This is a genomic window from Capnocytophaga periodontitidis (assembly GCF_016126015.1).
Classification (GTDB): domain Bacteria; phylum Bacteroidota; class Bacteroidia; order Flavobacteriales; family Flavobacteriaceae; genus Capnocytophaga; species Capnocytophaga periodontitidis.
Genome location: NZ_JAEFDB010000015.1, coordinates 1 through 54,151, shown reverse-complemented (window position 1 = coordinate 54,151; position 54,151 = coordinate 1). Strand labels below are relative to the sequence as shown.

Sequence of the window (54,151 nt, the reverse complement as noted above, 5' to 3'; positions counted from 1 at the left end):
GTACACTACACAATTACCACCTCCATTGCTATAAGTTACTACCAACCGATAGTCACCTTCTTGATTAAATGTATATTGGGTGGTAGTGCCGTTATTAGTATGCACATTTGCCCAAGTACAATTATAGGATTCAAGGCTTGGAGGGCATTCTTTAAAGCGCTGCGCTTCTTTAGCATTACAGTTGCCTTTTTTCTGCCATACAAAGTTTATAGCATTAGAAATGCTCACTTTAAAATTTACAGAAGCATTAGCACCACACAAATACACCTGAGGATAATACTGACCATTATCTGGACAGATGTATAGTTCTCCATTGACTTGTTTGTTTTGAATCATTTTATGGATAGGGTGATCAGCTTCGGCAGGATTGGGTTTTACCTCGTAGATTTCGTACATAGTAGCACAACCAGCTTTGGTTTTTGTTACTTTATAAGTACCAGCTTCGGAAACGGTAAGGACGCGATTAGTACCTTTTTGACCTATATTACCTCCTGCTGTTTTTTCCCACTTATAGCTATCAAAGCCATCGGCAGCTGTAAGTACAGCATTGGCTTGACAGAGGGTAATGGTTTCTTTATAAGCACAATTGGTAAAATCGGTATTTACAGTGAAGAGAGTTGGAGCTGCTGTTCCTGAGTCGCAAGAACCCGCTTGAGGGAAACTTTTAGTTGTAAAACCATCGGAAGTAGGATTTTCTACTCCATTATAAGTAGCCGAAACACTATTTGCTATTTGATTGGCACAAGGGTCGCGCCAATCGTTACAGTTATTAGCTACTTGTACGCCAAAGGATATTTCTTGCCAAGCGCTAAATTTTTTGACTAAATTATTAGGTACTGTGAATTTTATTTCACGGGTGTTAGTATTGTATGATGTAAATGTAACTCCTGAAGGTACATTGATACTGGTTACTTTGTTTTGTAAACTATTAGGGAGCACCTCTGTAATTACTAAATTTTTAGCATCGTCATTTCCAGTATTTCTGAAGCGGATTTTATAGCGAAGAGAAGCGCCAAAGGCTATATTGGTAGCATTGGTAACATCATTATTAGCTACATCGTACACGCGTTTTTCCATCACAATATGAGGAGCGATTACCTCCACATTGAAAGCGAAGAAGAATGGATAGTATGAATCTTGTACTGTATAAGGGCTGATTGTAGCTGTAGTAGCGTTGTTATGCAGAAGATTATTGCCATTATTAGGCAAATTGAAGATACCTGCATCGAAACCAAGCAGGTTAGTAGATTTAGGATTTCTATCGAGATTGACTCCTGTTTCATTGGTGATACTACTATTGAAGAAGTTATTTTGATTACGACCAGGAGCTGATATTTCAGTTCCATTGATGCGAAGTTTATCACCATAAATTCCTATTTCTCCTTCTAAAGCTGCAAAACCAATTCTAGCTTTTACTGGACCTGAAGGTACGGTTTTAAATCCAGAAATACTGATGTTAGGAAAACGACCAGTTCTGACTACTGAAAAACCGTCAAACAAGGTAATATTACGGCTCTCACGAGCTAAATCTTCATATACTATTACTAAATTCCAACCTGCGGCATACCCTGCACCAGAGTCTTCAGTACCGAAAGGAGCTTGCATATCGGCAACAGTGTAAGTAGCTCCTATATTTGTAAGTAAATTAGTGACATCGGCACGATATATATATGCTCTTTGCCCTTTGGCTGGATTACCCCAGCCTGTAGAGCTCACAATATCATTACCATCATATACTTTATGACCTACAAGATTGTGATAAGCTCCATTACCTATTTTAAATTTTACCTGACCAAATTTTGATCTTTCCAAACGAGGATTACGCTGGTTGTCTACCCTTTCTTGTGTATAGGCGGCTGCCCAATACAAATAAGCTTTTATTACTCGCTTGTTACAAGTAGACACAGGCTCTTTTACATCAGCTGAACTGGAGTTAAAAGTACTTGGATCATTATCAACATCGGTATATTCCATATTGATACGAGAGTTGTCGTGATCTCCATTATATGGGGCATTGGCAGGGCGCGAATCTCCTTTATTGAGTATAGCATTACCCACTATAATCATATCCCCTTTCACCGTTTGTTGAAAAAAAGGTGTAAATGGTATATCTTGAGCAACCGTTGTAACAATTGTTGCTAAAAAGAAACATTGTAATAGTATAAACTTTTTCATATTGATATGAATGTATTTCTTAAAAATGCTAATTACTGAGAATAAAAATATGTGTAGAAATTGATACACTTAGGGTTTCACGCGCAAAAATACAGTATTATTTTTACATTCCAATACTTTATTACGACTTTAACATCATTTTAACACTTATGTAACGAATATTTTTTACCTAACTTACACATATATTGTATAAAAATAAAAATTAGAAAAGTTGTTTTTTTTATGTTATATTAACAGTGTGAGGTACGATAGCCTCTGATCTCCCGAAGGGTAGAAGCCTATGTTGGGCGTGAAGTGCAAGATTATAATAAGGCTGTAGGGAATGATGATATTTACAAAAAAAGGTAGTTTGTTGTTTCTCAATGGTATGAATTTTGTACTTTTGCCTCATCAAAAAAAATATTGCTTTATGAAGAAAATTATTTTTATAGCATTACTATGCTGGGCTGGGACTACTTTAAGTGCACAAAGTAGTGAAGAAATACAAAAAGAACGCACGGGCTATGAGCAGCCTTATCATCCTGAAGAAGATGGGTATATGCGTATCAACCAGCTATTGCAGCAGGCTAAAAAAGAAAACAAGAAAGTACTCGTACAAATTGGTGGTAATTGGTGTGTGTGGTGCTTGCGATTCAATCACTTAGTAACTACCAATCCTGAATTGAAGAAAATTCTCAACAAGAAATATATCTATTACCACTTAAATTTTTCACCTGAAAACGAGAATGAAAAGGCTTTTAAAAAGTATGGTAATCCTGGAGTACAATACGGTTATCCTGCATTCCTTATCCTGAGTTCTAAAGGCGAAGTGCTCTTCACTCAAAAAAGTGAAGATTTAGAAGATGGTAAAGGATACGATCCTAAAAAGGTTAAGAAATTTCTACAAGGAAGGTTATAAATTAGCTAATTTGGCGATTTGCTAATTCATCAATGATATTAATTACTTCTAAAGCCTCACTTGCAGGTACGGGGTTTTCTTTTTTTCCTATGAGGGCTTGATAGAAATCTTCGTAAAACTGTCCATAATTGCCGTGTTGGGCTGTTGTGAGCGTACGACTTTCAAGCGTATGCAGGATACCATTAGGTTCGTAAACTTTTGGCATCCAATGAATTGTAGTAGGAATCACACCCACAACTAAAGCATTTTCTTGTCCGTCGAAACGCTGTTGCAAAAAACTGCCTTTAGTACCGTGTAACACGTATTCCCATTGTCGTTCTAAGGCAAAAGTAGAAGATTTGAGTCGTACGCGCAACTGATTGTCATAGAAGCATATCACTTCAAAATAATCGTCGGTTTGAGTACCTTTGCGGAGGTAACCCAAATCGGCGTATGTTTTTATAGGTTTCCCAAATAATTGCAAGGCTTGGTCTATAAGGTGTGCCCCCAAATCATAAAGTGCTCCTCCCCCACTTTTAGCAGTTTCTTTATGGGCTTTGGCACTGATACTATCACGGAAACGATCAAAACGTATTTCTACTTCTTTAAGTTCGCCCAATACACCACTTTTTACTATTTCCTTTACTTTCAGATAATCACCATCATAACGACGATTTTGATAAACGGTGAGTAGCTTCCCTTTTTCTTTGGCTAAAGTATTGAGAGCACGAGCTTCTTCAGCAGTTACCGTAAAAGGTTTTTCAACTAATACGTGTTTTCCTGCTAAAAGAGCTTCTTTGGCGTACTCATAATGAGTTTGCACGGGAGTATTGACCACTACTACTTCTATGGCTGGGTCTTGTAGCACTTCAGCTACTGAACGATACAATTTGCTTTTGGGATATAATTCACGAGATTCCGAGCGATGGCGTTCTACCACCGCATAGAGGTTAAGATGAGGATGTTGAGCGATAAAAGGGGCGTGGAATACACGTCCGCTCATTCCAAAACTACAAAGTGCTATATTCATTTTTCAGGTAATAGATAATAAGTAACAGGTTATGGGGTAACAAAAACGTTAATCTTTAACTATTAATACTCCATAGATATTCTCAAAAAGCTCTTGCATTCTTTGATAATCACTTTGCCGAATAGCAAGCTGTAACTCACAATTCTCAGTGAGGTTTTGTTGGGTGATGGTGAGGTTTTGCTCCTTCACTACCCTCATTACTTTGTTCATCAATGGATAATCAAAACGGATACGCAACTCTTCAGTGATGAGTTTTTCTTCAATTTCAGCCACTTGCAGGGTAAGTTGGGCGGTAGTTTTATAGGCTTGTACTAATCCGCCTACACCTAACTTGATTCCTCCAAAATAGCGCACGACAATTACCAATATATTGGTAAGTTCAAAGGACTGGATTTGTCCGTAAATAGGAATACCTGCCGTATTATTAGGCTCACCGTCGTCGTTGGCGCGATAACGTTGGGTAGATCCATAACCTAATTGCCACGCATAACACCAATGTCGTGCCGAAAAATGAGCTTTTTTCACTTCTTCAAGATGTACCTTTATCTCTTCTTCGGAAGTAACAGGAAAAGCATAGCCGAGAAACTTGCTACTCTTTTCCTTAAAGATTACTTCTTCTATAGAGATTGCTATAGTTTTGTAAGTATCCATTATTCAGGGGTCAGGTTTCAGGGGTTATTGAAAGGTGTATTTCACTGAGAGTCCTGTACGGATTGTGGTCATTGGAAAGGCTGTAGAAATAGCCGATTTAGAGAAATTGTATTGGAAATAGTACGATGCTAAGAGGTTACGACTGAGGGCATACTCGGCGGTAAGATTACCTAACCAAGAGGTTTGTCCTGCAGTTACTTGGTTGTTAAATATTTCCATATTGCGTATTACGGTGAACTCATTGAGGTAAGAAAGCGTACCTTTGAGTACCAAATCACTCTTCAGCGTAGTGAGATTACCATTCACACGGGTTACAAAGCTCAAGTTTTTAAAGCGATAACCTAAGCCAAATTTATATTCACGCTTGAGGATTTCAGTGAGATAATCATTATCTAAACTGATAGAAATGGTGCGATCACGGTTGAACTCTGCCAAGAGACTCATAGAATTTTTAAGTTCCATATCGGCGCGAATAAGCGGATTGAACTGCTCGGCAAGGGTAACCGTAGAATACAATTTTTCATTGAGGAAGTCGCCTGCTACATTCGTTTTATTAGGATTAGCAGGTTCATACTCCAAGTTGGTACGGAACTCACTAAGTGAATAGCTCGCGCGATAGCCGTGGGCTAATGAGAAACGGCGAAAAGTATTCTTGATAAAATCGATGCGCATCAAGCCTGTATAACGTATATTCCACTCAGGGATAGGAATATTTTTGAACGCATCAAGTGATACACCACTGGCACTACCGCCAGAATACGCTGCAAAGAACGCCGGTATCATTACCGCCTGACTTTTTTTGCTATATCCTATAGGATACCCCTCAGCATCTACTGATGAAGGGTTCAACCCGCGAGCATCGGCTAAGCGGCGTGCGACGGTGAGCCGGTTATCTTTAAAGCGTTCAAAGGCAGCCGAGTTGTACTCGTCTATTTTGTTGAAAGCAGTTGCGATGAGGTTGGTAGAAATATTAAAGCTACCTACCTGATTGCCTACTAATTTGTTGTATACAAAATTGCGCACTTCAAAGGTTTCGGTATAATTTTCAGTATATTGTCTATTCCCTTTTAAATTGATTTGTAAATCAGGTATTGGTTGCAAATTAGCGGTGAGCAAGAGTTGTTTTTCTTGTGATTTGATATATTGGTCGTTGAAATCGGCAAATTCGGTAAGCTGGCCGCGCTTAGCCATTTCGTAGCGCAAATCGGTTTGGTCACCAAACATAAAGCCTACCGAAGGTTTGAACGTACCCAAGAATCCTACTTGCTGGGTGTAGCCAGGGATGGTACGAGCATTAGTAACTGAATAGTTCACACCAGCGGTTTTAATCATCGTTAAAAGCGTTTTTCCAACACTTGCTTTCTCACCTCTTGGGGTAGCTCTCACGCCTAAGTAACGATAAAGCTGATCGAAAGTAAGGTTTGCGGTAAAGTTATGAGTGTTACCATTTTGCAAGGTATTCACGTCTTGGCGTGCCAATTGCAAGAGGGTTTGAGACCCACGTTGGTAATCAAAATCACCTGAATATGTATAGTTGGCACGTAAGAACTCAAAGTAAGGGAACTTTGCAAATGGCAATTCGTAATTCACTTGGAATTTAGAGAAAAAGTGATCAGGAGTTCCTAAATCCCAGAAATTATTCCACAACGATACCTCTCTATCTACTCCTGATATATCACCATTGGCATCATATCTATAGTAATTGCGAATGATACTATTGTTAGTTGCACTGAAATTGAGTCGCAATGATTTGGTGAGATTATAGTTGATAGCATATTGGTGATTCATCAAGTAATTGCGTTGTTGCAATTCTGGCAAAGCGCGTTGCTGACTTGCATTTACACCATCGAAATGCACATCGCGGAACAACTGTTTAGTAAACGAACGATTAACATCTGCAGTGAACATAATGCTTGTAGGCAAAATATTCAGATTCATATCAGCTAACCACTGCCAATAACGTTTGCCTGCAAACTTGCTACTCTTTTTGAAAGGCTCTACCGTTGTAGGTTTAAACGTATAGTTGTACATAAAGCCTGCCCGTACTTGTTGCTCATCTTCATAACTAAGCTCGTAATCGCGGTGGTTTTTCTCATTATAAGCGTAGTTGAAAGTAAAGTTTTCGATGTTGTAGATATGGTTCTTTTGCCCTTCAGCTAAGTTTTTCTTCACCCCAATAAGGTTGATACCGCGTCGCAAGGTATAATCTTCGGCTTGCCGCTTGATAATTTCACGTTCATTTTCATTTTGAGCAACATCCAAGCGGTCTTGCAATCTGATATCTTGATATACAGGATCATACTCTGGTGTTGAGAGCTTTTGAGAGTGATTCAAACCTACGGGTATTTGCATATTCCACTTAGGAGGCAAGAGTTTCCCTGCATTGATGTTCATCATCACGTCGTACTCACGGGTACTTTCGAGCGCACGTTGGTTAGGCGCTTGATCTACAGCCCCAAAGCCTACAGTGTGCATACGTCCTGTAGCCGAAATATTCAGTAATTCAGAAGCATTAGCATCCAATGAACCAACGGCAGCCCAGCCACCGCGATTTTCTAATTCGGCAACACGGAGTTCGTTGAACCAAAACTCACCACTGAGGTCGTGCCCCGATGCATTTTTAATTCCCAACATTACCGCACGCACGCTACCTAAGGATGGATTTCCTTTGATGACATAGCGGTTTTGCCCCGCGATATGAGGAGTAGTGTAAGGAGTAGTAATTACATTAAAATTGTGATCGTAATACGTTTCATCACTCAGTCCTCCTACACTTCTCAGTTTAATAGCTTTGAGCTTGGTGAGTATTTCCATTGGGATATTCAGTTCGTTTTCTTTAGGCCATATTAGGTAATCGGCACTTGCTCCTGCAGGAGTTACCTGCAAGGGGACTTCTATTTGATAGTAGTTATTGTTGAAATCGGTACCTATTCGTATAAAAGCTACTGCCTGATTATCGGTTAAAGCATTGTTCTTATAGGCTTCGGCGTGTACAAACATCTTGATATATTTGTATTGTCGCAAGTCAAAACGCAAGGCTTTATACACAGCACGGCTATCCTGATCTCTAAGATCGCGCACTATGTACGACAAGGCTTGTTCATTCTGTTCCACCAAAGTATTATTGGTATTGATACGTTCGCGGTGTACCCCTGGTGGCATACGATAAGGAATAGGATGGCGATTTTCGTTCTCGATGAGGTTAACGGAGTTGATTTCGACGGTAGTAGCTGAAGTAACCCCCAAACTTTCATTGAGTGGATAATTGTAGTAGCGCCAATCACCACGAATAAGGTCGAGTGTACCGAAGCGTAAGAGCATCTCGTTTTGGAAACCAGTGAGATACATACGCATGTGTGTCATCGAATTGATGATATTAATTTGTTCAGTTTTAGAAACCGTTCCTACAGGGAAGCTATAGCCTTCACGCCATAATGCACCACTGGCAATTGGTATTTTGTACTGTATCCATCGGGCAGACACCTGTTGCCCATTGGGGGCTTCTATTGAAACTGTACGAATATCGTTCACATAAGGGTCGGAAGTAGTGATATTAGGGTGCATACGTACGCGATATTCAAGGTAGTTATTGGCGGTATTCATCGTATAATCACCATTGATATCCTCGTGATCGGGTATGGTTGTAGAACCTCTATTGCTATCGGTATTATTTACGGGTGAGTTGCCTTGAGTACCATTGTAGTTGTAGTAACGATTAAGGATACCCCCACTACGTGCCAAAAAATACTCATAGTTATCCATTGCAGGGTCGTTAGGCGAGGTAGCGAGGTTGTTCGTATAGATATTTCTTTCATCGGTATCGGTAAGTCCGTCGAGCCCTATATCTTGCAAAGCACGGTTAGAAGGATTCTCATCGAAAGCATAAACTAAGGATTGAGCGGCAGGCACTTTCCCCCAAGAAGTTTGGTTAGTGCTAGCGGTAGACGAAAGTCCTGGCAAGCCATTTTCATATTGCTTACGACCATCTTTGAGTACATCTTCAGAGATATTTCCTAAGTTGAACACCAACTCCCCATTACCACTGTATTCACCTGAATAGTAAGGATCCATTACCCAGAATTGTAGGAACTCTATATTGCTTTCTTGGAAATCAGAATAGCTCATACCACGCATAATCCCCCCCCATTTATTTTCGGTATTGAAAGAAGGGCTGTTGTTATAAGGGCCTTTTACATTAGGATAGTATGCCAAATCCAAAGTAGTTTGTACAAGTGATTGCCCTTGCGCTAATTGCTGTTGTGGGAAGATTTCTTCTATAAAAATACGGCGAGTACTATTTTTAGAAATTTCATTACTGTTTATATCCGAAGGTTTTTGAGCTGAATAGAACACAGGATCAATAGTATACCACGCCAATTTAGCACGCCCAAAACCATTGCGCAAGTTATTAGCATCGGTAGGGTTGCTACCGTAAAGCGTACGTGAAGCTGTGCCACTACCTTGTCCAAACTCTAAAGGTGGACTCGCTAATTTCCAAGCCAGAGGTGAACGTATATCAATAGTAGCTTGAGCTGACTCAAAATCATCTAAATATACAGTAGTTTCACCGTTGAAATCATCGGCTTTCGGGGTGCCTGCTCTCAAATAAGCAAACTCACCACGCAGCGAGAGGTTAGAAGGAGCATCGCTTTTAATCGTAGGAATACGATTCACCCAACGAGTAAGGAAGGGCAACTCAGTAGAATAGGTAGCTCCTACCCCAAAGATAGTATTGTTCACACTCTCTTGTCCGTAGCTAGTTTTCTGAGTATAAGGACGTTCACGTAAATTTACAATAGCTCCATTTACGATGAACTTATCGCTGAACTTATGTTCCACATTCACACCCATATAGCGCGTGGTCTGTCCGCCAAAAATCAAGTTGTTCTCTACGGATACTTGTATAGGTAAATTAGAAGCTTCTAAACTTGCGTTGATAATTTCCACCGTACCCGATTGGTAATCCACCAAATAGTCGATGCCTTCCACGAGTATACGTCCACCTGCCGTTACGGTTACCGAACCCCGCGGTACGTTGAAAGCCCCTAAGGATATGCCCCGACGTGAGGAAGCTTTGTAGCGACCTTTCATTACGAACTTGTTCTTATCGCCATCCATTTGGGCTTGTGACTTAGTGTTTTTATACAGTGAAGTATATACGTACTTTTTCTGATTGTTGTTATAAGAAAGAGGGTTGCCGTAATCTGTTCCTCCTCCTAAAGTGTTGTAGAGAAAACTACCAAAAGGTTCTACTTTAGTAAAGAAGATTTTGCCGTACTGTTCATCGATAGTAATGCCAGGTAGGTAGTCAAAGAAACCATCACCCCCTGGTTGTGGGTCGTTGTATTTGTTGAGGCGGTCGAAATTAAAAAGGTTGAGCAAAATACGATCGTCTAAACTCGCAGGCCAACCTACATTATCCACCTTTTCTATATAGTTGATAGGCGACGGATTAGAATAGAAGATATTCATACGAAAATCTTCAGCTGAAAGTCGCGCTGTACCTACCGAATAAACGTTTTTCATCATCAAATCCCAAATAGGGTCATTCACGTTCAAACGGTTGCTTTTGAGCATTTTCAGTACTAAAAGGTTATTGGTAATAGCATTGTTACCCCCACCATAAATTTGGTTAGTAGTTGCCGAAATACCATCATTAGCAAATTCACCTACTTGGTACACTTGGCTACCATAGGTATATTGGTAGGCTACTGCCAGCACTTCATCACTGCTCAAAGCTGTAACAAGTGAAATATAACCAAGTTTATTATCTACTTTATAATCAACTCCTTCTTCGAGTTTTCGCGCATTTTCAATGATAGCATAGTCATACCCCTGACTTACATACGAAGCATTTGTACCAAAACCTTGTTGTACTGTTGCCACATCGCGAATTGCCTCAGTAAGCACCGAATTAGGTGTACCTAACTTTGTAGGGTCGTATTTATTAGCACCATTGGCAGGCATATTGTTAGTAGTGGCATTGAAGAAAGCTGCACCTGCTTTATCTCCCAAACGGGTATTCACTTGTTTAGGTTCTCCTAAGTCCTGCAATGCCAAAATATTGCGAATATTACCCATACGGCTATTGCGGTTGGTAACCCATACTTCCAATCGAGTGATTTGTACTTTACTATTGATAAAAGGATAGTTCTCTAAAGCGCGGTCATAATTATCGCGAAAGAATTGTGCTAGGAAGAAGTTGCGATTTTCGTCGTAGTCTAAAGCTGAAAATTCAAATTCGGTAATCGTGCCACCTCCTTGTGCGCTAACCGTTTTGCGTTCAGACCTCTGTTCAGAAAATACTCCTGTGATAGTGGTACGCCCAAACTTTAGTTCAGTTTTCACCCCAAACAGACTTTGAGAGCCCGTAATCAGTGAGTTAGACATTGGCATTGAGATATTTCCTAACTCTACTTTCTGTACGATATCATCTTCATCGGGAGCGTACTCTAATTTGAAGACATTTTGAAAATCAAAAGAAGCTTGAGTGTCGTACTGAGCATTGAGTTTCAACCTTGTTCCTATTTTACCAGTAAGTCCTAAACTGATGCGTTGTTCAAAATCTAATCCCCACGAGCTTCGGTAACGCGGACTCACTATAGGGTTATCATTACGTGTATAACGAACTCCTAAGTCTACCCCTACACTCCCTTGCGGTGTGAGCTCTATATTGCGCCCCCCAAAGATACTCTCAAAAAAATCAGAATTTATGTACAACTCAGGCAATAAGTTGCGTTGTGCCTTTTTTTTATCAATTGTACTTGTGCTTGTATCACCCAAAGTTGCGAGTTTTTCATCGTAATACGCTTTCATACGCTCACGCAGTACCAAGTTCTCGTATTCCTTTACAGTAAGAAACATAGGTGTTCTAAGGTCATACTTACCGATTTTTTCGGTATATACATAACGATCAAGTGTAGGATTATATGTATACTGTTGCACAATACTTTTAGGCTGCTCTAACCCCACACGTCCAATGCCATTGCGCACGGTCGTCTCGGTTTGAGTACCTTCGGTAGTAGTGGGAGTTACTTGAGCTTGAGTTGTTAAAACACTGAAAAAGAGTAGTATGAATAGTGTATAAGTATATTTCATAATGGGAGATACATTATAGTAGAATATAAATCGGGGCAAAGATAAAAAACTATTGACAATTTCCAATTAATAATTAACATTTTTAACAATCGTTAATTATAGTGCAGAGTATTAGAGTTTTGACTCAAAGGCTAAGTTTTTGGAAAATGTTTAGTGATGAATAAGTAATTTTGGCAATAGTTTTTAACTCTACTTTTCTATATCAAATAATATAGTAATCCAATTTATTTATTGTATCTTTGCCAAAAAAAAGTTTCTGAATTTTAGTTTTTTCAAACACAAAATCATTTTTTTGAGGCTTCTTTTATAGAAAAAAAAATAACAAGCTCAATAACTTTTTTTAAACACAAATTTACTAAATGAAAGAAAATAACATTGAATTAGAAAAGATCGAGAAGTAATGAAAGTCCTTTTTGTATAGATTTGTCATCCCTTAAAAAAAGAATTTATTAGTTGTTAATTGCTAATTGTTATTTTTGTTGTACTTTTGTGCCTTTGATTGCTAACCACTGTTTACTGATGAAAAAGCAAATTACCAATACTGTGTTAATGGTACGCCCTGTGCGCTTCCGTATGAATGAACAAACCGTTGTAAACAACTATTTCCAAGAGGAAATGGATTTGAAGAACGACGAAATAAACCTCAAAGCTCAGCAAGAGTTCGACGCTCTTGTGGATAAACTACGTGCTGTTGGAGTAAAAGTGATTGTTGTAAACGATGTTTATGAACAAAACACTCCAGATTCAGTATTCCCAAACAATTGGATTACCTTCCACCAGAACGGCGATGTGGCTATCTACCCTATGTTTGCCGAAAACCGCCGACGTGAACGACGTGAGGATATTTTAGACAAAGTAGAAGCTGAAGGTTTTGATATTGAAAACGTATACGACTATACCGATGCCGAAAAAGAAAATATCTTCTTGGAAGGTACGGGCGCTATGGTACTTGATAGGGTAAACCGCAAAGCCTATTGCGCGCTCTCTCCTCGTGCCGATGAAGAGCTTTTTATTGAGTTCTGCGAAGATTTTGAATATACTCCAGTGATTTTCAAAGCCTATCAGCAGGTAGGTAATGAACAATTACCTATTTATCACACTAATGTAATGATGGCATTAGGTGTAGATTTCGCAGTAGTGTGCTTAGACACCATCACCGATAAAAGCGAGCGCAAAAATCTCTTGCATCATCTCAAAAAAGACAAAAAAGAAGTAATTAACATTACCCCTAAACAAATGGAACAATACGCTGGCAATATGCTACAAGTACAAGGAAAAGAAAGCACTTACTTAGTAATGAGTGATGCTGCCTATAACAGTCTAACTTCCGAACAACGAAAAACTATAGAAAAGCATACCGCTATTATTCACAGCAATTTAGAAACCATTGAAACTTGTGGGGGTGGTAGTGCTCGTTGTATGCTTGCAGAAGTCTTTAACCCTCTAACATCTAAACACTAATAACTAAAATGGACAAAAAAGAATACATTCAAAGTAAAATACGCGACATTAAAGACTTCCCTAAGGAAGGTATTATATTTAAAGACATTACCCCTCTACTAATGGACGTAAAAGGGGTAGAATACGTAATAGACCTATTGGTAGAAAACCTACACGGTCAGAAAATCGACAAAGTGGTCGGAATGGAAAGCCGTGGATTTTTCTTTGGTATGCTCCTTGCTCAACGCTTAGGAGCGGGTTTTGTACCCGTACGCAAAAAAGGAAAATTACCCTATAAAACTCTTTCACAGACTTACAATTTGGAATACGGGCAAGATGTGCTCGAAATCCACGAAGATGCCATTGCAAAAGATGAAAAAGTACTAATTCACGACGATATCCTCGCTACAGGAGGTACTGCCGAAGCTGTAGTAAAACTTATAGAACGTCTCGGAGGGGATATCGTGCAGCTTGATTTCCTAATGGAACTACATTTTCTCAAGGGACGCGATAAACTAAAAAATTACAAAGTGTATAGCATTCTGTAAAAATCAGAGAATTGAAAATTACTTATTAGAAATGTTAAGACTTAAATATCAATTATTTAAACATTTCTAATTAAAAAAATATACCAAAAAATTTCGCTACTTAAATAAAAAATCCTACATTTGCGCGAATAAAAACAAACAAGTAATGAAAATAAAGAATTGCATTCTATATATCACTTTATTTGTAATCTCACTGTTACCTCTAAAAGGTTTTGCTACCGAAAATGAAGGAAGTGAGGAGTTTAATATCAATGAGTTAATCGATGAACACATCGGGGATTCTCACGATTTCCACTTATTTGATTACAATGGGCACGCTTATTCATTGCCCTTACCTATAATCCTATGGACTGATAACGGATTGGTAACTTTTTTGTCAAGCGCTTTTCATCACGACAACAAAGGAACTGTTGTAGTTGAGAAAAATGGACAGCGGTTTGTTCGCTATAAAGAGGATATCTACTACGCCAATGCCGATACGCCCCTTACGTTTAACGCTCAAGGTGATGTAACCAATGCACGCCCTCTGAACTTTTCTATTACTAAGAATGTCGTTTCATTGATGTTAATATCAATACTATTATTGCTCACTTTCATTGCGGTAGCGCGTTCATATAAAAAGAATCCTAAAGCTCCAAAAGGATTGGCAGGTCTATTGGAACCTATCATAATCTTTGTGCGCGATGAAATAGCTATTCCTAATATAGGAGAAAAGTATTACAATAGATATATGCCCTATTTGCTTACAGTCTTTTTCCTCATTTGGGTAGGAAACCTCTTCGGACTTATACCTTTCTTCCCTTTTGCAGGTACTGTAACCAACAACATTCTCTTTACGGGTATGTTAGCTCTTTTCACACTTATCCTTACCTTATTTAGTAGCAACAAACACTATTGGCAACACATTTTTGCTCCACCTGGGGTACCCTCGTGGATATTACCTATTATGATACCTATCGAAATATTGAGTGTATTCACTAAACCTTTTGCCTTGATGATACGTTTGTTTGCTAATATGACAGCAGGTCACATCATCGCCCTAAGTTTGATATCACTGATATTCATATTCAAATCAGTAGCGATAGCCCCTGTATCAGTTGCCTTTACAGTGTTTATGCAAATGTTAGAGTTATTAGTAGCCGTATTGCAGGCCTATGTTTTTACACTGCTTTCTGCACTATTCATAGGGCAAGCTGTAGAAGAAACACACTAATCAACCTAATTACCTAACACAAGTAACTAATTAATTTTTATAAATATGACTTTATCTTTAGCAGGAATTGGGGCTGGATTAGCAGCCATCGGAGCCGGAATCGGTATTGGTAAAATCGGTGCTTCAGCCGTAGAAGGTGTAGCACGCCAACCCGAAGTCTCTTCTAAAATCCAAACTATGATGTTGATTGCAGCAGCTCTTATCGAAGGGGCAGCCCTCTTCGGTATCGTTGTAGCTTTCCTCAAATAGTACTAAAAAAACCGTTGTGTAACGGTTGGTTGCACAACGGTTCTTTACTGACAACACCTAACACCTAATAATTAAATACAATGAATTTATCACATCCTGAAAGTTTATTATTCTGGAATACCATTATCTTTCTCATCTTGCTCTTCCTCTTAGCAAAATATGCTTGGAAGCCCATAATGAATGCCGTAAAACAACGCGAAGACTCTATCAACAAGGCTTTGGAAGCTGCTGAAGAAGCTCAAAAACAAATGGCAAACCTCAAAGCTGATAATGAGCGCCTTTTAGCCGAAGCACGCGCTGAAAGAGATGTTATCTTAAAAGAAGCAAGAGATATCAAAGATAAAATTGTAAGTGAAGCCAAAGAAGAAGCCCATCGTGAAGGTGTAAAACTCATTCAACAAGCACAACAGGCAATTGAAAGTGAGAAGAAAGTAGCTTTAGCACAACTAAAAGACCAAGTCGCAGCACTTTCTATCGAAATGGCGCAAAAAGTGATGATGAGCGAGCTCTCCGACGAGAAAAAACAAACTGCCCTCATCAACGATTATTTAAAAAGTGTTACCCTAAACTAAATAGGTTATGTACGGATTCAGAGTAGCAAACAGATATGCCAAGGCTCTCTTGGAATACGCCCTACAGCAAAATGTCTTAGAGGCGGTTTTCGCTGATATGACCTTGATAGATAAAACTATAAAATCTCATAAAGATTTGGAACGTATGCTCATCTCCCCTATCGTAAAAACAACGGTAAAAAAGAATGTGCTCTCCAAAATCTTTACTACAGTAACTCCCGAAACCTTGCGTTTATTTGAATTACTAATTAAAAACGGACGCTTGTCTATTCTCGGGACAGTAGCTGAAAAATTTGTAGTACAATACAACATCTATAAAAATCACAAAGTAGCAGTGGTTACTACAGCTACCCCACTGAATGACTCTACCCAGCGAGAAATGCTCCAAAAGGTAAAATTACTTACTAAGAATGAAAATGTTACTCTTGAAAACAAGGTAGATAAAAACATTATAGGGGGCTTTATCCTCCGTGTAGGTGATGTCCAATACAACGCTAGTGTAGCGCACAAACTCAACCGATTACAACAAGAGTTCCAAGAAAAATTGTTTTTGTAGATAAAAGCTAAAACTATGGTAACAAGTATAGACCAGTTAGACTTGAACAGAACGTACACTTATGCCGATTATTTGCTATGGCAACTAAAGGAAAAAATACAATTGTTCAAAGGAAAAATATTTGCGATGAGCCCTGCCCCTAAGCGGATTCATCAAGATATTTCACGCCGATTGGTACGTACTATGTTAGGAGTATTTGATGAAGAATGTGGTTGCAAACTCTATTATGCACCTTTTGATGTGCGCCTTAGTGAAAATACAGTCGTACAACCCGATGTATGTGTAATATGCGATACCTCAAAATTAGACGAACGCGGTTGTAAAGGTGCTCCCGATTTAGTAGTAGAAATACTCTCACCTACAAATACTGAAAACGATACGAAACAAAAATTTGAATTATATCAAGAAAGTGGCGTGCGTGAATATTGGGTAGTCTATCCTTTCGCCGATTACAAAGCTATACATATCTATTGCTTAGAGAGTGGAAAGTATATCGCACAACCTCCTATAATAGAAGGTGATATTGTAACTTCAATAGCGTTTCCAAGTTTAAGCTTTTCAACAAAGGAATTATTTAAAGATTGAATAAAATGAAAAAAATACTATTTTTGCTAACAACACTTATATTCATATCTTGTACTAAAGATAAAGAAAATACAACAGTAGTAGGAGAAGAAGAAGAAAAAAAAAAAACTATCACTATGAATGTAGTAAATGAGAAATATGACACTTATAAGGGAAGAACTTTGATTAGTAGAGACCCCTCTTCTTATACTTATGAAAACAATAAAATTGTAGGAATATTAACCTACTCATTTAAAACAACTGTCAAGTATATAGGAGATAATCAAATTGAAACTGATAACTTGTATAATTTTAATTCTGTAGAACAAGAATCTAGAATAAAGACTCTTTACTCATTATCAGATGGTAAAGTACAGTATTTTGTTTCTGAAAATCGCACAAAATATAATGATCCTAAAAAACCTTTGTATATATATCACGACTCTATTACTTTTGAATATAAAAATGATTATTTAACAAAAATAACTAAATATTCAAAGATACCTTATTACACACAAGGTAAATATGAAAAAAGATTAGAAAAAGAAGTGTTTTGGCAGAATGGTAATATAGTAAAAATAAAATCAGATAGAGATGAAACAATCTATACTTATGATGATAAACCTTATATTACCTATGGAGATGTAGGTTATGGAACTCCTCTTTCAGAATTGACTTTTTCTAAATCTCTCTTATTGTATGGAAAAATAGGAAAATGGAATAAGAACAATGTCCTTACTATGAATAAAACTACAAAGGAACTTTGGGGATATGATTTTAAGAGTATTAAATATAACAGAGAGTTAGATAAGCACAATAGAGTTTCAAAAGTTCTAATGCAAATTGAATATATGTCTAAATACGAAAAAAATGAATATGGAGACACAGCTGAATGTGCAGCAGTTCTTGATTATGAATAACAAACATAATTGATATACAGCGCATTGTCGCTTTTGAATCGCATCTCCCCCCTTGAGGGAAGTCCGCGAGAGCGGAGTATGTGATAAGGGGGGGGGTATTTTAAATCAACAAGTTAATTTAACCCTTGATTAGCATTAAAAACTAAGAAATAAAACCTGAAAAAATGGCAGAAATAAAAGCCGCTGAAATTTCAGCAATTTTAAAAGAACAATTAGCACACTTCGATGCCAATGCTTCTTTAGAAGAAGTAGGAACGGTATTACAAGTGGGAGACGGTATTGCGCGTATCTTCGGACTATCAAATGCGCAATATGGTGAATTAGTAAAATTTGACAACGGACTACAAGGGATTGTCCTCAACCTTGAAGAAGACAACGTAGGGATTACCCTCTTAGGACCGTCAACCGATATTAAAGAAGGTGATACTGTAAAACGCACGGGGCTCATCGCTTCTATCAACGTAGGCGAAGGTATCGTAGGTCGTGTCGTAAACACCTTAGGGCAACCTATTGATGGTAAAGGCCCTATTACGGGCAAACTATACGAAATGCCGTTGGAACGCAAAGCCCCTGGAGTTATCTTCCGTCAGCCTGTAAACGAACCTTTACAAACGGGTATCAAAGCAATCGACGCGATGATTCCTATAGGTCGTGGGCAACGTGAGTTAGTAATTGGCGACCGTCAAACAGGTAAAACTACCGTGTGCATCGATACAATATTGAACCAAAAAGAGTTCTACGATGCAGGCAATCCTGTATATTGTATCTATGTAGCTATTGGTCAGAAAGCTTCAACAGTAGCAGGTATTACAAAAACCTTAGAAGATGCTGGTGCTTTAGCTTATACTACTATCGTGGCGGCTAATGCTTCCGATCCTGCTCCTATGCAGGTATATGCTCCTTTTGCAGGAGCTGCTATTGGCGAGTACTTCCGCGATACAGGTCGCCCTGCGCTTATCATCTACGACGACCTTTCTAAACAAGCGGTGGCTTACCGTGAGGTATCGCTCTTGTTGCGCCGTCCACCCGGACGTGAAGCTTACCCTGGTGACGTCTTCTACTTACACTCTCGTCTGTTAGAGCGCGCTGCCAAAGTGATTGCCGATGATACCATTGCACGCCAAATGAACGACCTCCCCGAAAGCATCGCTCCACTCGTAAAAGGGGGTGGTTCACTCACTGCTTTACCTATTATTGAAACTCAAGCGGGCGACGTATCAGCTTATATCCCTACTAACGTGATTTCTATTACCGACGGACAAATATTCTTGGAATCTGACTTGTTCAACTCTGGAGTACGTCCTGCTATCAATGTGGGTATTTCCGTATCACGTGTCGGGGGATCAGCTCAGATTAAATCTATGAAAAAAGTAGCAGGAACGCTCAAGTTAGACCAAGCGCAGTACCGCGAACTTGAAGCCTTTGCTAAATTTGGTTCTGACCTCGATGCAGCTACTATGGGGGTTATCGAAAAAGGAAAACGCAATGTGGAAATCTTAAAACAACCACAAAACGACCCTTACCCCGTAGAAAATCAGATCGCGATTATTTATGCAGGTTCTAAAAATTTATTGCGCCAAGTACCTGTAAATAAAGTTAAAGAATTCGAAAAAGAATACTTAGAATTCCTCAATGTATCTCATCGTGACATTTTAGATCAGCTCAAAGCTGGCAAACTCACCGATGAGATTACAGCCACTCTTGAAAAAGTAGCCCAAGATTTAAGTGAAAAATACGCAAAATAGTAAATACATCTCTTTTTAAATATTTATTCTTATGAGTGTTATTATATGGATAATTATTGGAGCTGTCTTTTTGTTTGCGCTACAGATTTATATAAACAAAGCTTATACAAAAAAACACTTGCAAAAACAAATAGGACACATCAATCAAAATCCTTTAACTGAGGAACAGATACGATTGCTCACTTTTGGAGCGATACTAACGTATTACCGTGGTGAAAATCTACTAAACCTAATACCTACTGAAATATTAGAAACATATCAGAAAGGATTACGTCAACAATGGGAAATAATAGATACAGCATCTGCTAAACAAACTATAAGTGACTTATTAGCACAGAAACGTTCATTACAGTTCCGACATCTGCTAACGCAAACCTCACCTGAGCTTAGCAAAATACAGAAACAAATAGCCAATGGTTTGGGAATAGAATTAGCACAAGTAGAGGCAGTAAAATCGGCTTATGCGTGGGATTTGTGTAGAGCAGCTTCTTTGGCTAAATGGTGTTATTGGTGCCAATATATCTCTGAAACTGAAATGTGGAATATATTGCAAAAAGTATCCGATATAGCGAAAGAACAAGGCAAAAACTGGCAAGAATATACCATATCTTTCCTTTTAGGACGTACTATTCAGGGATTTGATTTGGAAGACCTTATTATTCTAACCTCTCAACTATTTCATAGTAAATCACCTTCATTAAGGAAAATAGAAGGAATAGATGTTTATCAAAGGTATTCTTTCTAATTTTGGTAGAAACCTTAAAACATATAACTAACAGTTAATGATTAACGGTAAATGGTTAGAGTTTACCTCTTACCTCTTTTACCTCTTACCTAATAAAATGGCAAATTTAAAAGAAATACGAAGCAGAATTTCATCGGTAAGTTCAACAATGCAGATCACAGCAGCGATGAAAATGGTATCGGCAGCCAAACTGAAAAAGGCTCAAGATGCTATTGTAGCGATGAAACCTTATGCTTATAAACTCAAGCTGTTGTTAGAACACCTTAGCGCTGCCTTGGGTGATGAGAATGTTTATAATCCACGCAAAGGAGAAGTAAAAAAAGTACTTTTGGTACCTATCACCTCCAATAGAGGCCTCTGCGGGGCGTTCAATGCCAGCGTGATAAAAAAAGTGTTAGAGTTAGAGCAAACTACCTATAAAGACAAGCGGGTACGACTCTACACCATAGGTAAAAAAGGCAATGATGTGTTGAAAAAATACGACAATATTATAGCTCATAATAGCGAAATTTTCGATAAGCTCACCTTTGCTACAGCTGCTGCTTTGGCTGGAGAACTAATGGAATTGTACACTTCGGGTAAATATGACCAGATAGTATTGGTGTACAACAGTTTTAAAAATGCAGCTACTCAAATTCTTACAGAAGAAACATTTTTGCCCATACAACCCATTACTACTTCTAAAACAAATAACAAAGAACTAAATACCGATTATATCTATGAGCCTTCTAAACAAGAAATTGTAGAAAGACTCATTCCACGTTCGCTAAAAACACAATTGTTTAAAGCCTTACGCGACTCTGTAGCAGCAGAACACGGCGCACGTATGACGGCTATGCACAAAGCTACCGACAATGCTCAAGACCTCAAAAACGAACTCATCCTCACCTACAACAAAGCTCGTCAGGCTACCATCACTGGTGAGATTATCGAAATCGTTGGAGGGTCTGAAGCCTTAGCTTAAAATCTGTAGGGACGAATAGCAATTCGCCCTTAATAGAATGGCAATTTGCCTTAAATAATAGAGAGATTTAATTTTATATGGAAAACAAAAAATTTAACAACAACTACAAGAAGAATAGCTATTCCTCTAATGGGAATTCAGAGAAAAAGCCTTACAATTCTTCTTACAACAGCGGTAACAATCGCAACAACAGCAATAGTTCATTCAAAAAGAAAACTTACGGACAGAACGAAGGACGTAGTTACAACAATAATAACGGTAACCGCTATAACAATAACAATGGTAACCGTTATGACAATAATGGTGGTAATCGCTATGATAATTATAACAATAACAACGGTTATAATTTCGAAAACAAAAAACCTTACAACCCTAACTTCAAAAAGAACGACGGGTATAGCAAGCCTAACAACTACAACCGTAATGAAAATTATAACCGCAATGAAGGTTACAACCGAAACGACAACTACAAAAAACCTTTCAACAAAAAACCTTATAACAACAACGCTTATAAACCTTATAACCAAGCTCCTATTGATTATCCCGCTGCCGATCCAATCGAAGTGCGCTTGAACAAATTCATCGCCGATGCAGGCATCTGTTCACGTCGCAATGCCGATATGTATATTTCTGCAGGTAATGTAACGGTAAATGGTGAAGTGATGACAACCCTTGGCTACCGCGTAAAACCTACCGATGAAGTTCGTTTTGATGGTAAACTCCTTTCTTCTGAAAAGAAAGAATACATCTTGCTCAACAAACCCAAAGGTTTTATCACCACTACCAACGACGAAAAAGGCCGTAAAACTGTAATGGATTTGGTCGCAAATGCTACTAATGTTCGAATCTTACCTGTAGGCCGTTTAGATAGAGCTACTACAGGTTTGTTATTGCTTACCAATGATGGTGAGCTCACCAAAAAACTCACTCATCCCACTCACGGTGTACGCAAAATATACCACGTAATTCTCGACCGCAAACTCGACTACAAAGATTTTATGAAGATACAAGATGGCTTGGAGTTAGAAGACGGTTTCATTGAGGTAGACGAAATCAGCTATGTAAACGACAAACCTAAAAATGAAATAGGTATTAAAATCCATAGCGGTCGCAATCGTATTGTTCGCCGTATTTTTGAACACTTGGGCTATCAAGTAGAAAAACTCGACCGCGTAGTGTTTGCCGGACTCACTAAAAAAGATTTACCTCGTGGTCATTGGCGTCGCCTCACTCAGCAAGAAGTAATCAATCTTCGCAATATGAAGTGATGCTATCTTCTAAATCCTAAAAGCTTGAATAAAAACTTAGATCCAAATAAAGAAAATTATTCGGCGCAAGAACTCGATATAGAAAGAGCCTTGCGCCCTTTGTCGTTTGATGATTTTGCGGGGCAAGAAGCAGTTTTAGAAAACCTAAAAGTATTCGTAAAAGCTGCTAATATGCGCCACGAAGCTCTCGATCATACCCTTTTTCACGGCCCTCCAGGACTTGGAAAAACTACCCTCGCTCATATTTTGGCTAACGAATTGGGTGTAGGTATCAAAATTACTTCAGGTCCCGTGCTTGATAAACCTGGAGATTTAGCTGGATTACTCACTAATTTGCAAGAGCGCGATGTACTTTTCATCGACGAGATACACCGCTTGAGTCCGGTAGTCGAAGAGTATCTTTACTCAGCTATGGAAGACTACAAGATTGATATAATGATAGAATCAGGCCCCAACGCTCGCACCGTGCAAATCAACCTCAATCCCTTTACACTTATAGGAGCAACCACCCGTTCAGGTTTACTTACAGCTCCTATGCGTGCACGTTTTGGTATTCAAAGCCGATTGCAATATTATTCTACTGAACTTTTAGCTGATATCGTTCAGCGTAGTGCTTCTATTCTCAAAGTCCCAATTTCTATGGAAGCTGCTATCGAATTAGCAAGCAGAAGTAGAGGTACCCCGCGTATTGCTAATGCCCTTTTACGTCGTATTCGCGACTTCGCGCAAATAAAAGGCAATGGTAAAATAGATATCGCTATTACCCGCTTCGGGCTCAAAGCCCTCAATGTAGATGCACACGGATTAGACGAGATGGACAACAAAATCCTCTCTACCCTCATTGATAAATTTAAAGGAGGCCCCGTAGGAATCACCACTTTAGCAACTGCCGTGTCCGAAAGCGCCGAAACTATTGAAGAGGTCTATGAACCTTTCCTCATTCAAGAAGGTTTTATTGTACGTACCCCTCGCGGTAGAGAAGTAACCGAATTAGCTTACAAACACTTAGGAAAAGTTCATCCCGCAAAACAAGGAACACTTTTCGACTGAAAAAACAATATACAATTAACAAAAAATTCCTTAAAGTAACACTGCACTTTAAGGAATTTTTTTATAGTTATAAAAGGCATTTCCGTTCTATTTACTCAAATTCGAAAAACTATTTTGTTCTATGACAAAAGTTTTTTTAAGACTTATTATTGTTTTTTTAATATTTTGTATTAACTTTGCGCGATGAATAGACGTTTATACATAATAGCTCTAATACTTACAAGCTTATCACTTGTAGGAATTATCTTTATTCAAGGGTATTGGATTAAGATGGCGATCGACGATAAAGAAGAAGCTTTTACTTATTCTATTCAGCAGGTTCTCAATAATGTAGCAAGGCAAATAGAGCAAGATGAAGTAGATAAATACGTAGCTCAAATCATCTTTTTAAGAGAAAACGATAGTACCCTTAAGCTTAAAGACCCTCTCTTGCATGACTTTGTTTATATACAAAATTACAAAGACAACAAGGAAAATTTTGCTTATAACCACGGCGTTTTAGATGAAGATTATGAACTACCTATAACAACTACTCCTCATTCGTTTAACAATCATTACTTAGACTACAATCCAAAAATACAAAAATTAGACACCAATCCATATTTGGTAAATGCCTATGAAAAATTGAGCAATTTACCTAAAATAGAACGTTTGATGATTGAAGAATCTTTCAAAAACATCATCCGTCAACAATCCATAAGCGAACGCGTATCAATTATTCAAATACAAAAACTCATCCAACAACGATTGGAAAAAAGAGGACTCAAATTGCACTTTGAGTTTGCTATATACAATAAAAACGTACTCTCAAAAGTACATTCTAAATACTTTGAACCCAATGAGACCAGAGAGTACAGAACATTGCTCTTTGGCGCCAATAGCAATGATGATTCTCTCTATGAATTAGCTGTAGTATTCCCTCAACGAGAACGCTTTGTTTTATCGTCAATTATAGGTATAGCAAGCCTCTCTACTGTTTTTATGCTCATTATTATAGCGGTGTTTATCATTACACTAAACCAACTGATTACTCAACGCCGCATTTCAGAAATAAAAACAGACTTTATCAACAATATGACTCACGAGTTCAAAACACCTATCGCTACAATGAACTTAGTACTCGATACGCTCAAGAGCCCTATTGCATTAAACGACCCCGACAAGGTAATGCATTACGTGAAAATCCTCAAACAAGAGAACAAACGAATGCTCGCACAAGTTGAAAATATCTTGCAAATATCCCGCCTCGAAAAAGGCAATTTGCAATTAGAACGTGAACCTTTAGATGTGCACGACCTTATCACAAATGCTATTAGCCACGTACAAGTGATGCTCAACGAACGTAATGGATTGATACGCACTCACTTTTTGGCAGATAATAGCGACATATCAGCTAATGAATCTCACCTTACCAATGTATTTGTAAATGTAATTGAAAACGCTATCAAATATTCACCAGAAGCTCCTGTAATAGATATCTATACAGAAAATATCAAAAATAGAATCCTTATCCGCATTAAGGACAAAGGTCAAGGAATGAGTAAACAAGCCGCTAAATACATTTTCGATAAATTCTATAGAGAACACACTGGCGACTTACACAACGTAAAAGGGCACGGTTTAGGACTTGCTTATGTAAAAAGTATCGTAGAATACCATCAAGGAAGTATTTATGTAGAAAGCGAAAAAGGAAAAGGCTCTACTTTCTTTATTAAGCTACCTGTAATATAAGTGCTTTAAAATAAGCTCAAAAAATAACTAAAAACAAATAAAAAAATGAATATGAACGGAAACTATTACTCTGCCAAACCCTCCTCTGAAGATAAACGTATCCTCTTAGTGGAAGACGACCCTAACTTTGGTACAGTACTCAAAGACTACTTAGTAATGAGCGGTTTCGATGTTACATTAGCCAAAAATGGTATGGAAGGCTTTGAGCTTTTCAAAAAAGAACTCTTTGATATGTGCATCCTCGACGTGATGATGCCTTACAAAGATGGATTTACGCTCGCAAGAGAAATCCGTGAGAAAAATGAAAAAATCCCTATCATTTTCCTTACAGCTCGTACTATGCGCGAAGATGTAATCAAAGGATACAAATCTGGCGGCGACGACTACCTCAACAAACCTTTTGATTCCGAAATTCTCTTGATGAAAATACGCTCAATGTTACAACGTAAAAACATTGAGACTATGGTCGATAACAATAAGTTTGAGTTTGAAATAGGCAATTTCTTCCTCAATACTAAATTGCGTATTCTTAAATACAAGGACGAAGAACCTATGAAACTCTCTCCTAAAGAGAATGAACTATTGCGCCTCCTCGCTCTACATACCGACGATTTTATGTCACGAGAACTCGCCCTTTCTAAAATATGGAAAGACGACAACTATTTCACATCTCGCAGTATGGACGTATATATTGCTAAACTGAGAAAATTACTCAAAAAAGATGAAAAAGTAGAAATTCTAAACATCCACGGTGAAGGTTTTAGATTGGTTGCCAACAAAGATGCTGACGGCTTTATTTAGGAACTTTTTTACTTTTTTTTTGGTAGTTCACCGAAAATTCTTACCTTTGCGCCTCAAAAGGTAGGCAATCAATCGCTGAACTTATAGATAATGAGAAAGTTAAAAGATTACACCATTTCTTTTGCTGGCTTAAAACAAGGAAAACATCAGTTTGTTTATACCATTGATAGAAAGTTTTTAGAACTTTTTAGTTTTGATGAAATAAACGATACTCAACAAACTATCACTGTAGATTTAGAAAAAAAAAGCAACCTTATGGAGTTGCACTTCCACAATAGTGGAACAGTGAATGTAAATTGTGATGTTTCTAATGAACCTTTCAATCTACCTGTATCTGGTGAATTGTTCTTAGTAGTAAAATTCGGTGAAGAATATAATGATGACGACGAAGAGCTGCTGATACTCCCTCACGGCGAACATCAAATAGAGATAGCACAATACCTCTATGAGCTCATCGTATTATCAATTCCAGCAAAACGTGTACACCCTGATGTACTCAATGGTTCAATGCACTCCGAAATTTTAGATAAACTTGAAGCATTAGCCCCAAAAGAAAACCATATAGCCCCCGAAGCTATAGACCCACGATGGGAAAGTTTAAAAAAATTAATAACTGATAAATAAATATTAAGCAATGGCACATCCTAAGCGAAGACAATCAAAAACAAGAAGAGATAAGAGAAGAACTCACGACGTAGCAGTACTTCCACAAATTGCAAAAGACCCTACAACAGGCGAAAACCACTTGTACCACCGTGCTCACTGGCATGAAGGTAAACTTTACTACCGTGGACAAGTGCTTATCGATAACACTGAAAAAGCTGAATAATCAGTAAGTAGAAGATGAACTCTCATACAAAAATGAAGTTTAAATAAAAAATAGGCTGTAAGATTAATCCTCACAGCCTATTTTTTTTATGCTTCTTCTTTAGTAGTTGTAGAAGGTTCTTCTTCTAAAAATCCTTTGTTGAGCAGAAGATTATACCATTGTATTACTTTCTTAATATCACTCGCATATACACGGTCGCGATCGTAGTTAGGAAGTACTTTGGCAAAATAAGATTCTAAAGTAGCCCCATCCGATTTTGCTGATATACTTGCTTCTTTGCCTCCTTCTAAAGTTTTCATACTTTCAAACACTTCACTTAAAGGCACTTCCTTTTCCATAGTGTAAATAGCTATTTCTGATAACAAGCTCACATTATTGCGAATCCCTACCGAAATGCGTTTATCATCGGCTAAAGAAGTAGCTAAAAATCCTGAACGCGTTTGCGTTTCTAAATGATACAAACCTGGTTTCCCCGATATGGCAAGTATTTTTGTTAAATTCATTTTTATATTTTTAATATTGATTATTTACTTAGCATTTAAAAATTTCATTCTGTAATCTACCTTCACATTTCCTTTCATAATATTGTTCAGCTTGCTTTTGATAAGCTGTTTTTTAAAAGCCGAAAGTTTATCTGTAAACAATATGCCTTCTATATGGTCGTACTCGTGCTGAACAATACGCGCTGCCAAACCATCAAGAGTCAGTGTTTGAGGCTTGAAATCCTCGTCAAGGTATTCAATAGTGATTTGCTTGTGGCGGTTCACGTCTTCACGTACCCCTGGAATACTGAGGCAACCCTCATTGAAATTCCATTTATCACCTGTTTCTTCAGTGATTTTGGCATTGATAAAAGTCTTTTGGAAGGTTTTCAAAAACGCTTGTTCTTCAGGGGTTAAGTCGTCATCCTCAGCAAACGGAGAGGCATCAACTACAAACAAACGTATAGCAAGCCCTACTTGTGGGGCAGCTAAGCCTACACCATAAGCGTGACGCATAGTGTCGTACATATTGGCGATAAGCGCTTTAAGCTCGGGGTAATCAGGAGTAATATCCTCCCCTACTTTCCTGAGCACTGGGTCGCCGTATCCTATAATAGGTAAAACCATTGTGATATTTTTTTATTTTGCGGGGGCAAAGATAAGAATAATTTGCTAATTAGCCAATTCGGCCAATTATTAAATTATTTTGCACTTTAAAAATAATTCACTACCTTTGCCTTATTGATAACCTATAAAAAAATTCATTATGAAAGTAACTTATTTAGGTCACGCTTGCGTGAATATAAACATTGATGGGACTCACTTTCTTGTAGACCCTTTTATTAGCCCTAACCCTTTGGCTTCACACATTGATATAAACTCTATCAAAGCAGATTACATCCTCATCACCCACGCCCACGGCGACCACATTGCCGATGTAGAAGCTATTGCCAAACGCACAGGTGCTCAACTGATTACCAATCCCGAAATTCTCGCTCACTACGAAAAATTAGGGCTTAGCGGTCACGCTATGAACCTCGGTGGCTCTCACCGATTTGTAGATGGCAAAGTGAAAATCAAGATGATCAAAGCTGAACATTCTTCATCTTTCCCCGATGGTTCTTATGGAGGCAATCCTGCTGGTTTTTTGATTGATTACAACGATGATACTATCTACATTTCAGGAGATACCGCCTTACACTACGATATGAAAATTATCCCCCACCAATACAAGGTAAATCTGGCAATTTTCCCCATCGGTAACAACTATACAATGGGGGTACGCGATGCCCTTACAGCGGCTCGCTTTGTAGAAGTAGGCAATGTGTTGGGCGTGCATTACGACACTTTCCCTGTAATCAAAATTGATAAAGAAGCTGCTAAACGCAAATTCAAAGACGACCATCGTCGCCTTCACCTCTTAGAAATAGGGGCTTCTTTAGATTTAAAAGATTTAAATATTAGTACCTTGTAGGTATTAAGTGTCAAATAATAACTATTAAACTTTGTTGAAATTTAGAGATTTCAACAAAGTTTTTTTGTACATTTTACAAATTGACGAATCGACAAATTGGCTAATTGACAAATTATTCTTACTTTTGCGCCGTTTTATATGCAAAACTTTTATTAGCAAAGAATGAAAAAACTTATCACTTATCACTTAACTATCCTCTTATCTCTTATTTCTTACTCCTTACCTCTTACCTTAAAAGGTCAAGAATTTAAACCTATCATTCCTCTGAATACTAAACCTTTACTCGCAGGTACTTTTGCCGAATTGCGCCCTAATCACTTCCACGGCGGTATCGATCTAAAAACTGAAGGTCGCGAGGGGTTACAAGTTTTGGCTGCCGATAAAGGCTATATTTCTCGTATCAAAGTAAGTCCGTATGGCTATGGTAAAATGCTGTATATCACCCACCCCAGCGGCTATGTAACCACTTATGGACACTTGCAAAAATACGCTCCCGAAGTAGAAGCTTTCGTAAAACAAAAACAATATGCACAACAAACTTACGACATTGATATTATCCTCGACGAAAAACAATTTCCCGTAGCACAAGGTGATTGGGTAGCCCTCAGTGGCAACACAGGGGGTAGCCAAGGACCTCACTTACACTTCGAGGTGCGCGATACCAGCGACAATGGCTGGAATCCACTACTCTTTGGCTTTAAAGACCTCATTGAAGATACCACTCCTCCCGAAATCATACACCTCTATGGTTATTCACTCGGAAAAGATGCTCAAATAGAAAGCACTCAACTCCCCCGACAAATCAATAAAACTTTACAAGCCGATCACACTTACCTCGCCGATAATATCAGTGCTATTGGTACTATTGGGTTTGGTATTCAAGGTTTCGACCGCCAAAATGAAACAATGCACCGAAATGGCATCTACAAAGTAACTCTCCTGCTCAACGGAGAGGTGCAGTTCCAAACTGTTTTAAACAAGGTGAATTACAACGATACTCGCTACCTCAACGCCCTGATAGACTACGAGATGTATACTCAAAAAAGAGGTATGGTACAACGCCTTTACAAGCTGCCTAACAACCGTTTAGACGTCTACCCTATCCCTCCTACCAAAAGCAATTTTGGGTATCTTACCATAGAAGAAGGTAAACAATACACTGCTACTATTATAGCCGAAGATTTCAAAGGGAATACTACTACAATAAATATCCCTATAGAGGGCAAACGCGAAATACTAAAAACACCTCGACCAGAACCTAAAGGCAACAAACAGGTGGTAGCTACTCGCGATAACTACTATGAATTAGAACACGGTAGTGTTTATTTACCTGAAAATACCCTTTATGAGGATGTACAAATGCTCATCACCAGCAAAAAAGATTCTATTACCGTAGGTGATTACCGCATTCCTGCTCAGAAATACTTTACTGTAACCATCAAAGACGATAGTTATACCCCCGAAGAAGCCAGCAAAATGTTCCTTTCGCGTGGCGGTAGTTACGAGCCTACTATTTATAAAGATGGTGTATTTACAGCCCGTGTGCGCAATTTTGGCACTTTCACCTTGCGAAAAGATGTAACTGCTCCCACTCTCAAAGCTGTGAATTTCAAAAATGGTGGCATTGTAAAAGCCGATACTCTCAAAATTTTAGTAAGCGATAATTTCAGTGGCTTTTCCTCTTGTTCAGCGACCCTCAATGGCGAGTGGATACTTTTTGAATACGAACCCAAAAACAAATGCCTTACTTTCCATTTTAGTGATATTGATACTACTAAAACTGATAAATACGAGCTTATCGTAAATGCCAAAGATAAAGTAGGCAACGTAGGAACTCTAAAAGCAAACTTTACCAAACTAACGACTAATAACTAATAGCTATATGAAACATATCATTTTTACAGAAAAAGCGCCAGCGCCCATCGGACCTTACACACAAGCGGTAAAAGCTGGCAACACACTCTACGTATCAGGACAAATACCTGTGAATCCTGCGACAGGTGAAGTAGTAAAAGGCATAGAAGCTGCCACCGAGCAAGTAATGGAAAACCTCAAAGCTATCCTCACCGAGGCAGGAGCTACTTTTGAGAATGTAGTAAAAACCACTATTTTCTTAGCCGATATGGGGCAATTTGCGCAAGTAAATGGCGTATATGCACGCTATTTCAACGAGGCAACAGCACCTGCACGCGAAACTGTGCAAGTAGCTCAATTGCCTAAAGCCGTAGAAGTAGAAATTTCTTGCATTGCTGTATTGTAGTAATGCCGTGTAGAGACAAAAAAAGCTGTATAGCAAAATACTATACAGCTTTTTTTATGATCAATTTGATAAAAAAACTATATCACAAATTGATGTTTTAGATTTTCATAGTATTACTTCAATAGTCTGTTTTTCTCGTCTTCTACCCCTGTGTTTCTTATATTGTCATTCACTTCTTTACCTTTGGCAAAATCATAGCTAATACCTATACCAAACTGACGACTGTTAATGGTTGAATATAATGTGTTATAAATACCATTAAAATCATATTCACTTTTAGAACGAGAGGTCTTCAATATATCAGTTACAAAGGCTTTTAACCTAAATGAGCTTGAAAAAGGAATCATTAGGCTAAAGTTGAGCTGGTGATTGTAATAGTTTTTGGTATACAAACTCTTATTGGTTGAGATATATTGGTAAGTAAGAGAAGCTTCGATATCTTTGGGGAGGTAAAAGCGCTGTGAGGTGTAAAACTCGGCATATAAGGAGTTGAAAGCATTCCCTAAATACTTGAAGTTAAAATACCCCCCTGTGAATTTTGCATTGCACTCCCACCAATCGGTGAACTTAGTAAAACGGGATAGGAACAAATATACATCGTTTTTATAACCTACATTCTCGGGGCGAGTAGTTATTACGCCAGCAATAGCGGTAGGAATGTTAAGCACATTTTTTTCGAAATAACGGTAAGCCACAGCCATATCTACTTTTTTCCACCTATAACCCGATTGCAACGTATATCCTTCTATGGGACTTAAATCTTTATTACCTGTATAGGCATCGGTAGGAGAACTTTTGATATAGGTAGGGTTAAACAGACTGTAATTCACCCTGCTGAACCATCGGCGAGCAGAAAAGAAGAAGGTTTCTTTGCCGAGCTTGGTAGTATAGAGGGCATTGAGTGACCATTGTGTGTTGTCGTTATGGAAATTATCTAAGTGATTGTTAAACGTATTGTAATTATATTCAGAACGTAAGCCCACTGAGAACTTTGATTTTTCAGTAAGAGGGAAGGCGTAATTGGCAAAAGTGGCGAAAATGTGTTCTTTGAAGAAGAAATCATTAGAAAGAGTAGCGTTTTTTAACTTCTGGGTAGGCAAAATATCAAAATAAGCAAACTCATCTTGATTGTCTACCAATGAATAACGCAATCCAAGCACTAAGTTCTGCTTTTCTGAAGGGTATTTAGAGGTAAAAAACTTACTCCAAGTAGTTTTGAAGGCGTAAACATCGCTGTAAGAGTATGAATCTTGCTCAGTATTTTCTTCGGTAGTTACTATGCGGTAATAAATATCTTTTTCAGTAAGAGGACTTTCATACTTTTTCTTAACCAAGTCTAAGGCTATTTTGATATTTGAACCTAAGGAGTCAGTAGTATGGTCGAAGTTCAGTGAGAAAGAGTGGTCATTAGATATGGCGTCCCATTTTCTGTTCGTAGTAAAATGATGGTTGAGCACATTGTTATTATACACATTAGCTAATATGTTGTATTCATTATCAGCATCGGCATCATAATTATAGATATACAGAAAGCTAAGAGTCGATTTTTTATTGAAATAGTAATCTGCTCCTAATGTTATCCCGTTTGCTTTTCGTTTTAACTGTCTATCGGAAGTACTTTGATAAAGTGTATTACTATTTTTCAAGAGAGATTGCTCCTCTGTATTGCTAAAGGTGTGATGTCGTTCGTGGTATAGGTTAGTAAAAAGACGATATTTATCAGTAGAATAAAACAGGTTTACATCATCGTTATAGCCTAATTTTTGTTTGTACAGAAAGTTGTGACTTAACGAGTCTACCCAGCCGTATTTTGCAATAGTCGTTATTTTTATGATACCCACTTTTGAGCTATCGATACTAGCATCAATTTTATCAACTACTTCAATACTTTTTATACTCTTGACGGGTATTTTATCTAAGAAAGACGCTATTTTATCTTTATCGATGTGTAATTCCTTACCGTCGAGCATTATTAAAATATCGTCATTGCCATAGATTTTCAAGCCATTAGTAGTGGAGATGCTGGGAGCATACTCTAAAATATCGGTCACCGCAGAACGATAGGCGAGCCGTGTGCCTGTTACTTCAATAAGTGAGCCCGTTTGAGTAGGGATAACAGGATTTTTCCGACCAGTAACGGTTACTTCTTTAAGGTTTTCTACTTTCTCGGTAATCACAATATTGCCTAATGCGATATTCTTATCTACCATTAGCTCTTGCTGAAAAGGCTCATAGAAAATAGAAACCACATTTAGCTGGTATTGCCCTGCTGAAAGGTTTTCAAAAGAAAAAGTACCCTTTTCATCTGAAGCAGTTGTTTGTAATACCTTGTCTTGTGAGAGCAATTTAACAGTACAATTAGCTACTATTTGGTTATTACTAATTAAAATCCCTGTAACACGATATTGTGAAAATATGTATAAGGGAAAGCATAATACTAAGAATAAAATACTCCTTTTCATTATTATTTCATCATTTCTTATTTTACATAAGCACTTAAAAAAAGCGTGAGCACATTCCCTATTACTTTCTCATAGAAGCCCGACTAAAGGCACACTGCAAAAGTAAAAAGAAATGCCCACGCTATAGTGCAGGCATTTCCACTTTTAGTTTCCCCATAACATTAAAAAATGGTCGTTTTCTATGACAGGAAATTGTAAAGTGAAACGCTAATTTATGTCTTTATGTAAGTATTTTTTCTGTTTCTTTCAAATAGTGTTTAAATGTTTCTTAAATAAGAAGAAGAAAAAAATTATATTCTTCTCAAAATATCTTGGTAGTCCTCTCTTAGATTGTGTATACCTATCACAAAAACAGTATTTGTTTTCACAGTATAGAATATTCCAAAATGAAATCTTGGAGTAGTTGATAATCTAATCTCACCTTCTACTATTCGATTTATATAAGGTAATGTTTTTAACCTTTTCAAATATTCATCTATCTCGTCAAAAACTTCAAAACCGAGTCCTTCTCTTTTATCATTATACCAATCAATGACTTTCAGCCATTCTTTATTAGCTAATGAAGAGAGTATTACTTCATATTCTTCCATATTTTTCGTAAGCCAATCTTCTGGCTTCATCTAAAGAGATTCCGGTTTCTGGAGATAATTCCCATTCTCTTAAACGATCGTGCAACTCATTTTTGTAACTATCAGAAATTGTGTACTCCTGATTCTCTACTATTTCAAAATTGAGTCGTTCAAGAGCTATTCTTGCATCATTTAGAGTAACTCCTTTAGGAGGTTTAATAGTGAGTGTTTCCATAAACATTTTGTATTTAAAGGCAAAAGTATAAAATAATTGCTAATTAACAAGTTCGCATTACTAATACTACTTTTTCCACCCTTTGAGGATATCGTTAGGCACTCCGCCTTTGTGAAGCATAATGGCAGTTGTTTTGAACTCTACAAAAGCTTTAGTTACATACAAGTAGCCTTCATAGTCGTTGCGCAAGCCCCAAGAGTTTTTCACGATGTAGTACTCACGTCCATTTTGGTCTTTGGCAAGCCCTACGATGTGCATTGCGTGGTCATCAGTGGTTTGATAGTTGTCAAAATCACGCTGACGCATCTCGGGGGTGATAGTTCTTTCGGCAGTAGGAGGATTAGAAAAAAGATACAAGGCTTCCTCGTTACTCATCTCACTCACTTCTTTTTCGGGCACAAAAGCCACTCCGTTTTTCCAACTGAAATAACGCTCACTCACATCGGCTGCCCACGCTACAGTATAACCTTTTTTAAGAGCGTTGTCAATGGTTTTTGTAAGGTCGGTCATTGCGATATTGTAAGCATAATCAAAGCTCCAGTTATCGGGTACTGCCATAAATACGTTTTGGTATTTAGGTTGGTCGGCATACGATACCATTTCTATATAGTCGGCAGGATTGATACCTACGCGCTCTTTAGCAAAGCTCTGAGGAGTATATTTTTTGCCTTCATACATAAAACTTTCGGGTACTGCACCTAAATAGGCATCGATGGTCGCTGTGAAAGCAGGTAACCAATTAGGAGTGAGTTTATTCTTTTTCTCTGCGTTCTTTAGCATTCCTTGAAGAAATCCTTTCAAGATAGCGTGCAGTTCACCAAAATCATTACGAGTAGTACCGTAGTTCAAACCTGTATAAATATTTTGAGGTACAGCGCCATATTTGGCGTACATATTGATTACATCGTGGAGTTCACCTCCTTGTCCGTAATCTAAATTGCCGTGCATACGCACATATTGTTTAGCTTTTTCGATATAGCAATTGCGAGCAGTGAAGATTTCGGCAAGGTCGATAGGCTTTTTGCCCATACGCTTCATTTCACTTTCTATAAACGAAGCCCCTGCATAGCTCCAGCAAGTGCCGCTGCTACCTTGGTCTTTCACGTCGGTGCGTTCGAGGTTGATAACGGTAGTAAACTTAAAACCAGCGTTTTCTGAGTGGTTACCAGCTACCGATTTGATAAGGTCGTCCTGTGCAGTTCCTATAAAAAAGGAAGATAGTGCTACAAATAATGTAATGTTTTTCATAAAAGAATACTTAATAATGAAGCGCAAAGGTATGAAAGAATTAGCAGAATAGCAAATTTGGCATAGTTATCGCTATAAAAAAGTAAATGCTCAAACATTATGAAATATTTATGCTTGTACATATCACTTTTATTAGGATGCTTAGCTGCTCAGGCTCAACCTTTTGAAATACAAAAGAAAGATAATAAGGTTGTCATTCCGTTAGAGAAATCACCTGAGTTAGAGTATAAGGGAACGCCTATCAATCTGCGGGTAGCTCCTAAAAAAGAGAATAACCCCTGGATGAAGATGCCTGAAAAGAGCATTGATTTTACGGGAAAGAGTAATTTGGTACAGCGTAAAATAGAGTTCAAACCTAATTATGAGGTACTCAACGACCATAAACGGGAAGATTACGAAGCTCCAAAAGGCGACCAATTCTTTGGCGACTTCACCAATAATGGAAAGTTTGTAAATGTATATTGTCGCGACTTCGCAGCTATTGATGGCGATCGAGTGAGTTTATATGTGAATGGAGTAGAAGAAGTTCGCGATATTTTTCTCCTTGGAGAGTTCAGAGGTTTTAAAGTAGAATTGAAACCTGGCTTCAACAAAGTAGAGTTTTTGGCGCTCAACCAAGGTGAATCAGGACCTAATACCGCCGAGTTTATGGTGCTAGACGACAAAGGCAACACCATTATACGCAACCGTTGGGATTTAGCAACAGGCTCAAAAGCACAACTCGTAATTGTAAAAGATCAATAAAGCGAAGAAAATTATTTTTATTTGTTACTTTTTTTAGCTCATATTTTTATAGGGAATTTCCTATAAAGATATGAGCTTTTTTGTAAAATCGTTTAAAGGGGTTTTTGAGCAACAAGAGCAATAGCATCTAAGTTCTTTTGGTGTTTTCTAAACGTTTTCTTCATATTCATCACGCGTTTGCGCAAATCGGGGTGGGTAAAGAGATTGAAGAAGAATTTAAGTGTGCGAAATATCCCTTCATCTTGCCATACACGCTTGTTTTCAAGTAGGAGCATTGCGTTGTGCTGTTCTTTCACCACCTTAAAACCTTGCTCTTCAAAAAGAGCTTTCCACTCACTGGAGGTCATAGGGCGTGCGTGTACACGTATATTGGCACTTAGTTCTTTAAAAACATCGTTTTTCACCTCGTCGCTCACATTGTCTGGCTGTAAGCCTAATTCGTGAATAGCATAATAACCTCCTGGTTTGAGTATCCTAAAAGCCTCCGCAATAATAGCTTTTTTGTGTTCAAGAGGTTGCATAGTGAGCATTGCCTCTCCATACACTTTATTAGCAAAAGCATCGGGAAGTGTAGAAGCTGCGGCATCAGCTACAATCACACGCGCATTTTCATAGTGAATATTCTTTTTAGCCAAAGTAGCGGCTGCCTCATTCATATCTACTCCCGTATAGCTGAAAGGCTTGTAAGAACAGGCTATATTAGCCGTAAATCCTAAGCCTGGGGCAAACTCTACAATATCATCTTTGGAGGTAATCTCTAAGTTTTTCACTAACCATTCGCTGAGTACTCTTCCTCCTGGGCGCAACACTTTCTTGCCGAGCTTGGCGAGAATCCAGTGCCCTTGTTTTTCATTTAATGATGTTTCTGTCTTCATCGTTTCAATGGTTTTTATAATTTAGGAGACAAAAGTACGAATTTATTTTGAATGTTTCAAAATAAATTAACAAATCTGTTAATTAAAAGAAAGTCGCGCTTGGGCAGTTACTTCTTGTGCTACAAAATTTCCTTCCAAAAACTTGTGATAACCTACGATACCTATCATCGCTGCATTATCGGTACAATACTGAAATTTAGGCACAAAGGTTTGCCAACCGTATTGCTGTCCTAAAGCTGTGAGAGCATTGCGAATACCCGAATTAGCCGATACCCCTCCCCCAATAGCCACTTGCTTGATACCTGTTTCTTTTACAGCTTTTTTGAGTTTATTCATCAGTATTTCCACAATTGTGTGTTGCACCGAGGCACAGATGTCGGCTAAATGTTCAGTTATGAAATTAGGATTTTCTTCAGTATTTTTCTGTACAAAATAGAGAATGCCCGTTTTAAGCCCTGAAAAACTGAAGTTGAGGCCAGATATTTTAGGTTTGGAGAAGGTAAAGGCTTTAGGATTGCCCTCTTGGGCATATTTATCGATGAGAGGACCTCCTGGGTAAGGAAGTCCTAATATTTTAGCGGTCTTGTCGAACGCCTCCCCTACTGCATCGTCAAGAGTTTCGCCCAGCACCTCCATATCAAAAAAACTGTTTACCTTCACAATTTGGGTATGCCCCCCGCTGATAGTCATTGCGAGAAAAGGGAACTCGGGTTTCGGCTGTCCTTCATCTATAAAATGTGCCAAAATATGTGCTTGCATATGGTTCACCTCAATGAGTGGGATATTCAGCCCCATTGCCAGCGATTTTGCAAATGAAGTCCCCACGAGCAACGACCCCATTAAGCCTGGCCCTCTGGTAAAGGCAATAGCCGAAAGTTCTTCTTTGGTTATTCCTGCTTTTTTGAGTGCTTGAGCCACTACGGGTACTATGTTTTGCAAGTGAGCGCGTGAAGCCAATTCGGGCACTACCCCGCCGTATTGTTTATGAACCTCTTGATTTGCCACCTCATTAGAAAGCACTTTATCATTGCAAAGCACTGAAGCTGAAGTATCATCGCAAGAAGATTCTATAGCTAATATATAGGTATTTTTCATTCTTTTTCAGTTTAGAGCGCAAAAGTAAGGATTATTTGTCAATTAACAAATTAGCATTTTTTAGAAGTATTATTAATTATTTTTTTTGCTAATTAATAAATTGTTTCGTATCTTTGCCGAATAGTTACCAAATCAATCTCGTATGAACTTACACGAATACCAAGGAAAGGAAATCCTTTCGAGTTTTGGGGTGCGCGTACAACGTGGCATCGTTGCTCACACCCCCACTGAAGCCGTAGAGGCTGCCAAACAACTCACCGAAGCCACTAATACTCAGTGGTATGTGGTAAAAGCACAAGTGCACGCCGGAGGGCGCGGTAAAGGCGGCGGCATTAAGTTAGCCAAAGGTTTAGACCAAGTAGAGCCTATCGCTTCTCAAATTATAGGTATGCAACTCGTTACCCCTCAAACACCACCTTCAGGAAAAAAGGTACATCAAGTACTCATCGCGGAAGATGTATATTACCCTGGTGAAAGCGAGCCTAAAGAGTTCTATATGTCGGTACTATTGAACCGTGCCAAAGGTAAAAATATGATTATGTATTCTACCGAAGGAGGAATGGATATTGAGGCTGTAGCCGAAAAAACACCTCATCTTATCTTCACCGAAGAAATCGACCCTGCTGTAGGGCTCTTGCCTTTCCAAGCTCGCCAGATAGCTTTCAACTTAGGAGTTACCGGTGACGCTCAAAAAGAAATGGTAAAGTTTGTAACAGCACTCTACAATGCTTATGTATCTTCTGATGCCAGCTTGTTTGAAATCAACCCTGTTCTAAAAACTTCTGACAATAAAATAATGGCAGTAGATGCCAAAGTAACTCTTGATGACAATGCACTTTTCCGCCACCCTGAGTATGCAGCTTATCGCGATACACGTGAAGAAAACCCAATAGAAGTAGAAGCTAAAGCTGTAGGACTCAACTATGTTGCTCTCGATGGTAACGTGGGCTGTATGGTAAACGGTGCCGGACTCGCAATGGCTACGATGGACTTGATCAAGCAAGCGGGTGGTTCACCTGCTAACTTTCTTGATGTAGGAGGTACCGCCGATGCCAAACGTGTAGAAGCTGCTTTCCGCATTATCCTCAAAGACCCTAATGTAAAGGCTATCCTCATCAATATTTTTGGTGGTATTGTGCGTTGCGACCGCGTAGCACAAGGCGTGGTAGATGCCTATCAAAATATGGGCGATGCTATCAAAGTGCCTATCATTGTACGTTTGCAAGGTACGAATGCCGAGCTTGCTAAAGAAATATTAGACAATTCAGGCTTAGCCGTTCACTCAGCAATCCTCTTCCAAGAAGCTGCCGATAAAGTAAAAGCGGTACTTGCTTAGAATTTAGATAATTAGATAACAAGTGTCAGATTTGTATCCAAAGCTTTGTCAAAGTCCAAGGACTTTGACAAAGCCTATTATGATAATTCTGACGCTTTTTTCTCATCCCTAAAAACAAAAAACTTATGCTCAAAAAAATCTTCTCTATACTAACGGCAATTGCTTTATTGGTGTGTTGCCGCAATACTCCTACTGAAAAACAATCTTCTCCCGAAAAAGGGGTAGTAGCCGCACACGCTATGGTGGTGAGTGCCAAAGAAGAAGCCTCACAAATAGGTCTTGCTATCCTCAAAAAAGGAGGTAACGCCTTCGATGCGATGGTGGCTACCGAACTTGCCTTAGCAGTAGCTTACCCCAATGCAGGTAACATAGGGGGTGGAGGCTTTATGGTATACCGTTTAGCTAATGGTGAAAAAGGAGCTTTAGATTACCGCGAAAAAGCACCTGCTAAAGCGCATCGCGATATGTATTTAGACAAAGATGGCAACGTAATTGCCAATAAGAGTACACTGGGTGCTTTGGCTGTAGGTGTACCTGGCACTATTGCAGGGCTCTTTGCTGTACATCAAAAGTTTGGCTCTCTCCCTTTTGCCGAACTCATCCAGCCTGCTATCGACTTGGCGCGCAATGGGGTGATCATCACCAAACTGCAGGCTGATTCTTATATGAACAAAAATGTTGACCTCATCAAGCAAGCGAATAACTATGTTACTCCTTTTGAAAATGGTTGGAAAGCAGGTGAGCGCTTTAAATATGAGGAGTTTGCTAAAACCTTAGAGCGTATACGCGATAATGGTAGAGCTGAATTCTACGAAGGTGAAACTGCCAAACGTATTGTTGCCTACGTGCAAGAACTCGGTGGTATCCTCTCCTTAGACGACCTCAAAAACTACGAACCTCAATGGCGTAAACCCGTTACTTTCACTTATAAAGATTATACCGTCAATTCTATGCCTCTGCCTTCAAGTGGAGGAATTTGCTTGGCACAGATTCTTAAAAGTGTAGAACCTTATAATATAGGTCAGTATCCTCATAACGGCGAGCAATACATTCAGTTATTAGTAGAAGCCGAACGCCGTGCTTATGCCGATAGGGCTTACTATATGGGCGACCCCGACTTTGTGAAAGTCCCTACCGAAATACTTCTCTCTCCCGATTATCTCAAAGAACGTATGAGTAGTTTTTCGTGGGATAAAGCGAGCAAATCTTCTGAAATAGCACACGGAAAAATTGCAGGTTACGAAAGTGATGAAACGACTCATTACTCCATTGTAGACCGTTTTGGCAATGCCGTAGCGGTTACTACTACCCTCAACACCAATTATGGTAGTAAGGTATATGTGAAAGGAGGCGGTTTCTTCCTCAACAACCAAATGGACGATTTTAGCATCAAACCTGGTGAACCAAACACTTATGGTTTAGTAGGTTCTGAAAAGAATGCCATTGCTCCTAATAAACGTATGCTCAGCTCTATGAGCCCTACTATTATAGAAAAAGGAGGTAAGCTCTTTATGGTGATAGGCACCCCTGGGGGTTCAACGATTATCACCTCAGTATTACAGTGTTTTCTCAACGTAGCCGAATACGGTATGACGATGCAAGAATCGGTGAGTAAACCGCGTTTCCACCACCAATGGCTACCCGATGATGTGATGTATGAACCCAACGGTTTTGCTCCTGAGGTCATTGCCAAACTCAAAGCTAAAGGCTATAAACCTCGTGAAGAAAACTTTGTTATCATTGGTAAAGTAGATGCTATTTTAGTACAGCCCGATGGTAGTTTAGAAGGTGGTGCCGACCCTCGTGGTGATGATACTGCCGTAGGGTATTAGTAGTTAACAATTAGTGGTTGTATTAAAAAAAAATACTTAAAATTTTTGGTAGTTCAGAAAAAATCACTAACTTTGCCCCCGAATTTAACACATAACACATAATATGACTTTCACAAGTAAAAATATGATGATGCTTTGTTCTATGGTTTCCCCATAGGAAGGCATCGTTGTTTCTTTACTTTACCCTATATAAAAAGGAATGCAATGATGTTACATTGCATTCCTTTTTTATTTCCCCTTAGTAATAACCTTTTTAAAAATAATTTAGTGATGAGAAAGAAAACCCGCTTTTTAGTATTTTTAGTCTTTCTGTTTTCAGCCGTTGCTTCGGCTCAAACCGTTAAAGGTATCGTAACCGATAACCAAAAAGAACCTCTAATAGGGGTGAGCATCGTTGTAAAAAATACCCCAAAAGGTACTAATACTGATGAAAACGGACAGTTTAGTCTACAAGTCTCCGAAAACGATGTACTTGTATTTTCGTATATAGGTTTTAAAACCAAAGAAGTGAAAGTAGGCAAACACACTACTTTAAACATTCTCTTAGAAAGTGATGCTGAAGCACTTGACGAGGTGCTCATCGTTGGGTCACGTGCTGGTGGACGCACAAAAGTAGATAGTCCTGTGCCGGTGGATGTGTTTGATGTAGTGAAAACCGTAAAAACACAACCGCAAGTGAATATTAATCAGATACTCAATAGTATAGCGCCTTCCTTCACCTCTACACCTCAAGTGGTAACCGATGGCACCGACCACTTAGACCCCGCTCAACTACGCGGTTTAGGTCCCGATCAAACCTTAGTACTTCTCAACGGCAAAAGGCGACACACTTCTGCCTTTATCAATGTAAATGGCGCACCTGGTCGTGGTACCGTTGGCACCGACCTTAATGCAATTCCCTCTTTTGCACTTTCCAAAATTGAAATCTTGCGCGATGGAGCTTCTGCTCAATACGGATCAGATGCCATTGCAGGCGTACTCAATCTCAACCTCAAAAAAGAAAAAGGACTCTCTGCCCAAGTGAGTTACGGGGCTAACATAACCCCAAAAGCCAATGATCATCGCGGTGATTACGACGGCGAACAAGGACAATTAGACCTCAATTATGGCACTGAACTCGGTAAAAAAGGCGGCTTTATCAACCTCACTTTCTCAGCGCAATTCCGCAACCCTACTTTTAGAGCAGGTACTTTTGATGGCACTATCTTCAACGCCTATAACGCAATTGAACAGCGCGCTTTAGAAGCAGGCGATAATCTGTCTAACTATTTTAGCAATAGCAATGTAAATGCCGACCCTCAACTCTTAGGGCTCATCAAAAACTACGCTGGTGAGGTTAGCTATTTCAACAGTTCCTTCTTATCACAAATCCAAAATGCTACTTCGCTCACCAGCCTGCGCAGTATTCTGAGTAAAGATGTTACCGATGATGAACTCGCTTATCGTCAGCTAACGCGTAAAGACTTCAATATGCACGTGGGGCAATCGCGCCTACGCGGTACGCAATACTTCCTCAATACCGAACTTCCTATTTCCGATAGCTGGAAATTCTATGCTTTTGGCGGACAGAGTTATCGTTATGGTGAGGCTGGTGGTTTCTTTAGGCGACCTAATCAAGCGCGCACCTTCACAGGGTTACATCCTAACGGCTATCTGCCTTGGATAACTACTGATATCCAAGATAGTTCTATCTCAGCAGGTTTTAAAGGCGAAGCAGGAGCGTGGCATATTGATGTCAGCAATACTTTCGGGCGCAATGAGTTTGCCTATACTATCAAGCATACGGGCAACACCAGTTTGCGTTTTGCCTCTCCTTCTTCTTTTGATGCTGGCAAATTGCACTTCTTGCAAAACACTCTTAACCTCGATTTTTCCAGAGCTCTCAACCTCTTCGAGAAAGCCAACCTCTCATTGGGCGCCGAGCAACGCCACGAAGCTTATAGCATTGTAGCAGGTGATGAAAGTTCTTATGCTACTTATGACCTTTTGGGCAGAGTGCAGGACGGCAATACCCCTAATAACCAAAAACCTACTGACTTCTTTGGGGCTTACCTCCCTGGTGGTGCACAGGTATTCAGTGGTTTGCGTGAGGAGAGTGCCCTCACCAAAACGCGCAATGTATGGGCGGGTTATTCCGAATTTGAAACCGACATCACTCGTTGGCTCTTAGCCAATGCCGCCTTGCGCTATGAAAACTATTCCGATTTTGGCGATACTTTCAACTACAAATTAGCAACTCGCGTGAAGCTCCTCCCCAATGTAAATTTGCGCGCTGCTGCCTCTACAGGATTCCGCGCCCCCTCTATCCACCAATTGTATTACACCAATATAGGCACCCTCTACCTCAACGGAAATTTGCAAGAAACAGGTACGTTCAACAATATTTCTAAAGCGGCTGAACTCTTTGGCATCGAAAAACTCAAAGAAGAACAATCTAAATCAGTGAGTGCAGGGTTCGCTCTAAACTTGCCCAAAGCAGGTATTTCTCTCAGTGCCGATGCCTACTTCATCCGTGTAGACAATCGCATCATCCTCACCGAAACTTTTAGCAAGCCAACAGGTTCTTCACCTGCCGAAAACGAGCTCAAACAAATATTCGATACTGCTAATGTGAACAGCGTACAGTTCTTCGCCAATGGCGTTGATGCCGAAACCAAAGGGATAGATGTTGTAATAGCGCACCATTATCAAGGAAATAAATGGGGTATCAACAACGATTTTGGTCTCAATCTCACCCAAACGCGCAAAGTAGGAGCTATTCACACCCCCGAAGCAATAAAAAATGCAGGTTTAGAGAGTAAATTCTTCTCCGAAAGAGCTCGTATTTATTTAGAAGAAGCCGTTCCACGATTCAAAGCAACCCTTTCTCACAACCTCAGTATAGGCAAATGGAACGCTTATTTGCGCAACACCTATTACGGCAAAACCACAGGTCCTGATATCATCAGAACTGCCGACCAAATAGGGGACTTTGAGTTCGATAGCTATGGTCATCAAGTGATACGTGGCAAACTCATTACCGACCTTTCTATTGCTTATAATTTCAGCGAAAAAGCTACCCTCACTTTAGGCGTAAACAACCTTTTCGATCTTTACCCCGAAAAGAACGTAAAAGTGAATAACAACAACGATCAATTTGTGTATTCACGCGCCACTTCTCAATTCGGGCTCAACGGGCGTTATGTGTTTGCAAGAGCGAGCTTTAAACTGTTTTAATAAACTTATAAAAACACCAAAATATTTTTTAATACATTATTTTGGTAGATTGATAAAATATTGTAGTTTTGCACTTTAAATAAGAATTTTATATGAAATCAAACGTATTAGGTTATCCTCGTATCGGTGAAAAACGAGAACTTAAAAAAGCTAATGAGTCCTTCTGGGCTGGTAAAATATCAGAAGAAGAACTCTTAGCAGTAGCTGAAAATATTCGTGTTCACAACTGGACACTACAAAGAGAAGCAGGAGTAGATTTGATTCCTTCTAACGACTTTTCTCTCTATGACCAAATGCTTGACTTTTCGTTCACGGTAAGCGCTATTCCTGAGCGTTTTACTCCTATTCATCAGTTGAGTAATTTGGAGCGTTATTACGCTTTAGCACGTGGCTATCAAAAAAATGGTATCGATATTACCGCTATGGAAATGACCAAATGGTTTGATACCAATTACCACTATATCGTACCCGAATTTACTAAAGACCAATCTTTCAAAATTCTTGTAAACAAACCTTTGCAAGAGTACAACTTGGCTAAAAAACACGGTTTCGACACTAAACCTGTACTTATCGGCTTGGTAACTTACTTGCTTCTCGGTAAAGAAAAAGAACAAGGGTTCCACCGTTTAGACTTGGCTGAGCGTCTATTACCTGTGTATGTACAAATCGTACGAAGTTTAGTAGATGCAGGTGCTAAAACTATTCAAATAGACGAGCCTTACTTAGTTCTCGACCTTCCTAAAGGTGCTGCCGATGTATACAAAAAAGTATATACCGAACTAAGAAGCAAATTCCCTACTACCGAATTTATCCTCACTACCTACTTCGGAGCTTTGGATAACAATACCGAATTGGCTGTGTCATTGCCTTTCAATGTATTGCACATCGATTTAGTGCGCGCCGCAGCTCAGCTTGACAAAGTGCTCAAAGCACTTCCTGCTGATAAAAAACTATCACTTGGGGTAGTAGACGGACGTAATATTTGGAAGAATAACTTCGAACATTCATTAGCATTGATTGAGAAAGCCAAAGAAGCTATCGGTGCCGACCGCCTATTGATAGCTACTTCTTGCTCATTATTGCACTCTCCTTGCAACCTCGAACTCGAAAACAACGAGAAAGTGCTTACCCCTGAAATCAAACAATGGTTGGCTTTTGCTAAACAAAAAGTAAAAGAAGTAACTACTTTGCAAGCCCTTGCTACAGGTCACATAACTCCTGAGGTAAAAGCCGTTTTTGAAGAAAACAAAAAAGCAGCTGAAACACGTAAAACCTCACCGCTTATCCACGACAACAAAGTGAAAGAGCGCGTGAACAACATTACTGCCAAAGACGATGTGCGCCACAGTCCGTTCAACGAGCGTAAAGTAGCACAACACAAAGCGTTAAACTTACCTCTTTTCCCTACAACTACTATTGGCTCATTCCCTCAAACCGACGAGGTACGCAGCTGGCGTGCTCGCTTCAAAAAAGGAGAACTCACTCAAGCCGAATACGACAAGTTATTGGAAAAAGAAATTGAAGAGTCTATCCGTTTTCAAGAAGATACCAATATCGATGTACTCGTACACGGCGAATTTGAGCGCAATGATATGGTGGAATACTTTGGCGAATTGCTCAAAGGATACACCTTCACCAAATTCGGTTGGGTACAAAGCTACGGTTCACGTTGCGTAAAACCACCGATTATCTTTGGTGATATTTCACGTCCAGAACCAATGACTGTACGCTGGAGCAAATACGCACAATCGCTTACTAAATTGCCCGTAAAAGGTATGCTTACAGGCCCTGTAACTATCTTGCAATGGTCGTTTGTACGCGATGACCAACCGCGTTCTGAAACTTGTTTGCAAATAGCGTTAGCAATCCGCGATGAAGTAGTAGACCTCGAAAAAGCAGGCATCAAAGTTATTCAGATTGACGAACCAGCTATCCGCGAAGGTTTGCCATTGCGCAAGAGCGAGTGGAAAGCCTACTTCGATTGGGCAATCAAAGCGTTCCGCATTTCAGCCTCAGGTGTGAAAGACGAAACTCAAATCCATACCCATATGTGCTATTCTGAGTTCAACGATATGATTGAAGCTATCGCCGATATGGACGCCGATGTGATTACCATAGAGTGCTCACGTTCACAAATGGAACTCCTCGATGTATTTGGTGACTTCAAATATCCTAACGAAATAGGACCTGGGGTATACGATATTCACTCACCACGTGTACCTTCACAAGAAGAAATGACTAACTTGATGAAGAAAGCCATTTCGGTAGTGCCAAAAGAGCAACTTTGGGTAAACCCTGACTGCGGACTCAAAACGCGCCACTGGCCAGAAACCAAAGCAGCTCTCCACGCAATGGTGGATACCGCCAAAGAACTTCGCAATCTTTACAAATAAGAAATAAGAAGTAATTAATAAAAAAAGCAATGTGCGAGAAAATGCACATTGCTTTTTTGTGTTAAAATTGTTCTTTTGCTTTGTAGAAATAAAACTTTTTTATACATTTGCCTCATCAAACCAAAATAGCTATTATAAGAAGTACTAACTTGTATAGTTTTTAAAACAGTATTATAAAATAACATATAGCGTTTCGCTTTACAGTTTCCTAATTTCTGAAAACGACCAATTTTTCAATGTTACAAGGAAAGTGAAAGTGGAAATGCCTGCGGTTACGTGGGCATTCCTTTTGCTTTGTAACATAGCCTTTGGTCGGGCTTCAGAAATTGAGCAATAAGGAATGTTTCCACGTTTTTTTATTGCTTAAATGTAACGAAACCTACCTAAAAGGCGGTAACCGAAAAGCCTGAACAGAGTAGGTATAGTAATCCAAAAAATTAACAAACAAATGAAAAGAAGCATTATTTTAGTAGCACTTTTAGTACTAAATCTCAGTTTTGCAGTAGCTCAAGCTAAAAACTCCAGAAAAGAGTATACTGCTGTAGATAACCACACCTATAAAAAAGGTGAAACATTAGTTTTTGGAGTACCTGCAAAAGGTACTCAGTACGAAAATATCTTTATCAATGATATTATAACCACTGGTGACTATATTTCTATGTTCACAGGAGGTTCTGTTGAAAAGAAAAGTTCGGACAATGCTACTAAAGAACAACTTTCAGCTTTAGGTAATAAGGCTACTATTAAATATTTTGCCAATGGTATAGACAATAATAAGTTGGTAGTTCTAAAATTAGATGATAAGAAAGAGATAAGAGCTTTCTTTGATAAGGCTTTACAAAATGGTGAAATCAAATCACAAGCCCAAGACTTTCAAACTACTGCTGATAAAATCTTTGCAAATGCAGCTAGTGGTCAAGGCGATGGCAATGGGAAGGTAAAAAGCTTTTCACCTAATATTGAGGTAAAAATTCTTTCGGTAGTAGGTGATAAAAAAGCTCAAACCGTAACTGTAAATCTCTTGATTTCTCATAAATTAGTACATCAAAAGGTATGTCTTGATAATAGCAGAATAAATGCTTTTGATTATGAAGGTAATGAGTACTATTCTAAAGCAGTTGCTGTAGGTAATGCAAAAAGTGGTGATTTTAGCTGTAATACAATTCCTACAGAAGTACCTGTAAAGTCCTATATAGTATTTAAACAGATACTTCCAAGTGTTAAAGGATTGAAATTTGCAGCAGCAAGAGTAGGATTTGGACCAGCTGATAGTTGGTCTGATGAGTTTGCGAGTCTTGAGCTTTCAGACCTCGTAATAGATTGGAAGTAATAAATCATCTAATAGTAAAATTATAAAAAAATATCCCCACTGGCGCATTTCTTGTAGCTCGTGCCTACTTAAATAGCTTGTAGCTCACATTATTGATATAACAGAATAAATTATATTTGCATCATAATCCCTGTAAATCCAGCAGCACCAGCTTGCCAAAAACAGCAAACTTGTTTATCTATTTGATTAGTAAATAATTAAATAGATATTTCTTATATCGAACACACATTAAAATAATTCACTGTCAGGTGAAAATTCGTAAAATTCGTGGAAGACTTAGAATATTTCGCTGATTTTTAAACAATTACTTATACCAAACTTACATTATTTAAGGTACAAAAAGAGCAAAGCGTTAAGTCGCTTTGCTCTTTTTTATAAAATATTTTCATCAAAAATTTGGATATGAGTATATAAATATATACCTTTGGAAAGTTTAAAACATTATATAATATGAAAAACATTACTATCATTATAGAACGTAGTAACGATTTTTATTGGGCTTATGCTGAAAATGTAGAAGGTATAAGTGCAGGAGGTGAAACTGTTCAAGAGGCTAAAAACGGTATCTTTGAGGCTATTGCTCTGCAAAAAGAACTCGGTAATTTTCCTTATAACAATTACCAACTTACCTACAAATATGACACTGAAAGTCTGTTACAATATTTTAAAGGGATAATAAGCAACCCTGCCTTTGAACGACTCACAGGTATCAATCAGAAATTGATACACCAATACGCTGTGGGGCTTAAAAAACCTCGTACAGCTCAACGTCAAAAAATACAAGAAGGGTTGCATAAACTCGGTGCAGAATTGCTTAGTATACAATTATAGAAAAAGAGCAAAGTGTTAAGTCGCTTTGCTCTTTTTTATAAAGTATTTCATTTTTTTGGAAAGAAAAATAGTAAAAATAAACATAGTAACAATAGCTTATTTTTACATTTTTGTAGAAATAAGTGATTTTACAACATTTTAAAGGCTTATTTTTACATAGTAATTAGTCTGCTAATTCTAAGAAATCCTCAAAATATTCATCAAAAGAATTGAATAGAAGTGTAGGTTTGTTCATTTCAAAATTACCGTCTTTATTACAATGTATTTCAGCACCATATACTTTTGAATCGTTGAGGCGATCTGTTTTTGAGACTTTGTACAGAATAAGATACTCGTCAATTTCGTAATTGAGTACAATAAAATCATCGGGGAGGTTGAGTTCTTCTCTCAACTGTTTGGTGAGTTCTACCACAGGATATGATAATGTTCCATCCTCTTTGTAAACTCCATTGATATAAGTATCCCCAAAGTTACAAGAGCCACATTCGCTCAAAAACTTTACATACGCTTTAGGGAGTAATACCCCTAAAGATGTTTCTACAATTTGAATTTCTTCGGCAGTAGCACCTTCACAGTATTCAAATTCATCACTTTGTTGTAGTTTCTTTAGATAATTCATTAGATATAGGTTTTTGAGTTTGTTCTTCTCTTTTAAATACGAAAGTATCGTAATAAGTGTTGAAAAATTGTATTAAAAATACAGCGCCTTGTAGGTCTCTATACACTTCTACTAATAAATTACCGTCTTTATCAGGAGCTATACGTATTCTATCGATATCCACTCCTAAATAAATAGGAATAAACGGATAGATTCTAAACCTATTATAACGCTGCCAAAAGTTCTTTTTCTGTTTGCCTTTGAAGCCAGCCCTCATCGTAACAGTAGTTGTGCTATCCTTCACCTTTTGGTAACTCACGTACAGCGAATCGGCTTTTACTTGCAGTTTAAACCTACTTAAAGGTAGCGCTGTTTCTTGGTATTCTTTAGGCAGTAGCGGAAAGAACAAGGGTGCTTGCTTTTCCATAGGCTCAGAATACACATAATAAGTTCCTTCATTAAGAGTCTTAATAGCAGCTTCATCCATAAAAGCTGTCATTTTAGGGCGCTGTACTGTTTTACACGAAAACAACAGTAAGGATAATACAATAAAAGCAATGGTTCTCATAAAGTTTAGATATTTAATGATGCTAATTACAAGTACAAAAGTACAAAATAATCACTTACAAAAAAAGCAAAGTGAAAATTTAATTTCACTTTGCTTTTTTGTTAAGGTACAGGGTCATAGCCACTACCTCCCCAAGGGTGGCAACTACATATACGTTTGATAGCTAACCAACCTCCTTTGAAAAAGCCATATTTTTGCAGAGCTTCCAAAGTGTATTGAGAGCAGGTGGGGGTATACCTACAAGTAGGCGGTTTCAGAGGTGAAATAGCTACCTGATAAAAGCGTACTAAATAAATGAAAAGGTATTTCATTACTTAGCAAATCGTTCAATTACCTCTTGGCTTACACCTGTATTAGAGAAACCTCCGTCGTGGAAGAGATTTTGCATCGTTACTTTGCGAGTAAGGTCGGAGAAGAGAGATACCGTATAATCGGCACAATCTTGAGCGGTGGCATTGCCTAATGGCGACATTGCATCGGCGTAAGCAATAAAACCATCAAAGCCTTTTACACCTTGTCCTGCAGTGGTGGCAGTAGGTGATTGTGAAATGGTATTCACACGCACTTTTTTATCTTTACCAAAGAAATAGCCAAAACTACGCGCAATAGACTCTAAGTATGCTTTGTTATCAGCCATATCGTTGTAATCGGGGAAGGTGCGTTGTGCTGCCATATAAGTAAGGGCAACGATGCTACCCCACTCGTTCATTGCATCATTCTTGTAAAGCACTTGACATACTTTGTGAAAAGAAAGTGCTGAAACGTCCCAACCTTTTTCAGTGTTCATATAGTTAGACTCGGTATAAGGGATATTTTTGCGCACATTCACCGACATACCGATGGAATGTAGTACAAAATCCAACTTGCCTCCTAAAATTTCCATTGCTTTAGTCACCAAGTTTTGGAGGTCGTCCATATTGGTAGCGTCGGCAGGAATGATTTCAGAGCCAGTTTTTTCGGCTAAATTTTTTATTTGTCCCATACGCATTGCCACGGGAGCATTGGTAAGCACGAACTTACCGCCTTCTTCGTGTACGCGTTCTGCTGTTTTCCAAGCGATAGAATTTTCGTCTAAGGCACCAAAGATGATGCCTCTTTTTCCTTTTAATAAATTGTACATAATTCTTTCTTTTATAAAGTAAAATTTGTTTCTGTGGTGCAAATGTACAAAAAAATATTTTTTAAGAAAAAATTTTTTCTATCTAAAAAATTAGGATTATTAATTTTTATTTTCTACTTTTGCTCTACAAAAACTTAAAAAAACCAAATTATGACAAGTACAAATGAAAAACTAACAGCTTCTCAGCTACAATTGATGCTTGATGCTCATTGTCAAGATATGAAAGCTAATATGCCAGGGTTCCTATTTTATGGAATTTTAAGCTGTGCTGATGGTTACATTCTAAGCAGAGCCTCGGCTAATGCTGAAGCTTCGAGAATTATTGAACAGGGTTCTGCTTTTCACCTCACTATTGTCAATCAAGTAAAAATGGTAGTTGAAAGCAATAAAGAATTAGGTAATTTAGAGCTTGATTACATTCTTATTGAAACGAGTAAAATCACTTTTATGCTGATGATTTCTGCTCTTGGTAAATTCTTTTCTATTACTGCTTTAGATAGAGCTAAGGCGAATATGGGTATTTCGAGAGCCTTACTCTACAAATGTAAAGCTGAGTTTGGGACAATGTTAGATGATTTTTTTTAGTGTTCTCTCTATATCAACAAAAGAAAGCCTGAAAAAATGCATTATAAGAACAGCAATTTTTCAGACTTTTTTATTATATTTTTATGGTTCGTAATGTTTTAATGCCTCTGTAATGATAGCAATACATTCTTTTAATTCGGTTTCATTCATCACCAATGGTGGGGCAAACCTAATGATATTACCGTGTGTAGGTTTGGCGAGCAAGCCATTATCGCGCATCTTTAAGCAGATATTCCACGCAGTATTGCTCTCTTCGGTATCGTTGATAACCACAGCATTTAAGAGTCCTTTACCACGTACTAAGGTAGCTACTTTTGAGGTTTTGATATAATCGCCTATTTCTTTGCGGAAAATTCCACCCAATCGAGCAGCGTTTTCAGCCAGATGCTCGTCTTTTACTACTTGTAAGGCTTCAATTGCTACAGCAGCAGCCAAAGGGTTACCGCCAAAGGTACTACCGTGTTGCCCTGCTTTGATTACGTGCATTATACAGTCATCGGCAAGAACAGCACTCACAGGATATACCCCCCCGCTAAGGGCTTTGCCTAATACCAATATATCGGGTTTTACATTTTCGTGATCTACTGCCAAACGCTTCCCAGTACGCGCTACTCCTGTTTGTACCTCATCGGCGATAAAGAGGGCGTTATACTTTTCGCATAGAGCTTTAGCTCCACTCAAGTAGCCATCGGAGGGGACATATACGCCTGCTTCACCCTGTATAGGTTCTACTAAAAAGCCTGCTACTGTAGCCTTATTATCGGCGAGCACTTGTTCTAAAGCTACCAAATCGTTGTAAGGAACAGAAACAAAACCAGGTGTATAGGGGCCGAAATTTTTACGTGCATTTTTATCGGATGAGAAAGAAACTACTGTAGTGGTGCGCCCGTGGAAGTTTTGATGGCACACAATGATGATTGCGGCGCTTTCGGGTACTCCTTTTTGTTCATACGCCCATTTGCGACATATTTTAATGGCTGTTTCTACAGCTTCAGCACCTGTGTTCATTGGTAGAACTTTCTCGAAGCCAAAATACTCGGTGATGTACTTTTCGTACACTCCGAGCTTATCGTTGTAGAAAGCGCGAGAAGTAAGAGTAAGGGTTTGAGCTTGCTCAGTAAGTGCTTTGATGATGCGTGGGTGACAATGCCCTTGGTTTACAGCAGAGTAAGAAGAGAGAAAATCGTAGTAGCGTTTGCCTTCTACGTCCCACACATACACGCCTTGTCCTTTGCAGAGTACGACGGGTAGTGGGTGATAATTATGGGCACCATACTGGTTTTCGAGTGCCATTGCTTGTTCTGAGGTTAATTTTGGTAATGTCATATATCTTTCGTTTTATTTTCAGACGACAAATATACGACATATTTTCGTAAAAACAAAAAAAAACACAAATTTGGGATATTCCAAATTTGTGTTATAAAGTTCTTTACTTTAGCGCTCGTTTCTAAAAGAAGTCGTCTAACATTGTTCCAAATTCTGCTTTACATTTATATAGTAAAGCTCTTGAAATACCTACATTAGATTTTGATCTATCTAAGGCAGTAATCGAGAAAAACTTCCCTAAAGCTGAAATCATTAGCATATAGGTTATTTTATTAGCCTCAATAAGAATGTAATCTAACGCTAAATCTTCCATAGTTTTGTTAGTGTTTATTACTTTTTTCACTTGATCCACAATTGTTAAGTGAAAGGCAGAACCTTGTTCTACAATTCTTGAAGATTCTTCATTAGCTGAAGCTTTAGATAAAATGGTTCCATCCTTACAGCTAAGGATTCCATAAAATAGAAAACCAGGCATATTGGCTTTCATATCTAAACAGTGAGCATCGAGTAATCGTTGTAATTCTGTTCCTGTCATAAAAAATATAT

47 protein-coding genes are annotated in these 54,151 nt (G+C 38.6%); 29 read left to right on the top strand and 18 right to left on the bottom strand.

Going from position 1 to position 54,151, the window contains the following annotated elements:
* Window positions 1-2,175: DUF7619 domain-containing protein (locus tag I7X29_RS14235; RefSeq protein WP_198475619.1), on the bottom strand; the 2,175-nt coding region annotated here is incomplete at its 3' end.
* A gap of 409 nt (window positions 2,176-2,584) precedes the next feature.
* On the opposite strand from I7X29_RS14235, the gene I7X29_RS14230 reads away from it, so the two are divergent.
* Window positions 2,585-3,073: a thioredoxin family protein gene (locus I7X29_RS14230; RefSeq protein WP_088594773.1), complete on the top strand. Its 489-nt coding sequence runs from the start codon at window positions 2,585-2,587 to the stop codon at window positions 3,071-3,073.
* Window position 3,074: 1 nt separating this feature from the next.
* Here the strand turns inward: I7X29_RS14230 and I7X29_RS14225 are convergent, their stop codons facing one another.
* The 3 genes from I7X29_RS14225 to sov are packed head-to-tail and all read right to left on the bottom strand — an operon-like array spanning window position 3,075 to window position 11,831.
* Complete coding sequence (locus I7X29_RS14225; protein WP_198475617.1) at window positions 3,075-4,082, bottom strand: Gfo/Idh/MocA family protein; 1,008 nt, start codon at window positions 4,080-4,082, stop codon at window positions 3,075-3,077.
* 48 nt (window positions 4,083-4,130) lie between these two features.
* Window positions 4,131-4,733: an IMPACT family protein gene (locus I7X29_RS14220; RefSeq protein ID WP_198475615.1), complete on the bottom strand. Its 603-nt coding sequence runs from the start codon at window positions 4,731-4,733 to the stop codon at window positions 4,131-4,133.
* Between the two features lie 24 nt (window positions 4,734-4,757).
* Window positions 4,758-11,831: a T9SS outer membrane translocon Sov/SprA gene (gene sov, locus I7X29_RS14215; protein WP_198475613.1), complete on the bottom strand. Its 7,074-nt coding sequence runs from the start codon at window positions 11,829-11,831 to the stop codon at window positions 4,758-4,760.
* 519 nt (window positions 11,832-12,350) lie between these two features.
* On the opposite strand from sov, the gene ctlX reads away from it, so the two are divergent.
* The 17 genes from ctlX (at window position 12,351) to rpmF (ending at window position 27,026) form a co-directional block, all read left to right on the top strand.
* Entirely contained in the window at window positions 12,351-13,292 is a 942-nt protein-coding gene (gene ctlX / locus I7X29_RS14210; RefSeq protein WP_198475611.1) for a citrulline utilization hydrolase CtlX, read from the top strand.
* 8 nt (window positions 13,293-13,300) lie between these two features.
* Window positions 13,301-13,819 carry an adenine phosphoribosyltransferase gene (locus I7X29_RS14205; protein ID WP_009413284.1) on the top strand — a complete coding sequence of 173 codons (519 nt, stop codon included), beginning with the start codon at window positions 13,301-13,303 and terminating at the stop codon, window positions 13,817-13,819.
* A gap of 145 nt (window positions 13,820-13,964) precedes the next feature.
* Window positions 13,965-15,032: a F0F1 ATP synthase subunit A gene (gene atpB / locus I7X29_RS14200; RefSeq protein ID WP_198475609.1), complete on the top strand. Its 1,068-nt coding sequence runs from the start codon at window positions 13,965-13,967 to the stop codon at window positions 15,030-15,032.
* Window positions 15,033-15,077: 45 nt separating this feature from the next.
* On the top strand, window positions 15,078-15,281 hold the full coding sequence (gene atpE, locus I7X29_RS14195; protein ID WP_009413286.1) for an ATP synthase F0 subunit C: 204 nt from the start codon (window positions 15,078-15,080) through the stop codon (window positions 15,279-15,281).
* Window positions 15,282-15,361: 80 nt separating this feature from the next.
* The gene (locus tag I7X29_RS14190; protein ID WP_009413287.1) at window positions 15,362-15,853 is read left to right on the top strand and encodes a F0F1 ATP synthase subunit B; all 492 of its coding nucleotides are present in this window, start codon (window positions 15,362-15,364) and stop codon (window positions 15,851-15,853) included.
* Window positions 15,854-15,860: 7 nt separating this feature from the next.
* Window positions 15,861-16,409, top strand: coding sequence for an ATP synthase F1 subunit delta (atpH, locus tag I7X29_RS14185; RefSeq protein WP_198475606.1), 549 nt, complete (start codon window positions 15,861-15,863; stop codon window positions 16,407-16,409).
* A 15-nt stretch (window positions 16,410-16,424) separates the two neighbouring features.
* Window positions 16,425-16,994, top strand: a complete 570-nt coding sequence (locus tag I7X29_RS14180; RefSeq protein ID WP_198475604.1) for a Uma2 family endonuclease — start codon at window positions 16,425-16,427, stop codon at window positions 16,992-16,994.
* A 5-nt stretch (window positions 16,995-16,999) separates the two neighbouring features.
* On the top strand, window positions 17,000-17,893 hold the full coding sequence (locus I7X29_RS14175; protein ID WP_198475602.1) for a hypothetical protein: 894 nt from the start codon (window positions 17,000-17,002) through the stop codon (window positions 17,891-17,893).
* Window positions 17,894-18,057: 164 nt separating this feature from the next.
* Entirely contained in the window at window positions 18,058-19,638 is a 1,581-nt protein-coding gene (gene atpA / locus I7X29_RS14170) for a F0F1 ATP synthase subunit alpha (RefSeq protein ID WP_009413291.1), read from the top strand.
* Window positions 19,639-19,669: 31 nt separating this feature from the next.
* Entirely contained in the window at window positions 19,670-20,383 is a 714-nt protein-coding gene (locus I7X29_RS14165; RefSeq protein WP_009413292.1) for a DUF1266 domain-containing protein, read from the top strand.
* A 97-nt stretch (window positions 20,384-20,480) separates the two neighbouring features.
* Window positions 20,481-21,347: an ATP synthase F1 subunit gamma gene (gene atpG, locus I7X29_RS14160; protein ID WP_198475600.1), complete on the top strand. Its 867-nt coding sequence runs from the start codon at window positions 20,481-20,483 to the stop codon at window positions 21,345-21,347.
* Between the two features lie 77 nt (window positions 21,348-21,424).
* Entirely contained in the window at window positions 21,425-22,615 is a 1,191-nt protein-coding gene (locus tag I7X29_RS14155; RefSeq protein ID WP_198475598.1) for a pseudouridine synthase, read from the top strand.
* Between the two features lie 24 nt (window positions 22,616-22,639).
* Window positions 22,640-23,665 carry a Holliday junction branch migration DNA helicase RuvB gene (gene ruvB, locus I7X29_RS14150; protein WP_009413295.1) on the top strand — a complete coding sequence of 342 codons (1,026 nt, stop codon included), beginning with the start codon at window positions 22,640-22,642 and terminating at the stop codon, window positions 23,663-23,665.
* A gap of 183 nt (window positions 23,666-23,848) precedes the next feature.
* On the top strand, window positions 23,849-25,396 hold the full coding sequence (locus I7X29_RS14145) for a sensor histidine kinase (protein WP_198475596.1): 1,548 nt from the start codon (window positions 23,849-23,851) through the stop codon (window positions 25,394-25,396).
* A 45-nt stretch (window positions 25,397-25,441) separates the two neighbouring features.
* Window positions 25,442-26,197, top strand: coding sequence for a response regulator transcription factor (locus I7X29_RS14140; RefSeq protein WP_009413297.1), 756 nt, complete (start codon window positions 25,442-25,444; stop codon window positions 26,195-26,197).
* A gap of 90 nt (window positions 26,198-26,287) precedes the next feature.
* Entirely contained in the window at window positions 26,288-26,821 is a 534-nt protein-coding gene (locus tag I7X29_RS14135) for a YceD family protein (protein WP_198475594.1), read from the top strand.
* Between the two features lie 10 nt (window positions 26,822-26,831).
* Window positions 26,832-27,026 carry a 50S ribosomal protein L32 gene (gene rpmF / locus I7X29_RS14130; protein WP_009413299.1) on the top strand — a complete coding sequence of 65 codons (195 nt, stop codon included), beginning with the start codon at window positions 26,832-26,834 and terminating at the stop codon, window positions 27,024-27,026.
* Between the two features lie 86 nt (window positions 27,027-27,112).
* Here rpmF and I7X29_RS14125 read toward each other — a convergent pair whose 3' ends face one another.
* On the bottom strand, window positions 27,113-27,529 hold the full coding sequence (locus tag I7X29_RS14125) for a DUF5606 family protein (protein WP_009413300.1): 417 nt from the start codon (window positions 27,527-27,529) through the stop codon (window positions 27,113-27,115).
* Window positions 27,530-27,553: 24 nt separating this feature from the next.
* Window positions 27,554-28,135, bottom strand: a complete 582-nt coding sequence (gene def / locus I7X29_RS14120) for a peptide deformylase (RefSeq protein ID WP_198475592.1) — start codon at window positions 28,133-28,135, stop codon at window positions 27,554-27,556.
* A 139-nt stretch (window positions 28,136-28,274) separates the two neighbouring features.
* On the opposite strand from def, the gene I7X29_RS14115 reads away from it, so the two are divergent.
* From I7X29_RS14115 to I7X29_RS14105, 3 genes are all read left to right on the top strand, one after another.
* Complete coding sequence (locus I7X29_RS14115; protein WP_198467541.1) at window positions 28,275-28,982, top strand: metal-dependent hydrolase; 708 nt, start codon at window positions 28,275-28,277, stop codon at window positions 28,980-28,982.
* A 162-nt stretch (window positions 28,983-29,144) separates the two neighbouring features.
* Window positions 29,145-30,857 (top strand): M23 family metallopeptidase, encoded by a 1,713-nt coding sequence (locus I7X29_RS14110; RefSeq protein ID WP_198475589.1) that lies wholly within the window; start codon window positions 29,145-29,147, stop codon window positions 30,855-30,857.
* 7 nt (window positions 30,858-30,864) lie between these two features.
* Window positions 30,865-31,242: a RidA family protein gene (locus tag I7X29_RS14105; RefSeq protein WP_009413305.1), complete on the top strand. Its 378-nt coding sequence runs from the start codon at window positions 30,865-30,867 to the stop codon at window positions 31,240-31,242.
* A 113-nt stretch (window positions 31,243-31,355) separates the two neighbouring features.
* On the opposite strand, the gene I7X29_RS14100 is transcribed toward I7X29_RS14105, so the two are convergent.
* The 4 genes from I7X29_RS14100 to I7X29_RS14085 all read right to left on the bottom strand — a co-directional run bounded on the left by I7X29_RS14100 (window position 31,356) and on the right by I7X29_RS14085 (window position 35,756).
* Window positions 31,356-33,704: an outer membrane beta-barrel family protein gene (locus tag I7X29_RS14100; RefSeq protein ID WP_198475587.1), complete on the bottom strand. Its 2,349-nt coding sequence runs from the start codon at window positions 33,702-33,704 to the stop codon at window positions 31,356-31,358.
* Between the two features lie 290 nt (window positions 33,705-33,994).
* Complete coding sequence (locus I7X29_RS14095) at window positions 33,995-34,294, bottom strand: hypothetical protein (protein WP_009413307.1); 300 nt, start codon at window positions 34,292-34,294, stop codon at window positions 33,995-33,997.
* Window positions 34,281-34,508, bottom strand: a complete 228-nt coding sequence (locus I7X29_RS14090) for a hypothetical protein (protein WP_034555649.1) — start codon at window positions 34,506-34,508, stop codon at window positions 34,281-34,283. The genes I7X29_RS14095 and I7X29_RS14090 overlap by 14 nt, the downstream gene beginning before the upstream one ends.
* A gap of 66 nt (window positions 34,509-34,574) precedes the next feature.
* Window positions 34,575-35,756, bottom strand: coding sequence for a C1 family peptidase (locus I7X29_RS14085; protein WP_198475585.1), 1,182 nt, complete (start codon window positions 35,754-35,756; stop codon window positions 34,575-34,577).
* Between the two features lie 99 nt (window positions 35,757-35,855).
* Between I7X29_RS14085 and I7X29_RS14080 the strand changes: the two genes are divergently transcribed.
* The gene (locus I7X29_RS14080; RefSeq protein WP_198475583.1) at window positions 35,856-36,500 is read left to right on the top strand and encodes a hypothetical protein; all 645 of its coding nucleotides are present in this window, start codon (window positions 35,856-35,858) and stop codon (window positions 36,498-36,500) included.
* A 92-nt stretch (window positions 36,501-36,592) separates the two neighbouring features.
* On the opposite strand, the gene I7X29_RS14075 is transcribed toward I7X29_RS14080, so the two are convergent.
* Window positions 36,593-37,375 (bottom strand): class I SAM-dependent methyltransferase, encoded by a 783-nt coding sequence (locus I7X29_RS14075; RefSeq protein ID WP_198475581.1) that lies wholly within the window; start codon window positions 37,373-37,375, stop codon window positions 36,593-36,595.
* A gap of 78 nt (window positions 37,376-37,453) precedes the next feature.
* Entirely contained in the window at window positions 37,454-38,470 is a 1,017-nt protein-coding gene (tsaD, locus tag I7X29_RS14070; protein WP_198475579.1) for a tRNA (adenosine(37)-N6)-threonylcarbamoyltransferase complex transferase subunit TsaD, read from the bottom strand.
* Between the two features lie 142 nt (window positions 38,471-38,612).
* Between tsaD and sucC the strand changes: the two genes are divergently transcribed.
* From sucC to I7X29_RS14040, 6 genes are all read left to right on the top strand, one after another.
* Window positions 38,613-39,806 (top strand): ADP-forming succinate--CoA ligase subunit beta, encoded by a 1,194-nt coding sequence (gene sucC / locus I7X29_RS14065; protein WP_198475577.1) that lies wholly within the window; start codon window positions 38,613-38,615, stop codon window positions 39,804-39,806.
* A gap of 125 nt (window positions 39,807-39,931) precedes the next feature.
* On the top strand, window positions 39,932-41,638 hold the full coding sequence (gene ggt / locus I7X29_RS14060; protein WP_198475575.1) for a gamma-glutamyltransferase: 1,707 nt from the start codon (window positions 39,932-39,934) through the stop codon (window positions 41,636-41,638).
* 270 nt (window positions 41,639-41,908) lie between these two features.
* The gene (locus tag I7X29_RS14055; protein WP_198475573.1) at window positions 41,909-44,854 is read left to right on the top strand and encodes a TonB-dependent receptor; all 2,946 of its coding nucleotides are present in this window, start codon (window positions 41,909-41,911) and stop codon (window positions 44,852-44,854) included.
* Between the two features lie 92 nt (window positions 44,855-44,946).
* Complete coding sequence (metE, locus tag I7X29_RS14050; protein ID WP_198475571.1) at window positions 44,947-47,247, top strand: 5-methyltetrahydropteroyltriglutamate--homocysteine S-methyltransferase; 2,301 nt, start codon at window positions 44,947-44,949, stop codon at window positions 47,245-47,247.
* Between the two features lie 448 nt (window positions 47,248-47,695).
* A complete protein-coding gene (locus tag I7X29_RS14045; protein ID WP_198475569.1) occupies window positions 47,696-48,577 on the top strand; it encodes a hypothetical protein in 882 nt (293 codons plus the stop codon).
* Window positions 48,578-49,027: 450 nt separating this feature from the next.
* Window positions 49,028-49,408, top strand: coding sequence for a type II toxin-antitoxin system HicB family antitoxin (locus tag I7X29_RS14040; protein ID WP_002680655.1), 381 nt, complete (start codon window positions 49,028-49,030; stop codon window positions 49,406-49,408).
* 163 nt (window positions 49,409-49,571) lie between these two features.
* On the opposite strand, the gene I7X29_RS14035 is transcribed toward I7X29_RS14040, so the two are convergent.
* The 4 genes from I7X29_RS14035 to I7X29_RS14020 all read right to left on the bottom strand — a co-directional run bounded on the left by I7X29_RS14035 (window position 49,572) and on the right by I7X29_RS14020 (window position 51,694).
* Window positions 49,572-50,027, bottom strand: coding sequence for an SMI1/KNR4 family protein (locus I7X29_RS14035; protein ID WP_198475567.1), 456 nt, complete (start codon window positions 50,025-50,027; stop codon window positions 49,572-49,574).
* Window positions 49,996-50,574: a hypothetical protein gene (locus I7X29_RS14030; RefSeq protein WP_198475565.1), complete on the bottom strand. Its 579-nt coding sequence runs from the start codon at window positions 50,572-50,574 to the stop codon at window positions 49,996-49,998. Before I7X29_RS14030 ends, I7X29_RS14035 begins: the two co-directional genes overlap by 32 nt.
* Before the next feature lie 101 nt (window positions 50,575-50,675).
* Complete coding sequence (yidD, locus tag I7X29_RS14025; RefSeq protein WP_002680684.1) at window positions 50,676-50,885, bottom strand: membrane protein insertion efficiency factor YidD; 210 nt, start codon at window positions 50,883-50,885, stop codon at window positions 50,676-50,678.
* On the bottom strand, window positions 50,885-51,694 hold the full coding sequence (locus I7X29_RS14020; protein ID WP_198475563.1) for an enoyl-ACP reductase FabI: 810 nt from the start codon (window positions 51,692-51,694) through the stop codon (window positions 50,885-50,887). The genes yidD and I7X29_RS14020 overlap by 1 nt, the downstream gene beginning before the upstream one ends.
* 150 nt (window positions 51,695-51,844) lie before the next feature.
* Between I7X29_RS14020 and I7X29_RS14015 the strand changes: the two genes are divergently transcribed.
* Window positions 51,845-52,279: a hypothetical protein gene (locus I7X29_RS14015; protein WP_009413323.1), complete on the top strand. Its 435-nt coding sequence runs from the start codon at window positions 51,845-51,847 to the stop codon at window positions 52,277-52,279.
* 81 nt (window positions 52,280-52,360) lie between these two features.
* Here I7X29_RS14015 and rocD read toward each other — a convergent pair whose 3' ends face one another.
* The gene (gene rocD / locus I7X29_RS14010; RefSeq protein WP_198475561.1) at window positions 52,361-53,605 is read right to left on the bottom strand and encodes an ornithine--oxo-acid transaminase; all 1,245 of its coding nucleotides are present in this window, start codon (window positions 53,603-53,605) and stop codon (window positions 52,361-52,363) included.
* Window positions 53,606-53,726: 121 nt separating this feature from the next.
* Window positions 53,727-54,140, bottom strand: coding sequence for a hypothetical protein (locus tag I7X29_RS14005; RefSeq protein WP_225883776.1), 414 nt, complete (start codon window positions 54,138-54,140; stop codon window positions 53,727-53,729).
* Between the last annotated feature and the right edge of the window lie 11 nt (window positions 54,141-54,151).

Bases quoted from the DNA above. Each gene is read 5' to 3' on its own strand.
- I7X29_RS14230 (WP_088594773.1), top strand. From the start codon at position 2,585: ATGAAGAAAATTATTTTTATAGCATTACTATGCTGGGCTGGGACTACT.
- I7X29_RS14225 (WP_198475617.1), bottom strand. From the start codon at position 4,082: ATGAATATAGCACTTTGTAGTTTTGGAATGAGCGGACGTGTATTCCAC.
- I7X29_RS14220 (WP_198475615.1), bottom strand. From the start codon at position 4,733: ATGGATACTTACAAAACTATAGCAATCTCTATAGAAGAAGTAATCTTT.
- sov (WP_198475613.1), bottom strand. From the start codon at position 11,831: ATGAAATATACTTATACACTATTCATACTACTCTTTTTCAGTGTTTTA.
- ctlX (WP_198475611.1), top strand. From the start codon at position 12,351: ATGAAAAAGCAAATTACCAATACTGTGTTAATGGTACGCCCTGTGCGC.
- I7X29_RS14205 (WP_009413284.1), top strand. From the start codon at position 13,301: ATGGACAAAAAAGAATACATTCAAAGTAAAATACGCGACATTAAAGAC.
- atpB (WP_198475609.1), top strand. From the start codon at position 13,965: ATGAAAATAAAGAATTGCATTCTATATATCACTTTATTTGTAATCTCA.
- atpE (WP_009413286.1), top strand. From the start codon at position 15,078: ATGACTTTATCTTTAGCAGGAATTGGGGCTGGATTAGCAGCCATCGGA.
- I7X29_RS14190 (WP_009413287.1), top strand. From the start codon at position 15,362: ATGAATTTATCACATCCTGAAAGTTTATTATTCTGGAATACCATTATC.
- atpH (WP_198475606.1), top strand. From the start codon at position 15,861: ATGTACGGATTCAGAGTAGCAAACAGATATGCCAAGGCTCTCTTGGAA.
- I7X29_RS14180 (WP_198475604.1), top strand. From the start codon at position 16,425: ATGGTAACAAGTATAGACCAGTTAGACTTGAACAGAACGTACACTTAT.
- I7X29_RS14175 (WP_198475602.1), top strand. From the start codon at position 17,000: ATGAAAAAAATACTATTTTTGCTAACAACACTTATATTCATATCTTGT.
- atpA (WP_009413291.1), top strand. From the start codon at position 18,058: ATGGCAGAAATAAAAGCCGCTGAAATTTCAGCAATTTTAAAAGAACAA.
- I7X29_RS14165 (WP_009413292.1), top strand. From the start codon at position 19,670: ATGAGTGTTATTATATGGATAATTATTGGAGCTGTCTTTTTGTTTGCG.
- atpG (WP_198475600.1), top strand. From the start codon at position 20,481: ATGGCAAATTTAAAAGAAATACGAAGCAGAATTTCATCGGTAAGTTCA.
- I7X29_RS14155 (WP_198475598.1), top strand. From the start codon at position 21,425: ATGGAAAACAAAAAATTTAACAACAACTACAAGAAGAATAGCTATTCC.
- I7X29_RS14145 (WP_198475596.1), top strand. From the start codon at position 23,849: ATGAATAGACGTTTATACATAATAGCTCTAATACTTACAAGCTTATCA.
- I7X29_RS14140 (WP_009413297.1), top strand. From the start codon at position 25,442: ATGAATATGAACGGAAACTATTACTCTGCCAAACCCTCCTCTGAAGAT.
- I7X29_RS14135 (WP_198475594.1), top strand. From the start codon at position 26,288: ATGAGAAAGTTAAAAGATTACACCATTTCTTTTGCTGGCTTAAAACAA.
- rpmF (WP_009413299.1), top strand. From the start codon at position 26,832: ATGGCACATCCTAAGCGAAGACAATCAAAAACAAGAAGAGATAAGAGA.
- I7X29_RS14125 (WP_009413300.1), bottom strand. From the start codon at position 27,529: ATGAATTTAACAAAAATACTTGCCATATCGGGGAAACCAGGTTTGTAT.
- def (WP_198475592.1), bottom strand. From the start codon at position 28,135: ATGGTTTTACCTATTATAGGATACGGCGACCCAGTGCTCAGGAAAGTA.
- I7X29_RS14115 (WP_198467541.1), top strand. From the start codon at position 28,275: ATGAAAGTAACTTATTTAGGTCACGCTTGCGTGAATATAAACATTGAT.
- I7X29_RS14110 (WP_198475589.1), top strand. From the start codon at position 29,145: ATGAAAAAACTTATCACTTATCACTTAACTATCCTCTTATCTCTTATT.
- I7X29_RS14105 (WP_009413305.1), top strand. From the start codon at position 30,865: ATGAAACATATCATTTTTACAGAAAAAGCGCCAGCGCCCATCGGACCT.
- I7X29_RS14100 (WP_198475587.1), bottom strand. From the start codon at position 33,704: ATGAAAAGGAGTATTTTATTCTTAGTATTATGCTTTCCCTTATACATA.
- I7X29_RS14095 (WP_009413307.1), bottom strand. From the start codon at position 34,294: ATGGAAGAATATGAAGTAATACTCTCTTCATTAGCTAATAAAGAATGG.
- I7X29_RS14090 (WP_034555649.1), bottom strand. From the start codon at position 34,508: ATGGAAACACTCACTATTAAACCTCCTAAAGGAGTTACTCTAAATGAT.
- I7X29_RS14085 (WP_198475585.1), bottom strand. From the start codon at position 35,756: ATGAAAAACATTACATTATTTGTAGCACTATCTTCCTTTTTTATAGGA.
- I7X29_RS14080 (WP_198475583.1), top strand. From the start codon at position 35,856: ATGAAATATTTATGCTTGTACATATCACTTTTATTAGGATGCTTAGCT.
- I7X29_RS14075 (WP_198475581.1), bottom strand. From the start codon at position 37,375: ATGAAGACAGAAACATCATTAAATGAAAAACAAGGGCACTGGATTCTC.
- tsaD (WP_198475579.1), bottom strand. From the start codon at position 38,470: ATGAAAAATACCTATATATTAGCTATAGAATCTTCTTGCGATGATACT.
- sucC (WP_198475577.1), top strand. From the start codon at position 38,613: ATGAACTTACACGAATACCAAGGAAAGGAAATCCTTTCGAGTTTTGGG.
- ggt (WP_198475575.1), top strand. From the start codon at position 39,932: ATGCTCAAAAAAATCTTCTCTATACTAACGGCAATTGCTTTATTGGTG.
- I7X29_RS14055 (WP_198475573.1), top strand. From the start codon at position 41,909: ATGAGAAAGAAAACCCGCTTTTTAGTATTTTTAGTCTTTCTGTTTTCA.
- metE (WP_198475571.1), top strand. From the start codon at position 44,947: ATGAAATCAAACGTATTAGGTTATCCTCGTATCGGTGAAAAACGAGAA.
- I7X29_RS14045 (WP_198475569.1), top strand. From the start codon at position 47,696: ATGAAAAGAAGCATTATTTTAGTAGCACTTTTAGTACTAAATCTCAGT.
- I7X29_RS14040 (WP_002680655.1), top strand. From the start codon at position 49,028: ATGAAAAACATTACTATCATTATAGAACGTAGTAACGATTTTTATTGG.
- I7X29_RS14035 (WP_198475567.1), bottom strand. From the start codon at position 50,027: ATGAATTATCTAAAGAAACTACAACAAAGTGATGAATTTGAATACTGT.
- I7X29_RS14030 (WP_198475565.1), bottom strand. From the start codon at position 50,574: ATGAGAACCATTGCTTTTATTGTATTATCCTTACTGTTGTTTTCGTGT.
- yidD (WP_002680684.1), bottom strand. From the start codon at position 50,885: ATGAAATACCTTTTCATTTATTTAGTACGCTTTTATCAGGTAGCTATT.
- I7X29_RS14020 (WP_198475563.1), bottom strand. From the start codon at position 51,694: ATGTACAATTTATTAAAAGGAAAAAGAGGCATCATCTTTGGTGCCTTA.
- I7X29_RS14015 (WP_009413323.1), top strand. From the start codon at position 51,845: ATGACAAGTACAAATGAAAAACTAACAGCTTCTCAGCTACAATTGATG.
- rocD (WP_198475561.1), bottom strand. From the start codon at position 53,605: ATGACATTACCAAAATTAACCTCAGAACAAGCAATGGCACTCGAAAAC.
- I7X29_RS14005 (WP_225883776.1), bottom strand. From the start codon at position 54,140: ATGACAGGAACAGAATTACAACGATTACTCGATGCTCACTGTTTAGAT.